This window comes from Rhizobium sp. 42MFCr.1, assembly GCF_000377185.1.
Classification (GTDB): Bacteria; Pseudomonadota; Alphaproteobacteria; order Rhizobiales; family Rhizobiaceae; genus Rhizobium; species Rhizobium altiplani.
Genome location: NZ_KB897818.1, coordinates 170,669 through 228,339 on the forward strand (window position 1 = coordinate 170,669; position 57,671 = coordinate 228,339).

Annotated in this window: 47 protein-coding genes, 1 pseudogene and 1 riboswitch (1 of these 49 cut by a window edge); of the genes and pseudogenes, 30 read left to right on the forward strand and 18 right to left on the reverse strand. The window is 60.8% G+C overall.

Translation table 11 applies throughout. The features are described 5' to 3' along the window. Window positions 1–46: 46 nt before the first annotated feature. Entirely contained in the window at window positions 47–880 is an 834-nt protein-coding gene (locus C934_RS0100880; protein ID WP_018854828.1) for a TolB family protein, read from the forward strand. Between the two features lie 26 nt (window positions 881–906). Beyond that, window positions 907–1,088: riboswitch (cobalamin riboswitch) on the forward strand. A gap of 40 nt (window positions 1,089–1,128) precedes the next feature. Then, complete coding sequence (gene bluB / locus C934_RS0100885) at window positions 1,129–1,818, forward strand: 5,6-dimethylbenzimidazole synthase (RefSeq protein WP_018854829.1); 690 nt, start codon at window positions 1,129–1,131, stop codon at window positions 1,816–1,818. 6 nt (window positions 1,819–1,824) lie between these two features. Here bluB and C934_RS0100890 read toward each other — a convergent pair whose 3' ends face one another. Together C934_RS0100890 and C934_RS0100895 are read right to left on the reverse strand one after the other, a co-directional pair. Continuing rightward, window positions 1,825–2,907, reverse strand: coding sequence for a DUF2865 domain-containing protein (locus C934_RS0100890; protein WP_018854830.1), 1,083 nt, complete (start codon window positions 2,905–2,907; stop codon window positions 1,825–1,827). 122 nt (window positions 2,908–3,029) lie between these two features. Beyond that, entirely contained in the window at window positions 3,030–5,342 is a 2,313-nt protein-coding gene (locus C934_RS0100895; RefSeq protein ID WP_026371469.1) for an NADP-dependent malic enzyme, read from the reverse strand. Between the two features lie 227 nt (window positions 5,343–5,569). Between C934_RS0100895 and C934_RS0100900 the strand changes: the two genes are divergently transcribed. Then, window positions 5,570–6,394 (forward strand): UDP-2,3-diacylglucosamine diphosphatase, encoded by an 825-nt coding sequence (locus C934_RS0100900; RefSeq protein ID WP_018854832.1) that lies wholly within the window; start codon window positions 5,570–5,572, stop codon window positions 6,392–6,394. Window positions 6,395–6,557: 163 nt separating this feature from the next. Next, the gene (locus C934_RS0100905; protein ID WP_018854833.1) at window positions 6,558–7,778 is read left to right on the forward strand and encodes an MFS transporter; all 1,221 of its coding nucleotides are present in this window, start codon (window positions 6,558–6,560) and stop codon (window positions 7,776–7,778) included. Here the strand turns inward: C934_RS0100905 and dgcA are convergent. Further along, window positions 7,730–8,713, reverse strand: a complete 984-nt coding sequence (gene dgcA / locus C934_RS0100910; RefSeq protein ID WP_018854834.1) for an N-acetyl-D-Glu racemase DgcA — start codon at window positions 8,711–8,713, stop codon at window positions 7,730–7,732. The genes C934_RS0100905 and dgcA overlap by 49 nt on opposite strands. 99 nt (window positions 8,714–8,812) lie before the next feature. Here dgcA and C934_RS0100915 point away from each other — a divergent pair, with 99 nt between their 5' ends. The 4 genes from C934_RS0100915 to C934_RS0100930 are packed head-to-tail and all read left to right on the forward strand — an operon-like array spanning window position 8,813 to window position 12,848. After that, window positions 8,813–9,982, forward strand: coding sequence for an MlaE family lipid ABC transporter permease subunit (locus tag C934_RS0100915; RefSeq protein WP_026371471.1), 1,170 nt, complete (start codon window positions 8,813–8,815; stop codon window positions 9,980–9,982). A gap of 9 nt (window positions 9,983–9,991) precedes the next feature. Beyond that, window positions 9,992–10,837, forward strand: a complete 846-nt coding sequence (locus tag C934_RS0100920; RefSeq protein ID WP_037089011.1) for an ABC transporter ATP-binding protein — start codon at window positions 9,992–9,994, stop codon at window positions 10,835–10,837. A 9-nt stretch (window positions 10,838–10,846) separates the two neighbouring features. Further along, the gene (locus tag C934_RS0100925) at window positions 10,847–12,217 is read left to right on the forward strand and encodes an MlaD family protein (protein ID WP_018854837.1); all 1,371 of its coding nucleotides are present in this window, start codon (window positions 10,847–10,849) and stop codon (window positions 12,215–12,217) included. Window positions 12,218–12,239: 22 nt separating this feature from the next. Next, entirely contained in the window at window positions 12,240–12,848 is a 609-nt protein-coding gene (locus C934_RS0100930; RefSeq protein WP_018854838.1) for an ABC-type transport auxiliary lipoprotein family protein, read from the forward strand. A 184-nt stretch (window positions 12,849–13,032) separates the two neighbouring features. On the opposite strand, the gene C934_RS0100935 is transcribed toward C934_RS0100930, so the two are convergent. Beyond that, window positions 13,033–19,242 carry a membrane protein gene (locus C934_RS0100935; protein ID WP_018854839.1) on the reverse strand — a complete coding sequence of 2,070 codons (6,210 nt, stop codon included), beginning with the start codon at window positions 19,240–19,242 and terminating at the stop codon, window positions 13,033–13,035. A gap of 464 nt (window positions 19,243–19,706) precedes the next feature. Here C934_RS0100935 and C934_RS0100940 point away from each other — a divergent pair, with 464 nt between their 5' ends. Both C934_RS0100940 and C934_RS0100950 read left to right on the forward strand, forming a co-directional pair. Beyond that, a complete protein-coding gene (locus C934_RS0100940) occupies window positions 19,707–20,075 on the forward strand; it encodes an Hpt domain-containing protein (protein ID WP_018854840.1) in 369 nt (122 codons plus the stop codon). A gap of 204 nt (window positions 20,076–20,279) precedes the next feature. Then, on the forward strand, window positions 20,280–20,600 hold the full coding sequence (locus C934_RS0100950) for a 2Fe-2S iron-sulfur cluster-binding protein (RefSeq protein WP_018854842.1): 321 nt from the start codon (window positions 20,280–20,282) through the stop codon (window positions 20,598–20,600). A 290-nt stretch (window positions 20,601–20,890) separates the two neighbouring features. Here C934_RS0100950 and C934_RS0100955 read toward each other — a convergent pair whose 3' ends face one another. Beyond that, window positions 20,891–21,517, reverse strand: a complete 627-nt coding sequence (locus C934_RS0100955; protein WP_018854843.1) for a DUF922 domain-containing Zn-dependent protease — start codon at window positions 21,515–21,517, stop codon at window positions 20,891–20,893. A 92-nt stretch (window positions 21,518–21,609) separates the two neighbouring features. Here C934_RS0100955 and folP point away from each other — a divergent pair, with 92 nt between their 5' ends. Genes folP through folK form a run of 3 tightly spaced genes read left to right on the forward strand, consistent with a single transcriptional unit; the run spans window position 21,610 to window position 23,358 of the window. After that, window positions 21,610–22,482 (forward strand): dihydropteroate synthase, encoded by an 873-nt coding sequence (folP, locus tag C934_RS0100960; RefSeq protein WP_018854844.1) that lies wholly within the window; start codon window positions 21,610–21,612, stop codon window positions 22,480–22,482. Then, window positions 22,479–22,847, forward strand: a complete 369-nt coding sequence (gene folB / locus C934_RS0100965; RefSeq protein ID WP_007792223.1) for a dihydroneopterin aldolase — start codon at window positions 22,479–22,481, stop codon at window positions 22,845–22,847. Before folP ends, folB begins: the two co-directional genes overlap by 4 nt. Next, window positions 22,840–23,358 carry a 2-amino-4-hydroxy-6-hydroxymethyldihydropteridine diphosphokinase gene (gene folK, locus C934_RS0100970; protein ID WP_018854845.1) on the forward strand — a complete coding sequence of 173 codons (519 nt, stop codon included), beginning with the start codon at window positions 22,840–22,842 and terminating at the stop codon, window positions 23,356–23,358. The genes folB and folK overlap by 8 nt, the downstream gene beginning before the upstream one ends. Before the next feature lie 65 nt (window positions 23,359–23,423). Here the strand turns inward: folK and C934_RS0100975 are convergent, their stop codons facing one another. The 4 genes from C934_RS0100975 to C934_RS0100990 all read right to left on the reverse strand — a co-directional run bounded on the left by C934_RS0100975 (window position 23,424) and on the right by C934_RS0100990 (window position 27,307). After that, a complete protein-coding gene (locus C934_RS0100975; RefSeq protein WP_018854846.1) occupies window positions 23,424–23,975 on the reverse strand; it encodes a hypothetical protein in 552 nt (183 codons plus the stop codon). Window positions 23,976–24,184: 209 nt separating this feature from the next. Beyond that, entirely contained in the window at window positions 24,185–25,261 is a 1,077-nt protein-coding gene (locus C934_RS0100980; protein ID WP_018854847.1) for a YcjF family protein, read from the reverse strand. Further along, window positions 25,258–26,730: a YcjX family protein gene (locus C934_RS0100985; RefSeq protein ID WP_018854848.1), complete on the reverse strand. Its 1,473-nt coding sequence runs from the start codon at window positions 26,728–26,730 to the stop codon at window positions 25,258–25,260. Before C934_RS0100985 ends, C934_RS0100980 begins: the two co-directional genes overlap by 4 nt. Before the next feature lie 79 nt (window positions 26,731–26,809). Continuing rightward, window positions 26,810–27,307: a SixA phosphatase family protein gene (locus tag C934_RS0100990; RefSeq protein ID WP_018854849.1), complete on the reverse strand. Its 498-nt coding sequence runs from the start codon at window positions 27,305–27,307 to the stop codon at window positions 26,810–26,812. Window positions 27,308–27,579: 272 nt separating this feature from the next. Here C934_RS0100990 and dksA point away from each other — a divergent pair, with 272 nt between their 5' ends. After that, a complete protein-coding gene (dksA, locus tag C934_RS0100995) occupies window positions 27,580–27,999 on the forward strand; it encodes an RNA polymerase-binding protein DksA (RefSeq protein ID WP_007532954.1) in 420 nt (139 codons plus the stop codon). A 76-nt stretch (window positions 28,000–28,075) separates the two neighbouring features. On the opposite strand, the gene C934_RS0101000 is transcribed toward dksA, so the two are convergent. Beyond that, entirely contained in the window at window positions 28,076–29,092 is a 1,017-nt protein-coding gene (locus C934_RS0101000; RefSeq protein ID WP_018854850.1) for a flagellar biosynthetic protein FliO, read from the reverse strand. A gap of 288 nt (window positions 29,093–29,380) precedes the next feature. On the opposite strand from C934_RS0101000, the gene cckA reads away from it, so the two are divergent. Further along, the gene (gene cckA / locus C934_RS0101005) at window positions 29,381–31,981 is read left to right on the forward strand and encodes a cell cycle histidine kinase CckA (RefSeq protein WP_018854851.1); all 2,601 of its coding nucleotides are present in this window, start codon (window positions 29,381–29,383) and stop codon (window positions 31,979–31,981) included. A 38-nt stretch (window positions 31,982–32,019) separates the two neighbouring features. Here cckA and C934_RS0101010 read toward each other — a convergent pair whose 3' ends face one another. Together C934_RS0101010 and C934_RS0101015 are read right to left on the reverse strand one after the other, a co-directional pair. Then, the gene (locus tag C934_RS0101010; RefSeq protein ID WP_026371472.1) at window positions 32,020–32,946 is read right to left on the reverse strand and encodes a pseudouridine-5'-phosphate glycosidase; all 927 of its coding nucleotides are present in this window, start codon (window positions 32,944–32,946) and stop codon (window positions 32,020–32,022) included. A 28-nt stretch (window positions 32,947–32,974) separates the two neighbouring features. Continuing rightward, entirely contained in the window at window positions 32,975–33,919 is a 945-nt protein-coding gene (locus C934_RS0101015) for a carbohydrate kinase family protein (RefSeq protein ID WP_026371473.1), read from the reverse strand. A gap of 240 nt (window positions 33,920–34,159) precedes the next feature. Here C934_RS0101015 and recA point away from each other — a divergent pair, with 240 nt between their 5' ends. From recA to C934_RS31525, 3 genes and pseudogenes are all read left to right on the forward strand, one after another. Continuing rightward, complete coding sequence (gene recA, locus C934_RS0101020; RefSeq protein WP_016554154.1) at window positions 34,160–35,248, forward strand: recombinase RecA; 1,089 nt, start codon at window positions 34,160–34,162, stop codon at window positions 35,246–35,248. Window positions 35,249–35,401: 153 nt separating this feature from the next. Then, window positions 35,402–38,062 carry an alanine--tRNA ligase gene (gene alaS, locus C934_RS0101025; RefSeq protein WP_018854855.1) on the forward strand — a complete coding sequence of 887 codons (2,661 nt, stop codon included), beginning with the start codon at window positions 35,402–35,404 and terminating at the stop codon, window positions 38,060–38,062. Window positions 38,063–38,201: 139 nt separating this feature from the next. Then, window positions 38,202–39,051 (forward strand): annotated as a pseudogene (locus tag C934_RS31525) (AraC family transcriptional regulator). An 11-nt stretch (window positions 39,052–39,062) separates the two neighbouring features. Here the strand turns inward: C934_RS31525 and C934_RS0101040 are convergent. The 3 genes from C934_RS0101040 to C934_RS0101050 all read right to left on the reverse strand — a co-directional run bounded on the left by C934_RS0101040 (window position 39,063) and on the right by C934_RS0101050 (window position 41,508). Beyond that, window positions 39,063–39,683, reverse strand: a complete 621-nt coding sequence (locus C934_RS0101040) for a glutathione S-transferase family protein (RefSeq protein ID WP_018854856.1) — start codon at window positions 39,681–39,683, stop codon at window positions 39,063–39,065. A gap of 88 nt (window positions 39,684–39,771) precedes the next feature. Beyond that, window positions 39,772–40,218 carry a GNAT family N-acetyltransferase gene (locus C934_RS0101045; RefSeq protein ID WP_018854857.1) on the reverse strand — a complete coding sequence of 149 codons (447 nt, stop codon included), beginning with the start codon at window positions 40,216–40,218 and terminating at the stop codon, window positions 39,772–39,774. A gap of 78 nt (window positions 40,219–40,296) precedes the next feature. Next, window positions 40,297–41,508: an NADP-dependent isocitrate dehydrogenase gene (locus C934_RS0101050; RefSeq protein WP_018854858.1), complete on the reverse strand. Its 1,212-nt coding sequence runs from the start codon at window positions 41,506–41,508 to the stop codon at window positions 40,297–40,299. Between the two features lie 187 nt (window positions 41,509–41,695). Here C934_RS0101050 and C934_RS0101055 point away from each other — a divergent pair, with 187 nt between their 5' ends. The 12 genes from C934_RS0101055 (at window position 41,696) to C934_RS0101110 (ending at window position 54,917) form a co-directional block, all read left to right on the forward strand. Continuing rightward, complete coding sequence (locus C934_RS0101055) at window positions 41,696–42,226, forward strand: hypothetical protein (RefSeq protein WP_018854859.1); 531 nt, start codon at window positions 41,696–41,698, stop codon at window positions 42,224–42,226. Between the two features lie 130 nt (window positions 42,227–42,356). Then, the gene (locus C934_RS0101060; protein ID WP_018854860.1) at window positions 42,357–44,339 is read left to right on the forward strand and encodes an FUSC family protein; all 1,983 of its coding nucleotides are present in this window, start codon (window positions 42,357–42,359) and stop codon (window positions 44,337–44,339) included. Window positions 44,340–44,396: 57 nt separating this feature from the next. Then, window positions 44,397–45,227, forward strand: coding sequence for an RNA methyltransferase (locus C934_RS0101065; protein ID WP_018854861.1), 831 nt, complete (start codon window positions 44,397–44,399; stop codon window positions 45,225–45,227). Continuing rightward, entirely contained in the window at window positions 45,208–46,008 is an 801-nt protein-coding gene (gene murI / locus C934_RS0101070; protein ID WP_018854862.1) for a glutamate racemase, read from the forward strand. The genes C934_RS0101065 and murI overlap by 20 nt, the downstream gene beginning before the upstream one ends. Window positions 46,009–46,149: 141 nt before the next feature. Continuing rightward, complete coding sequence (locus C934_RS0101075) at window positions 46,150–47,277, forward strand: MFS transporter (protein WP_026371476.1); 1,128 nt, start codon at window positions 46,150–46,152, stop codon at window positions 47,275–47,277. Window positions 47,278–47,369: 92 nt separating this feature from the next. Beyond that, complete coding sequence (locus C934_RS0101080) at window positions 47,370–48,884, forward strand: ATP-binding protein (protein ID WP_018854864.1); 1,515 nt, start codon at window positions 47,370–47,372, stop codon at window positions 48,882–48,884. Between the two features lie 164 nt (window positions 48,885–49,048). After that, window positions 49,049–50,506, forward strand: coding sequence for an alkaline phosphatase (phoA, locus tag C934_RS0101085; protein WP_018854865.1), 1,458 nt, complete (start codon window positions 49,049–49,051; stop codon window positions 50,504–50,506). A 244-nt stretch (window positions 50,507–50,750) separates the two neighbouring features. After that, window positions 50,751–51,368, forward strand: a complete 618-nt coding sequence (gene rpsD / locus C934_RS0101090; RefSeq protein WP_018854866.1) for a 30S ribosomal protein S4 — start codon at window positions 50,751–50,753, stop codon at window positions 51,366–51,368. A 69-nt stretch (window positions 51,369–51,437) separates the two neighbouring features. Next, window positions 51,438–52,367 carry a glutaminase gene (locus C934_RS0101095; RefSeq protein ID WP_018854867.1) on the forward strand — a complete coding sequence of 310 codons (930 nt, stop codon included), beginning with the start codon at window positions 51,438–51,440 and terminating at the stop codon, window positions 52,365–52,367. Window positions 52,368–52,426: 59 nt separating this feature from the next. Further along, the gene (gene ttcA, locus C934_RS0101100) at window positions 52,427–53,311 is read left to right on the forward strand and encodes a tRNA 2-thiocytidine(32) synthetase TtcA (RefSeq protein ID WP_018854868.1); all 885 of its coding nucleotides are present in this window, start codon (window positions 52,427–52,429) and stop codon (window positions 53,309–53,311) included. A gap of 29 nt (window positions 53,312–53,340) precedes the next feature. After that, window positions 53,341–54,165: an inositol monophosphatase family protein gene (locus tag C934_RS0101105; RefSeq protein ID WP_018854869.1), complete on the forward strand. Its 825-nt coding sequence runs from the start codon at window positions 53,341–53,343 to the stop codon at window positions 54,163–54,165. Window positions 54,166–54,284: 119 nt separating this feature from the next. After that, on the forward strand, window positions 54,285–54,917 hold the full coding sequence (locus C934_RS0101110; protein WP_245267897.1) for a LysE family translocator: 633 nt from the start codon (window positions 54,285–54,287) through the stop codon (window positions 54,915–54,917). Window positions 54,918–54,989: 72 nt separating this feature from the next. Here C934_RS0101110 and C934_RS0101115 read toward each other — a convergent pair whose 3' ends face one another. The 3 genes from C934_RS0101115 to grxD all read right to left on the reverse strand — a co-directional run. After that, window positions 54,990–56,270, reverse strand: a complete 1,281-nt coding sequence (locus C934_RS0101115; RefSeq protein WP_026371477.1) for a multidrug effflux MFS transporter — start codon at window positions 56,268–56,270, stop codon at window positions 54,990–54,992. Between the two features lie 35 nt (window positions 56,271–56,305). Further along, on the reverse strand, window positions 56,306–57,511 hold the full coding sequence (locus C934_RS0101120) for a multidrug effflux MFS transporter (RefSeq protein WP_018854872.1): 1,206 nt from the start codon (window positions 57,509–57,511) through the stop codon (window positions 56,306–56,308). A 143-nt stretch (window positions 57,512–57,654) separates the two neighbouring features. Further along, window positions 57,655–57,671, reverse strand: the 3' portion of a protein-coding gene (gene grxD / locus C934_RS0101125; RefSeq protein ID WP_016554134.1) for a Grx4 family monothiol glutaredoxin. It continues 319 nt past the right edge of the window; 17 of the gene's 336 nt are visible here — the last part of the coding sequence; its start codon lies beyond the right edge, outside the window; its stop codon occupies window positions 57,655–57,657.

The window sequence follows — 57,671 nt, forward strand, 5'->3', positions numbered from 1 at the left end:
CGAGCCGTCGTAGGTCTGGCGGATTCGATGCTTAGGAGGATTCAGATTGCGCAGTTCCGTTGAGATCTACAGCATCAGGACAGGCGAGGCGCGCGTCGTCTGGCAAACCACGCAACTCGTTGAGGCGCCGAATTTTTCGCCGGATGGGACCTATCTGCTGTTGAACGGCGACGGACTCCTCTACCGTCTCGCACTTGATGGTTCGAGCAAGGTCGGCAAGGTCGATACCGGCTTTGCGACGACCTGCAACAACGACCACGGCATTTCGCCCGATGGCCGCCAGATCGTCATCTCCGACAAAACCGAGTTCGGGAAGTCGACGATTTATGTGCTGCCGGCCGAAGGTGGTACGCCGCGGCTGGTGACGCAAAATCGGCCATCCTATTGGCACGGCTGGTCGCCCGACGGGAAGCAACTCGCCTATTGTGGCATCCGCAACGATTTGTTCGATATCTACACGATCTCCGTTGACGGCGGCGAAGAAAAGCGGCTGACCCACGGCGAGGGACGCAATGACGGGCCGGACTATTCCGCCGACGGTCAATGGATCTACTTCAATTCTAGCCGCACCGGCCTCATGCAAATCTGGCGAATCCATCCCGATGGGACCGGTCTCGAGCAGGTCACCAGTGACAACTATGGGAACTGGTTTGCCCATCCGTCGCCCAACAACGACAAGGTTCTGATCCTTTCTTACGATCCTGATGTGTTCGACCATCCACGCGATCTCGATGTTCGCCTGCGGCTGATGGACATGGACGGCGGAAACCTGACGATGCTCTTCGATCTCTTCGGCGGGCAGGGAACGATCAACGTGCCCAACTGGTCGCCGTCAGGTGATGAGTTCGCCTATGTGCGCTACTTTCCCGTCTCGGATTAAGGGATTGCGTCGGCCAGGGTTTATGGGCATAGACGCGTCCGTCGGGTGCCCGCCGCGGGCGGGAGAATCGGGAATTCGGTGAAAGACCGAAACGTGCCCAACGCTGTAAGGCTGACGGCTGCCGCAAAGAGCCACTGGTCCAGTACCGGGAAGGCGCGGCAGTCGGATGACGCCAAGTCAGAAGACCGGCCCGACACCATAGACTGACCCGCGTGGACGGCGGGCGGTTGTGTTGTTGGGGATTGACGATGCGACCAGACCATTCAGGCTCCCTGTCGGGAGCCGCAGCCTTTTCGACCGAGGAACGCGACGCCGTCTACAGGGCTATTTCGACGCGACGCGACGTGCGTTCCGAGTTTCTCCCGGATGCCATACCGGACGACGTCGTCAAAAGGCTTCTGACGGCCGCGCATCACGCGCCGTCCGTTGGGTTCATGCAGCCCTGGAATTTTATCCTGGTGCGCGATGACAAGGTGAAGGAGGCCGCGTGGCAGGCCTTCAATCGCGCCAACCGCGAGGCCGGCGAGATGTTTGAAGGCGGGCGGCAACAGCTCTATCGCTCGCTGAAGCTTGAGGGCATCCGAACCGCACCGCTCAGCATCTGCGTGACCTGCGATCCGGACCGCTGCGGCGATGTCGTTCTTGGCAGGACGCACAATCGGCGGATGGATTCCTACTCCACGGTCTGCGCCGTGCAGAATCTGTGGCTCGCCGCCCGAGCCGAAGGCGTGGGGGTCGGCTGGGTGAGTATCTTTCACGAGTCCGATATCAAGGACATCCTCGGTGTTCCTGATCGGGTCGAGATCGTTGCCTGGCTCTGCGTCGGCTATGTCGACCGGCTCTATGACCAGCCGGAACTCGCCGTCAAAGGATGGCGCCAGCGATTGGTGCTGGAGGAACTGGTGTTTACGGATCGCTGGGACAATCCAGCGGACTGAGGGCGGCTATTGCTGCTGCGGCTGAGGGCCCGGCTTTGCCGGATGCTTGAGGTCGATTGTGCCTTGGTCGCCGGCTAAGAATTGCGGACCGATCTGGCGCACCTTGTTGGTCGCCGGATCATATGGCCTGTCCGGCACCTGAGGCTGCGGTGCAGCCGGGGCGGCGACCTTGCTCGCTGGCTCGGGCTTCTTGGTTTCGATCGTGGTGATCGATCCTTGTTGCGGCGGTTCGCTGATCGATTGGCTTTTTCGCATCCGCTCATAGTAGGCGTTGAGGTCGCAGCTGCAGGATGATTTTTCGCCGGGTTTGCGGTTCTTGTAGGCGAAAGCGTTCGGCATTGCGCTGTAAGGAGCGCCCGTCGCCGCCGATATCATCTGTGAAGTCTCAGTGCTGGAGACGTCATGATAAAAGAGCTCGGTGTCGATGCCGGGACACATCTTCGAGCAGGTGTCGGCATCGCGGGCGAAGTCCTGCGAGGTTGCATTCGAGCTTAACGGAAAAAAGCCACCGTCGCAGGTGCGCACACAGACGGTATTGAGATGAGAGGGCGTCGACATGCCGGGGAGGTATCGGCGCTGGCCGGGATCGCCACCCGGCGGTACGAAGGTGTCGTTTCGCAGCGCCTGATCTTCAATGCTTGGAGGCGGTGCATATCCATCGCCGCTGTCGGCGGGCCACTGTTCCTCGTTGCAGCCATTGTCATCGAGCGCCGCAAGAAGCTCGTTTCGCGTGCGGACATCCTCGCTTTGGCCACGCAGCTCGTCGCGCCGCTGCTGCAGATAACGGATGTTGCCGACCATTTTGCTCTCCGCGCGCTCAAGCTCCCCGCAATAGCCGTCATCGTCGCCGATCACGACCATGCTGCCGCTTGTGCAGCCGTTCTGACGGAGATCGCTACGGACCTTGCGAAGCTCAAGGTTCTGTTCGGCGATGGCGCTGGCGAATTTGCGCACCTCGGGCGTGCTGCCGATGATTTGCGGCAGATCGGCAAGGCGGGCACGCAGGTCTCCGCAGATCGCCGGCACCTGGGCATGGGCCGGGCCGATCAACACAAGTGCGGCTGCGAATGACAGAATCCAGCGGTTCAAGGCATCGTCCCATCGGTGAGCAGGTCGTAAGGCGCGGCGTCCCGCCGCGCCTCCATTGCTAGCCCGTTTGTCTTAACAGGCTGCAGTCGGAATCTTAGCGCATTTTCTCGATCGGCCGCAAATCACGCCGGCTGTGAAGCCTCGACGACGGCGAGGGCAGCCATGTTGACGACACCGCGGGAGGTCACCGAGGGCGCCAGGATGTGCGCCGGCAGCGCAGCGCCCAGCAGGATCGGCCCTACATGCAAGCCGTCGATCATCGATTTCACGACGCCGAGGGTGATGTTCGCCGAATCCAGGTTCGGGAAGACCAGCAGGTTCGCTTCGTCATGCAGGGTCGTGTCGGGCATGACGCGCTTGCGCAGGGCGTCGGAGATCGCGCTCTCGCCATGCATCTCGCCGTCGACTTCAAGCTCCGGGGCTGCTTCGCGAACGAGCTTGAGAGCAGCACGCATCTTCGTCGCGCTCTCGGATTCACGCGAGCCGAAATTCGAGTGGGAAACGAGGGCCACGCGCGGCGTAATGCCGAAGCGCTTGATTTCCTCGGCGGCGAGAACCGCGGACTCGGCGATTTCTTCCGCAGTCGGATTGAAGGTGACGTAGGTGTCCGTGAAGAACGTGGCTCCGCGCTGCGAGATCAGCAGGCTGAGTGCCGAGAAGTCGCAGACGTCATGCCGCTTGCCGATGATCTGGCGAACGTCGCGCAGATGTTTCTCGTAACGGCCTTCCAGGCCGCAGATCAGAGCGTCGGCTTCGCCGCGCTTCAGCGCCAGCGCGCCGATGACGGTCGTGTTGGTACGAACGATCGTGCGGGCGGCCTCCGGAATGACGCCGCGACGCCCGACCAGCGAGAAGTAGAGATCGACATATTCGCGGAAGCGCGGATCGTCTTCCGGGTTGATGACGTCGAAATCCGAAAGCGGGCGGATGCGCAGGCCGTAGCGCTGGAGGCGCGTTTCGATGACCTGCGGGCGGCCGATCAGGATCGGTTCGGCAATGCCTTCTTCCAGCAGCACCTGCGCGGCGCGCAGCACGCGTTCATCCTCACCTTCCGAGAAGATGACCCTCTTGCGCTCGGCATTCTTCGCCGCAGCAAAGATCGGTTTCATGATGAAGCCCGAACGGAAGACGAAACGATTGAGCTGGTCGAGATAGGCGTCGAAATCGGTGATCGGACGCAGGGCGACACCGCTTTCGGCGGCAGCCCTCGCGACCGCCGGGGCGATCCGCAGGATCAGGCGCGGGTCGAAGGGCGAAGGGATCAGGTAGTTCGGGCCGAAGACCGGCGTTTCGCCCGAATAGGCGCGGGCGGCGACGTCGGACGGCTCCTCCCGCGCAAGTGCCGCGATGGCGCGCACGGCAGCCATCTTCATTTCTTCGTTGATGGTGACCGCGCCGCAATCCAAAGCACCCCGGAAGATGTAGGGGAAGCAAAGAACATTGTTCACCTGGTTCGGGAAGTCGGAGCGACCGGTGCAGATCATTGCATCGGGGCGGGCAGCGCGGGCGAGATCGGGCATGATCTCCGGCGTCGGATTGGCGAGCGCCATGATCAGCGGGTTTTCGGCCATCTGCGCCAGCAGTTCCGGCTTCAGCACGCCGGCGGCAGACAAGCCAAGGAATACGTCGGCGCCACCGATGTTTTCCGCAAGCGTGCGCGTGTCGCTCTTTTGGGAGTAGACGCTCTTCCACTTGTCCATCAACTCTGTACGGCCTTCGTAGACCAGGCCTTCGATGTCGTGGACCCAGATATTCTCGCGTTTGGCGCCCAGCGTGACGAGGAGGTTGAGGCAGGCGAGGGCAGCGGCACCCGCGCCCGAAGCGACGATCTTGACCTCGTCGATCTTCTTGTTGGCCAGTTCCAGGCCATTGAGGATCGCCGCAGCGACGATGATGGCCGTGCCATGCTGGTCGTCATGGAAAACCGGGATCTTCATGGTCTTGCGGAGGCGGCGCTCGATCTCGAAACATTCCGGCGCCTTGATGTCCTCGAGATTGATGCCGCCGAAGGTCGGCTCGAGCGAGGCGACGGTCGAGACCATCTGATCGACACTCGTTGCATCGACCTCGATATCGAAGACATCGATGTTGGCAAACTTCTTGAAGAGGACGGCCTTACCCTCCATGACCGGCTTTGATGCCAGCGGACCGATATTGCCGAGGCCGAGAACGGCCGTACCGTTGGAAATGACCGCTACGAGATTTGCGCGCGAGGTATAGTCGGCGGCCGTCTCGGGATTGTCGCGGATGGCGAGACAGGGTGCTGCGACGCCGGGGGAATAGGCCAGCGCCAGGTCGCGCTGGTTGCCGAGCGGCTTGATTGCCTGGATTTCAAGCTTGCCCGGACGCGGATAGCGATGGAAGTAGAGCGCCTGCTCGTCGAGGCTTCCACCTGCCAAATTCTTTTCCGTCTTGGACTTTTCGTGATGATCCATCATCGCCTCCGGCTGCCGCATGCTGTCTTTGAACTGCCTTCAATACATCAAACGGGATGGTCGAACAGTCGGAATTTCCGTTCGAAATGCGAAAACAGCGCAAATCTGCCGTGGGGGGAGCGCAGGTCTGTAGAGACCGGGAAAATCGGGCGTGACAACCGGATGTCATCTTCCTGAAACACGACTCTGGTTTTGGAAGGTCAGGTGAACCATGGGACACGAGCAGGATGCTTGTGAGGGACAATATGGATACGCGGCACTTCCGTACGCTTTTCATTTCCGATGTGCATCTCGGCTCCAAGGCCGCGAAGGTGGACTTCCTGTTGGATTTTCTCAAGCATCACGAGGCCGATACCATCGTCCTCGTCGGCGATATCATCGATGGCTGGCGACTGAAGCGCAGCTGGTACTGGCCGCAGGATTGCAACGACGTGGTCCAGAAGCTGCTGCGCAAGGCGCGCAAGGGCACGCGGGTGGTTTATATCCCCGGCAATCACGACGAATTCCTTCGTGACTTTCCAGGCACCCATTTCGGTGGCATCGAGGTTGCCGAGCGCATCATGCACGAAGCGGCCGACGGCAAGAAGTACCTCGTGCTGCATGGCGACGAGTTCGACGTCGTGGTGCGCAACGCCCGCCTGCTCGCCTATCTCGGCGACTGGGCATACGACATGGCGATCATAATCAATATTGGCCTAGCAGCAATCCGTCGCCGGATGGGGATGCCGTACTGGTCGTTTTCCGCATGGGCCAAGCTTCAGGTGAAGCATGCAGTCAACTTCATCGGCGAGTTCCAGCGCGTCGTTGCCGACGAAGCCCGTAAGCACGGTGCGGACGGCGTGATTTGTGGCCACATTCATCACGCTGTCATGGAAGACATGGACGGGATCCGTTACATCAACACTGGAGACTGGGTCGAAAGCTGTACGGCGATCGCCGAGCATCAAGACGGCGCCTTTGAATTGATCGAATGGCGTTCCATGAGCGGTACGCAGGCGGTCCCGATGGCGATCGGGCATCGCGAAAAGGACGTCGCCCGGCAAGCCGCTTAGGCGCAATCTCCCAAGCCAGCAATTCAATGCATCAGTTTAGCCCGTTGTGTCTTTGCGACAGGCCCTATTTATTTTTTTAAACGTTTCAATCGGGCAATTTCTTGCCATAGTCGCCCTTAGGTTGACGTGATAGGCAGCGTTCAGTTTCCTGCAGGTCCACCTAATGATTCCCGCTCAAAACCCTCAGACAGGCGAGGGCGCCCCGCCGCGCTTTCGGCTTCTCAGTGCCCTGTCTTACTGCGCGCCCCTGCTCGTCAATGGCGTTGCGTTGCCCTTCTTTCCGATGTGGCTTGCACAGCACGAATTCAACGACCACGAGATCGGCGTCATCCTCGCGGTGCCGATGGTCGTGCGCGTGCTCGTCGCCCCGATCGTGGCGATGTATGCCGACCGGATGAGGGAGCGAGCGGATGTGCTGCTGTTTTCCGGAGTCCTGTCGCTGCTGACAGCCATCGCGCTCTACTGGACGAACACATTCTGGCCGGTGCTGATCGTCTACACGATCCAGGGAGCGACCTTTGCCTGTTATGTCCCGGTTGTCGAATCGATCGTGATCTCCGGAGTGCGGCGCTGGGGTCTGGATTACGGCTCCATGCGGGTATGGGGGTCGGTAGCGTTCATCGTCTCCACTCTGATCGGCGGGCAGCTGATCGGGCATTGGGGTGGCGAGATGGTGTTGCCTGTCATGACCTTTGGCTTTGTTATGACTGTTGTGATGGCTATCTATTGTCCCCGGATCGGCCCGACGCGCAGGCGCGGGATACCTGTCGATATCTCGGCTGCAACGGGGAGTTCTCTGCGCCAGCCCCATTTGTTGGCGTTGCTGATCGGGGTCGCAATCCAGCAGTCAAGCCACGCGGTGCTGCAGGCCTTCGCATCCCTCTACTGGCGAGAACTCGGCTTTTCCGGCACCGAGATCGCCGTTTTGTGGAGTGCTGGCGTTGCGGCCGAAGTGACCGTCTTCTTTCTTTCCCGCCGGCTGAACCGCCGGTTCAGCGCCTGGACGCTAATCCGGTTCGGGGCGGCGGTCAGCGTGTGTCGCTGGATTCTGTTCCCGATGCATTGGGGGTTCTGGGGCTTCTTCCTGCTTCAGTGCATGCATTCCTGCACCTATGCGTTCGTGCATACGGGCGTGCAGACACGTATCGTCGCCTCGGTGCAGGAGACGCAGGAATCGTCGGCGCAGGGCGCGTATTTCTTCTACAACGGCATGTTCATGGGGCTGATGACCATCGCCTCCGGTTACATCTACGCTTGGCTCGGCCTCGCAAGCTACTACGTGATGGCACTCGTCGCCCTGACCGGTCTCGGGCTGGTTATCGCGGCTTACTATCTTCAGCCCCAGAGCGTCGTTTCCGGCGGGAAAACGAGAGAGGCCGTATAACGCAGTCCCGGTTCGCGGTCGCGAGCAAGCAGCAGCGGTCCATCGAGGTCGACGAACTCGGCGTCCTGGGCCAGCAGCACGGCTGGCGCCATTGCCAGCGACGTGCCGACCATGCAGCCGACCATGATCTTGAAATCAAGGCGTTGCGCCTCTTTCTTCATCACAAGCGCCTCCGTGAGGCCACCCGTTTTGTCGAGCTTGATATTGATCGCGTCGTAGCGGTCGCGAAGGCTGGCGAGGTCCCCGGTATGGTGGACGCTTTCATCCGCGCAAACGAGGACGGGACGACGGATCTCCGCCAGAAATTCATCCTTGCCGGCCGGCAGCGGCTGTTCGACCAAGGCGACGCCCATATCGGCAGCGATGCGCAGATGATGCTCAAGCGTTTCGTCAGGCCAGCCCTCATTGGCATCGAGGATGATCGCCGCATTGGGCGCTGCCTCGCGAACCGCGCGGATACGGCTTTCGTCATCGCCGGTGCCGACCTTGACCTTCAGGAGGGCCCGATCGGCGTTTGCGCGCGCCTGTGCAGCCATGACGTCAGGTTCGCCGAGCGAGATCGTGAAGGCGGTCGTCAGCGGCTGCGGCTGCGCCAGGCCAAGCGCCATGATCACGGTTTCGCCCGAACTCTTGGCTTCCAGATCCCAGAGGGCGCAGTCAACGACATTGCGCGCGGCGCCGGGAGGCATAGCTCGCTGAAGTTCCTTTCGCGTCAGGCCGGCTTCAATCAACGGCTTTGCCGCTTCGATCTGTGCTGCCACGCTTTCCATGGTCTCGCCATAACGGCGATAGGGAACGCATTCGCCTCGGCCGGCAAACCCGTTTTCCCGGATTATGCAGAGGATCACGTCTGCCGACGTTTTGGCGCCCCGCGAGATCGAGAATGTGCCCGCTATGGGGAAGGAATCCGTCTGAATTTCAAGTGACCGTGGCATATTTGCAATCCTGCGCGCATGGAAATTTGGTGCGGCTTGGGTATATTGATCCGAAGCGGCGAACCGTTAGTTCGCGAGTCGGCAATGTCGCCGTAAGCCTTGAAAGACACAAGCGTTTTGAAGTCCGAAACCCGTAACGCCGCCTCACTGCATGTGGACGACCAGAGCCATGGCGCGGGTCAGTTCGTTCATATCGAAGGGAACTGGCGAAGCGCCAACCTGCATCTCGTTTTGCGTGACTTCGACAAGCTTACCGCCGGCCGAAGCGGCGAGGTGACACTCGACCTATCAGGCGTGACCGATATCGACACCGCGGGCGTCTGGCTGCTCTGCCGGCTGAAGAAGCAGGTGGAAGGCGCCGGTGGGACCGTGCGCTTCGAAGGCAGTAACACCCATATCGACGAGATGATCGCGGAGTTTTCCGAGGAACCGCCGCAGCCCGAGCAGGAGCCGCAGCCAAGCGCAAGCTGGCCGGAGCGGATCTTCGCACCGATCGGCAAGATCACCTCCGAGCTCTGGAACAACCTCGCGGCCGCGATGTATATCCTCGGCTCCGCTGTCCGCGGCGCGCAAATGAAATTCGGGCGAGGCAGCGGCGTATCGCCGGCGTCGATCGTCAACCAGATCGACCACATGGGCGTGCGCGCGGTGCCGATCATATTGCTGATGTCGTTTCTGATTGGTGCGATCATCGCGCAGCAGGGCGCCTTTCAGCTCCGCTATTTTGGCGCCGAAGTCTTCGTCGTCGATCTAGTCGGTATCCTGCAGCTTCGCGAAATCGGTGTGCTTCTCACCGCCATCATGATTGCCGGCCGCTCGGGCAGCGCCATCACGGCTGAAATCGGCTCGATGAAGATGCGCGAGGAAGTGGACGCATTGAAGGTCATGGGGCTCAATCCCGTGGGCGTGCTGATTTTCCCGCGCCTAGTTGCCCTTACGGTGGCGCTGCCGCTGTTGACGGTCATCGCGAACTTTGCCTCGCTCGCCGGCGCAGCCGTGGTCGCCTGGGCCTATTCCGGCATCACCTTCGCCAACTTCGTCTCCCGCCTGCATGAGGCGATCACGCTGTCGACGGTGCTGTCCGGGATGATCAAGGCGCCGTTCATGGCGCTGGTTATCGGTATCGTTGCGGCGGTCGAGGGCTTAAAGGTAGGCGGCAGCGCCGAGTCGCTTGGCCAGCACGTGACCGCGGCGGTAGTGAAGGCGATCTTTGTCGTTATCCTCATGGACGGGCTTTTTGCCATGTTCTATGCGGCCATCAATTTCTAAGGATTGTACGTGGACGGGCAGCATACAGAGACCGGAAACAACGAGGGGCGAGATGTCGTGCTATCAGCGCGCGGCGTGACCGTCGCTTTCGGGTCGAAGGTTGTTCTCGACCATCTGGATCTGGATATCTATCGCGGCGAAATTCTCGGTTTTGTCGGAGCGTCGGGAACGGGCAAGTCGGTCTTGATGCGGACGGTGCTTCGGTTGCTGCCGCGGCGCTCTGGAACGATCAAGATTCTCGGTCAGGACTTCGATGAGTTGGACGAGCCGCAGCGCAACGCGCTCGACATGCGGCTCGGTGTGCTGTTTCAGCAGGGGGCGCTGTTTTCGTCGCTGACCGTCCGGGAGAACATCCAGGTTCCAATGCGCGAGTATCTGGACCTGCCCCAGTCGCTGATGGACGAACTCGCGCAGCTCAAGATCCGCCTCGTCGGGCTTGCGGCCGATGCCGCCGACAAATACCCGTCGGAGCTTTCGGGCGGCATGATCAAGCGTGCTGCGCTGGCACGCGCGCTTGCGCTCGATCCGGAATTGGTCTTCCTTGACGAGCCAACGTCGGGCCTCGACCCGATCGGTGCCGCGGAGTTCGACGAGCTCATCGCAAGGCTCAGGGACACCCTCGGCCTGACCGTCTACATGGTCACGCACGACCTCGACAGTCTCTTCTCGGTCTGTGACCGGATTGCGGTGCTTGGCAAGAAGCGGGTATTGGTCGAGGGAACGATCGACGACATGCTGGCCTGCGACGATCCTTGGGTTCAGGCTTATTTCAAGGGCAAGCGGGCGCGTTCGGTCGTGCCGCAGCGTGGCCACGCAGGCAAGGACAGCCTGGCGCAAGATAGCCGCGGGAAGTGAGCGGATACGATGGAAACAAAAGCGAACTACACGATTGTCGGCTTTTTCACGGTGCTCGTTATCGCGGCGGCGTTCGGTTTCGTTTACTGGATGGCGGAATATGGGCGCGGTGGGCCGATGGCCGAACTGATCGTCCGGATTCCCGGCTCCGCGAACGGCTTGAGCGTCGGCTCGCCGGTGCGGTTCAACGGCATTCAGGTCGGTTCGGTCAAGTCGCTGTCCATCGATGCCGACGATCCCAGTTTCTCACTGGCGTTCACCGAGGTGCGGGTCGACGCGCCTATCTATCCCTCGACGAAAGCCATCCTTGAAATCCAGGGTCTGACGGGTGCTGCCTATATCGAACTTTCGGGCGGGAGGATCGGCGAAAAGAACATCCTTCAACAGTCCCTCGAGACCGGAAAGCGAGCGGTCATCGTCGCGGATCAGTCGAGTGTCACGAACCTTCTGGCGACGGCAGACAAGATTCTTGACAGAGCGAACGATGCTGTCGGGCAGATTCAGGGCTTTGTGACGGATGCACGCGGGCCGCTGACGAAGACATTGCAGAATGCCGAGACCTTCTCCGATGCACTGGCCAAGAACTCAGGCAACATCGACTCGTTCCTGCAGAGTGTCGGCCAACTCTCCGAGACCGTGCGTAAGGTCTCGGGTCGTGTCGACTCGACGCTGGAAGCGGTCGAGGCCCTCGTGAAGGCCGTCGACGCGAAGAAGATCGACACCATTCTCAGCAATGCCGAGAAAGTCAGCCGCGACGTTGCCGATGCTTCGGGAAACTTCAAGGGAGCGATCCAGAAGTTCCAGGAAACGGCGACGACCTACAACGACCTCGGCAAGAAGGCGCAGGCGACGCTCGATCGAGTAGATACGTTGGTCGCGCAGATCGACCCGGCGAAGGTCAAGGGATCCGTCGACGATATCTCGCAGGCGACAAAGGACGCACGCACCGCAGTCGCTTCGATCAAGGACGTCGCGAACACTGTTTCGGCTCGGCAGAAGGACATCGACCAGACGATCCAGAATGTTTCGCAGATGGCGAACAAGCTGAACGCGGCCTCCACACGTGTCGACGGCATTCTGATCAAGCTGGACGCGCTGCTCGGTACGGACAATACGCAGTCGCTGTTTGCGCAGGCGCGTGACACGCTCACCTCATTCAAGAAAGTCGCCGACAATCTGAATTCGCGCATCGGTCCTATTGCGGACAACTTGCAGAAATTTTCCAGCGGTGGGCTGCGCGATGTGCAGTCGCTCATCAACGACACGCGCTCCACCGTGCAAAACCTCAACGATGCGATCGGCAATTTTGACCGCAATCCGCAGCGGCTGATCTTCGGTGGGGATACCGTAAAGCAATATGACGGCCGGACGCGGCGTTAATAGGGATATTAGGGGAGCGCATATGGCCGTATCGGATCTGTTGCAGCGTCGTTCGTGGCTATCGACGACCGCGATTACGCTGCCGCTATTGGCGGGTCTGGCAGGCTGTGGGACGGCTGCCAGGAACGACACCTACGACCTCTCCGCGTCGGTGACTGGCAGTGGGCCGGCGGCCAGGGGCCGGCAGATCCTGGTGCAGCAGCCAACTGCGTTGCGGGCGATCGATAGCGAACAGATCGTCATTCGGGTGGCGCCGTCGCAGATACAGTACCTTTCCAAGGCGCAATGGGGCGACAAGCTGCCGCGCATGGTCCAAGCAAAGCTCGTCGAAGCCTACGAGAACTCAGGCAAGCTCGGCGGCGTCGGCGTGCCCGGGCAGGGACTGGCGATCGACTATCAGCTCGTGACCGATATCCGCGCTTTCGAGATCGACACGACCGGTGGCAGCCACGCGGTCGTCGAGATTTCGGCCAAGATCGTGAACGACCGGAATGGCACCGTGAGAACCCAGAAAGTGTTCAGACAAGCGGTGCCGGCCAATGGGTCCAACGACGGTCTTGTGAAGGGTCTCGATCGCGCGTTCGCGAGCGTGACGGCTGAGATCGTGAACTGGACCCTCCAGTCGATCTGATAGAGGGCGCCGGCAATGCACCACAAGGTGCCTGCTGGCGCGTGCCGGCCTAGCGCGATGGCGTAACACGATCCACCGTCCACGACCCGACCCGACCTTTCGCAGAGAGCGACGTCAGGACAATCGCCCGAGATGAAAATGGCCGCCTCTTGGGCGGCCATTTCATTTGTTCCTTGAGTGTGGCTTAGCCCAGTCGCCCTGCGGCGTGAGCAAGCATCGTATAGACCTTGCCGGTATCCGAGGTCAGATAGGACTGCGTGATCGTCTTGTCGCGATCGCCGCGGGAAACATCAGAAAGGAGCTTCTCGAAATCGGCGATATAACGATCGACGGCGGTGCGGAACTCCGGCTCGCGATCATACTTGCGCTTGATCTCGTCGAAGGTCTGCTGGCCCTTCAGCGTGTAGAGGCGGCGCGTAAAGACGTCCCGTTCGCCACGCTGGTAACGACGCCACAGATCGACCGAAGCGTCATGATCGATTGCACGCGCGATATCTACCGAAAGCGAGTTCAGCGACTCGACGACGTGGCGCGGATTGCGGCTATCGGCCGTGCGGGCAGGTGCCGCCGCGGCAGCCTCGGCGCGTGGGGCTGGTTGCCGTGCTGGAGCTTCCTCGGCGGTCTCATCGCGCGATGCACCACGCAGGAGGTCGCTGATCCAGCCGCCGCTTGCCGGGGGAGCGGCAACGGGGGTGCGCTGCGGCGTTGCGGCTGCATGCGTCAGGGAGCCACGCAGACCGAGGTTCTCGATCGGCGAGGGTGTTGCTGCCGGAGCCGGGGCGGGGGCTGCGGGAGGGGTGGGCTGGGGCGCCTGCTGGGTAACGGCCGGCTGAGCCGGGCGTGGCGCAGGCTGAGGCTGAGGCTGAGGAATGGCCCGCGGCGCAGGCTCGGAGATCTCCAGTTGCTGCGTCGAGCGGCCAACGATGTGCGAGATGTCCTGCAAAGCCTTGATCTGCTCGGCAACGGCGCGGCGCATGGCAGCAGCGCTTTCCTTGGCCTCTTCCGGAAGATCGAATGCACCGCGTTTCAATTCGCTGCGGGTCATGTCGAGTTCCTTGCGGATATCGCCGGCCGAGCGGCGGATCTCCTCGGTGGCGCCGGAGAAGCGGGATACTGCCTCCTCGACTGCCTCGCGAAGCGACTCGCGCATGGTCTGGGCAGCGCCGTCGGATGCACGACCTGCCTCGCCCAGCATACGCTCGACTTCCGACAGGGAGGCCGTCAGGCCGCCACGCAAGCGGCTGGAAAGCTCGCTGGAGCGACGTTCGGCGTTGCCGAAGGCGCCGTCGATTGTGGCATTGGCGTCTTCGCCGGCCTTGACGATCGCAGCGCGCATCGTTGAGGCGGCTTCCTCAGCCCGCTTTTCGGTTTCGGAAAGAACGCGGCCGATGTCGGAGAACGAGGATTGCACGCTTTCGCGCAGCGTTCCGCTGACCTGGTTGGAGCGCTGTTCGGCGCGGTCGAATGCGGATTCGACCATGCCGCCCAGGGCACGCATCGTCCGTTCGATTTCCTCGGAGCGCTGGACGAGTCCCACGGAAAGGTTCTGGAGGGCGCTTTCGCGATCCTCGAGCGTTGACACGAGGTTGGATTGAGCGGCTGCCAGCAGGCCGGATGCCTGGCTGAGCACCTTGGAGTGTTCGTCGAACCGGCCGATGATACCGCCGACCTGGGCAAGCGTCTGGCCCGAAATGTCCGAGAGGCGGTCGACCTTGCCTTCGAGCAGGCGCGTCGAGGCAGACACCATTTCGGCGGCCTTCTGGGCAGACTCGGTGAAGCGCGACGTCGTATCGCCGAGGCGGCCATCCACTGCCGCGAGATTTTCGGCGGCACGGCTCATCACCTGGCCCATAGCTGAGCTGTTGTCCGACAGGCGTTCGATCAGCTTGTTGACGTTGGCAAGCAGGCTGTTTTCCATCGCGTCGACGGCCGAGGATGCGCTTTCGGTCCGTGCCGTGATTGCGTTGACGAGCGCCTCATTCTCACTGCGCAGGCGCTCGGTGCTGCGTTCCGTCGCTGTCGTAATGCGCGCGGCGGCGTCCTTGCCTGCTTCGGCATAGCGGTCGATCAGCGGCCGCGCCGTCTCCTCGAGAATGCGCGACAGCTCCGTGGAACGACCGGACAGCATCGAATTGAGCTCGCGGGTGCGATCGTCGAGCGTCGAGCGGATGGCGTCGCCACGCGCCTCGAGCGCCTTTTCGACATTGGTCAGCGTCGAGTCGATTTCGCGCGTGCGATCCTCGAGGTTCGAACGGATTGCATTGCCACGTGCTTCCAGAGCACGTTCGACGTCTGCCATGGTTGAGGTAATTTCCTGACTTGCGTCGGAAATCGTCGTGCGGATACCGGCACCATGGTTTTCGAAAGTCGCTTGGGCGTCGCCGAGGGCGCGGGAAATAGCGCCAACCTGGCCACTGACGAGGGTCTCGGCCTCGGCGACCTTCTTGATAATGGCATTGCCGGCTTCCGAGAAAGTCTGGGCAACGGCGGCTGCCTGGCCGGCCAAACGGTTCTGGGCGTCGGAGACGCGGCCGACGATCTGCTCGGAACGCTCTTCGATCGTGCGGGCGAACTCGTTGCTCTTGGCGTCGAGGCCTTCGGCAAACTGCTGGCCGGTGCGGCCTAGGTTTTCGGCGGCGCGGGCTGCTTCGTCGTCGATGCCCTTCGTCGTCTCGGCGACGGCGCTGCGCAGCGAAGCGGCGAGCCCGGCAGCCTTACCTTCGATCGTGCGATTGACGGCGTCGAGGCCGACTGTGAGGGCCCGGTCCATCGTGGACAGGCGCTCCTCGATGCGGACGCTGCCGCGTTCCATCGCCTCGTCGATGCTGGCCGTACGGGAGTCGATCTCCGAGGTGAGGTTGGCGGTGCGGCCATCGATCGTTTCGGTAAACTTCGTGGCGCTGTCGTTGATCGCCGCAGCGATACGGTTCGTTGCGTCTTCGCCGAGCGTTCCGAGGCGGGAAATGCCGTCGGACAAAGTGCTGGAGAGGCGACCGCCAGCGGCGTCGACCTGCTCGGCCACGCCGCCGACGCCGTCACGGATGCGGTTTTCGAGGGCGGCAAGGCCGGCCTCGACGCGCGAGCCGGTTTCCGCAAAGCGGCCCGTCATGCCCTCGATCGACTGGTCAAGCTGTGAAGAGAAGGTCTCTGCCGAACGCGAGATCTCGCCAGCAGCCTCCTGGAAACGGCCGGCAATGTGACCGGTGCTGTCGCGCAGGCGGTCTTCCAGGGCCCGGCCACTGTTGTCGATCGCCTGGCGAAGCGAGACTTCATGGTCTTCCAGGGACATTTCCAGCATGCCGACGCTGGTGGCAATCGAGGCGCTGATCGTCGTCGCCTGATCGGAGAGCGTATCGCTGATACGGCTGTGGGCGTCGGTGAGGGCGAGGTTGATAGCCTGCTCGCGATCGGCCAGCGTCGAACGGATGCGTTCATGGGCCGAGTCCAAGCCGCTTTCGATGCGCGTAGCGGCATTGCCGGTCAGGGCTTCGAAACGATCATGCGCAGCCGCAAGACCGCCTTCGATGCGGGCGGCAGCGTCGCCGTGCAGTGTTTCCAATTTCTGATGCGCATTGCTGAGGTTGTATTCGATGCGGGCCGCGGCGCTGCCAGCCAGCTGCTCGATCCGATCGCTGCCGCTCGACAGCGTGCCTGCAAGCGTCGATGCGTGTTCGTTCAGGGAACGCTCGAGGCGTTCCTGGCTTTCCGTGTAGGCGCTGCGGATGGCGTCCGACTTGTCGACGAGGGCGCCGGCAACCCGGGACTCGGCGCCGGCCACGGTGTCGAGCAAGGCGTTGGTGCGGGCTTCCAGTGCATCGTCAAAACGGCTCTGGCTTTCTCCGAAGGAGATCGCGAGCGCCATGGCCTTCTCGTCCAGCGTATCCGAGAGGCGGTCCTGGACCGTAGCAATCGAATTCGCGATGGTATCGACACGCCGGGCAAGCGCCTCGTCGATGCGGCTATGACCTTCGTTCAACGATACCGCAAGCGCCATGACACGGTCATCAAGCGCCTCGGTGATCCGGTCGTGCCCGCCGGCAAGCGAGTTGCTGATCGTTTCGGCGTGATGGCCGAGCGTGTCTTCAATGCGCGACTGGCCTTCGTTGAGGGAGATGGCGAGGGCCATTGCCTTGTCATCAAGAGTATCGGCGAGCTTCTCATGGCCGCTGGCGATCGAAGCGGCAATCGCTTCCGCACGCTTGGCGATCGCATCCTCGAAGCGGTTCTGGCTCTCATCCAGCGAGATGGCCAGCGTCATGGCCTTGTCGTCGAGTGCGTCCGCAAGGCGCTCATGGCTGCCCGAGACGGCGCTGATGATTGCGTCCGAGCGGCTTGCCAGGGTGCTCTCAAAGCGGTCGTGGCTGTCGGCAAGGGCGGCAGTCAGCGCGCCTCCGCGATCGGCCATAACGCCGTCGATCCGCTCATGCGCGGAATCGAGCGCGTGCGTGATATCGGCAGCGCGCTTGGAGATCATCGTGTTCAGATCGTCGGCGCGGCCGAAGGCCGACGTAATTTGCTCGGTGCCCGCGGAGACGGCCGAGCTGAGATCGGAGGTCGTGGACAGCAATGTTTCGCGGAACTCTGTCGCGCGTGCGGAGAGATTATTGTGGAGTTCCGAGGTGCCCGACGCAAGCGCCAGGGAGATTTCGGACGTGGCGTGGCTCAACGCCGAGGTCATGCCTGTCGTGTGCGTATGGATAGCCTCGGTGACCTCGGAGACCTTGCCTGCCAGCGAGCTTTCCATAACTTCCTGGCTGGTCGCGAGGGCAGTGGCCAGTGCGAAGGATTGATCGGTAAGCGACGCGCCAAGGCGTTCGATGCTCGAGCTCAAAATGCCGTTCAGCGACTCCGAACCGCCGGTCATGGTGTCGTTGATGCGGTTGAGGCTCTCCATGAGCTTCGTGTCGAGCGAGCCGGCACGCTTGTCGAAGGCATTGGCGAATTCCGCGACGCGCTCATCGAACGAGGTCGAGAGCTGCGCGACAGTCGCTTGCAGCCGTTCGTCAAAGAAGCCGGAACGAAGGTCGAGATCCATGATGGTGTCGTCGACGCTCGACTGCAGGCTCTGGCGGAAGGTCGAACCCTTCTCGTCGAGCGCGCTGTTGAGCTTGGAGAGAACGTCATCAAGCGTGGTGCTGATCGTGCGCTCGCCACCGGTCAGGCTCTCGTTGATCTCGCGGGTGCGGGCGATCAGGATTTCGTTCAACTGGCGGGCACGGTCGTTCAGCGCGGCGTTCAGCTTCTCGGCGTTGCTGTCCATCGTGGACGCACGCGTCTCGAACTGCCGAAGGACAAGCTCTCCATGCTCGCTCAGGCTCGACGCCAGGGTATCCAGCCGCGTGTCGAATTCGTTGGTGAGTGCGAATCCGGAGGAGGTGAGCGTTTGCAGCAGTGAATCCGTCTTTGCCGCAAGCAGCGTGCCGAGCGACTGGATGGCCGATTCCGACTTTTCGGTGATCGCCGCCGCGCGCGTGTCGATCATCGAGGCGAATGCTTCGCCCGAGGTCGCAAGGCGTATCGCGATCTCTTCCGTGGCAAGAGAGAGGTCTTCCTTGAGCTGATCATGCACGCCCGAGATCGACGTGCGGATACGCTCAGCGTGGTTGACGATCGCTTCGCGCTCCGACCCAAGTTCATGGACGAGGCCGCGCACGCGCAATTCATTGTCGGCGTAGCTGCGCTCGAGGGCGTTGACCTCGGAGTGGACGAGGGTTTCAAGCTCCGAAGCGCGTGCGATGGTGCGTTCGATGCCTTCGTTCATCGCCGAGACTTCGCGGCGAACGGCCTGGCCGACCGTCATGATGCGTTCGGAAGCGACGGTCTCGGGCTCGGAGAGGCGAAGCGCAACTTCGGCCATGGAGCGTGCTGCGTTGCGCATGTCCTGGGCGCGCGCCATCATGACGGCAAAGGCATAGAACAGCAACACCGGCACGATGATGCCGATGAGGCCGGCAACAATGCCCGGAAGAGCCAAAAGATCGGCGATCGAGCGGATCTGCCAGATCTGCGGCGAATAGAGCAGGGCCATGAGGCCGAGACCGCCGACGATCCAAAGCAGCGACACAATGGTTGCGTTGCGAACAGCCGATCGGCTGGAGCCGGTCTCCAGGGACTTGAGAAGCGTAGCCGGCGATATGCGGTTGGCGTCGTTGGCGGCGAAGGACGGGGCGCGAGACGGCTGCTCGGGCTGGCGAGGCGTATTGGCGGGGCGCGCGCGCTCCTTGGAGCCTTGTTGATTGCGGGCACTCGGTGTTTCGGACAATTTGGCCTCCGGGGCGTCGGTCTTGCCGTTGCGAGACAGCGTATCGTCTTCTCCGAAGTCGATCTGGAGCGCCTCGTCCAATGCCTTGAACGCCTTGTCCTCGATCGACTCGCTGTACTTGTTGTTCGCCATTTACGTTACGCCTCGTTACATCCCAGCCGGTTCAACAACGCCTCGGGCTTCCCGCCGAGCCCGCACAAAACCTTAGCCTCTGAGCCCGCCCGTCCACATTGCCGAGGACGGATAAGCATATCATTTCAGAGTGGATAGCTGCTTTTTCATACAGACGGTATCAAAACATTACCATTATCCACTTGGCGAGCAAAGGCAGGTACCGGAAAGCTCGCCCAGTAGTATCGTAGTGACACATCCGGGACTGCTAGACAATTAACGCAACCGCTCAAATTCCCGGATAATAAGGTCTTGTTAACATCATTTAATAAAAGCGGGCCCTTGAAACCAAGGCGTTAGAGACGTTTAGCTGGCGTTAACCATACCTCAAGAAATCCGCCCTGAATGTGCCGGAATTTAACGCGATGGCCACTCGGTGCCCGCACTTTTGTGGAAAGTCGGCATGGACGACGGAGGATTGGCACATGGCAGCAGTCAGTATTGCGTTTGCGGCGCCCGACATTTGCAAGGGACCTCGGCCTTCGCAGGAGCGTCCGGTAGATCTGGTGCATCTGGCAAACCAGACAATGGGCGACAAGAGCCTGGAAATCGAAGTTCTGCAAATGTTTGCGCGTCAGGCGCGGGCCTGCCTGCAGGAAATATCGTCCGGTGACGCCAAGATCGTTGAAACCGCGGCCCATCGCCTCAAGGGCGCGGCCGGAGCTGTCGGGGCGTTTCGCGTCCATGCGGCTGCCGAGGCGCTTGAGGGCAATTGCGGCGACGCGGCCAGCATGGCGGCGGTCGGTATTGCCGTGATCGAAGCGGAGAATTTTATCCTCAAGCTTTGCCGCTGAGTTCTATAAATCTGACGGAATAGAGGCCCGCTGATCCATTTCGGAGCAGCGGGTCTTTTTGTGACCGCCGGCATGGCGCATTTTGACAAGCGCGTCGCTTCTCAATCTGTGATGAAGGACACCGAGCGGTCGATGTTGACTGCCTCGGCGATTTGTTGGAAGAAAAAATCCAAACCCTCCCATTGACGACCACCGGAAATCATCATGCCCAAACTGACCATTGTCGCCTTCGACGGCACGCGCTTCGATCTTGATGTCGATCAGGGATCGACCGTTATGGAAAATGCCGTGCGCAATTCGGTACCAGGTATCGAGGCCGAATGCGGCGGCGCATGTGCCTGCGCGACCTGTCACGTCTACGTCGACGACGAATGGACGGAACGCGTCGGTTCGCCTGAGGCGATGGAAGAGGACATGCTCGATTTCGCCTTTGACGTGCGTCCGACGTCGCGCCTCTCCTGTCAGATCAGAATGAAGGCGGCTCTGGACGGGCTCGTCGTTCACGTGCCCGAGCGGCAGGCCTGATTCCACCACAGTCCAAAAAAAGCCTCGCTTGCCGTTAGACGAGCGAGGCGAGGTAGGCGCATTACCTGCGGACGAGGGAGGATCATCCGCGGCTTCGCAACGCGCCAGGAGAACCCAGGAGCGAAAGTTCGGGCTTACGGACCTGAACTTTCGAATGTTTGAATATTACCGCGTTATGGTTGATTTAGCTAGACCGAGAAATAACCACTAAATCACTGGGGCGATTGCGGTTTCGCACAAGTTTTGTTACGCGGCTAACCTTTTGTGATCGCGTTAAGCTTGAGAATCAGCTACCTTGCGCCGCCGGATATTTTAATCCGATCGTTCAGAAGTCTCATCATTCGACTTTGAAAATTGACGGCTTCGATTCGGTCGAATCGGGCCTGCAACCTGTCGTGCTCATCGATGCCGCGGGTCGATACGTCGGTGACGAGCTCCTGCATACGCTCGCAGCTGCGCTGCGGTGGAAGCGCGAGGATCTGCTTTTCCATGACACGCGCCTGGTTTCGCGCGATCTCTGCATGGCGCTCCTCGTGCCGCTTGATGTCGCTCGCAAGTGCATCCCAGATGATCGACAACTGCTTGCTGGCACCCTTGCGGTCGGTCCAGCGGGGCAGGATTATCTGCGTATGGACGGTGACCTTGGCGCTGGAGACGCGGCAGCGCCCTCCGGCCTGAACATAGGTCGCATCGCCGCCGAAGCGGATCTTGGTCGCACCCGGGTGGCGGGCGGACGAGCCACTGGCCGTCGGCCCGTTGATGCTCAGTTGCTGGTCGAGTTGGTCCGCGGTTTTGCCCTTGATGGGAAAATAGGAATAGCTTCGCGTCGCGATTACGGTGGCGGCAGCTGGGCTGCACGCCGCTACGGCCATGGAAAAGCCGAGGAGGAGGGGCATATAACGCGGTACGGAATGCATTCTGCAGATACTCATGTTGAAGTTTGCCGGAGCTTGGGGCATAGCCACGGCCAGTGCAAGATCATGGGCGCCTTTTTCGATCGATAGGATGAATGCCGTTGGCACAGCTTGAGAGCAGTTTCTGGCGCGTCGGGCATGGCCGCGAGATCGAACTGGGCGCGCGCGCCGTCCTTATGGCGATCGTCAACGTGACACCGGATTCTTTCTCGGACGGCGGGCGATACGAGACGGTCGATGCGGCCGTGACGTATGCGCTCCAGGCGGTAAGCGATGGCGCTGAGATCATCGACATTGGCGGTGAATCGACGCGCCCCGGCGCAGACGTCGTCACTCCGCTGGAAGAGCAGGCCCGGGTGCTGCCGGTGATCGAGGCGTTGCGCGGCAAGACCGATGCCTTGATCTCGATCGACACCTATCGCGCTGAGACCGCCCGGCTTGCCGTCGCTGCAGGCGCGCATGTAATCAACGACGTATTCGGGTTGCAGAAGGAGCCGGAGGTGGGAAGGATCGCAGCCGATACCAGTGCGGGACTGTGCCTGATGCATACCGGCCGCGATCGGGAGAAGCTTCCGGATGTGATCGGAGACCAGTTCTACTTCCTGGAGCGCTCGCTCGCGCTCGCTTCGGCGGCCGGCGTGCCCAAGGATCGCATCGTACTGGATCCGGGCTTCGGCTTTGCCAAGGATATACAGGAGAATGTGGAACTGATGGCGCGTTTCGGAGAACTGCGCCGCTTGGGGTTGCCGCTGCTTGCCGGCACGTCGCGCAAGCGTTTCGTCGGCGCGATCACAGGTCGGGAAGCCGCCGATCGGGATGTGGGAACGGCTGCGACAAGCGTATTGTTGCGTTTGGCGGGGGCTAGCATTTTTCGTGTACACGATGTCGCAATCAACAAGGACGCTTTGGCCATCGCCGATGCTATGCTCGCGGCGCGCTATAGCTTTGAGCAGGGACAATTGGCATGAGCACCACCTACACCATCACGCTTCAGAACTGTGCCTTCTTTGCCCGCCATGGCGTTCACGACGAAGAGGAGTTCCTCGGCCAGCGCTTCTTTGTGGATGCCGAGCTCGACGTCGTCGCCGGCGACGCCCTGGAGAGCGATTCCATCAATGACACGGTCAATTATGGCATTGCCTTCACCGTGATCGAGGAGATCGTGACGGGCAAGCGTCGCTATCTGATCGAGGCGCTTGCGCTTGATATCGCCAAAGGGCTGTGTTCGAAGTTTCCGCAAATCAAGCGTGCAAAGATTACGGTGCGCAAGCCGAACGCGCCGGTGCCGGGCGTTCTGGATTTCGTTCAGGTGAGCGTCGAACACTTTGCCTGAGTCCATTTTCAAGACGGCAACACTCGGCCTTGGCGGCAATCTCGGCGAGCCTGTGCACGCGATGGCCGTGGCATTGAGGGCGCTTGACCAGCGCTCCGATTGTCGTGTGGTAGCCGTGTCGCGGCTCTATCGGACGCCGCCATGGGGAAAGACCGACCAGTCCTATTTCTTCAACGCTTGTGCTGAAATCCAGACAACGCTTGGCCCCGAGGCGCTTCTCGACGTCTGCCTCGATATCGAACGGGCGATGAAGCGCGAGCGTATCGAGCGGTGGGGGCCGCGAACGCTCGATATTGATGTCCTGACCTACGCTGATGTGGTGCAATCGGCACCGCGACTTGAGCTACCGCACCCGCGCATGAAGGACCGTGGCTTCGTGCTGATGCCGCTTGCCGATTTTGCGCCTGACATGCTTGTCGAAGGAACAACCGTTCTCGAGTGGCTGGCGAAGGCCGATGTGCAGGGGATCGAAGTGGCCGATCAAAGCAGCGCTTGGTGGCATATCGCCTGAAATGCAAAAGCGGCGGAAAATCCGCAGGAAAATCCGCCGCTTTTGGAATGTCTGGGGTTGGAACGCTATTCGACAGAGCCGACCGTGATTTCGTCGACCTGGCGCGTCAGCGTCAGGCCGATGACGGGGATCATCTGGCTTTCGACCTTGACCGAAACGGTGACGTTCATGGTCTTGTCGTCACGGACACGGGCGATCATGGCGCCGTTGAGCTTGGAACGATTGAGGCCGACGACGACGGTATCCTGTGTGACAGCACCTGACACGACGTCGAGCCCCTTGCCTTCGGCGCCGTCAAGAAACTTCCCTTTGTAGGAACTCCCCGACTGGGTGATGAGCGCGGTCATCGGCTGCTTGAAGACGCCGACCCTGCAGCTTCCGTCGAGCTTGATGCCAGCACCTCCGGCGCTCACTGGTTCGCCCACCAGATTGCAGGTGAATTTCGTGCCTTTGTACTTTCCGGCAACGATCTCGCCGGGACCGCGCCAAGTGCCGGCGACAGACTCGAAAAAGGCTTTGTCACGTGTCGCCGCAGTCGCCGACGAAGCCATGTCGGCGGCCGGTGACAACGCCACCGCAGCCAAGCCGAAAAGAAGAAGAAACTTGCGCGAATACATGGATTTTCCCTAGCGACACCATCGCTTAACTAGGTTCAAGTTTTGCCGAAGAATGGTTAATGCTTGGTTTCTTTTAGGCCGAAAAGCAATGAGCAGCAAGTAATTCCGCGGCTCGCAGAGGACGGCGCGGAATGTTAGTGCGTTGAATTCTTGACGAGTATTTTGGTGCAGCGCTTCTGCCACGGCAGGCGCGACGAAAGTTTCAATTCTCAGGAATTCTTGTCGCGCGCTGTCATGGACGGTGTCAGGTCCCCGATGAAATCGCCGATTCCCGGACGTTTCAGCGCGTGAAAAGAAAGGGGACGGCAAAGATCCATCGCCGCGATCCCGATGCGGGCCGTCATCAGGCCGTTGATGACGCCTTCGCCGAGGCGCGCCGACAGCTTCGACGCCAATCCATGGCCAAGTACCTGCTGCACGAGGCTATCGCCGACCGCGATCGAGCCGGTCACGGCGAGGTGCGCTAGAACATCACGCATCAGCCGGATCATGCCCAGCGTTCCCGGCCGGCCGCCATAAAGATCCGCCATGGCTCGGACAAGCCGGGCCGCCTCGTAGAGCACGTACAGGAGATCGACGATCGCGCGCGGGCTGACGGCGGTGACGATGGAGACGCGTTTCGAAGCGTTGACGATCAGGGCCCGCGCCTGCCGGTCGAGCGGTATCAGAAGCTCGCGTTCCGCGAGGGCGATGAGATGCGGTGCGTCGATGATGTCGCCTTCGGCCGCCTTCAACGTGGCCCGGCCCTTCGCCGTCTCCGGCTTTCCGGAGAGCAACGATTCCAGCCGCTTGACCAGCGCACGTGCCTTCGCCGGCTTCGTCTCCACCATGGCGGCCTCAGCTTCCGCCTTGATTTCCTGCACGGCCGCCAACCGCATCATGCCCGCCGTTTCACGAACGACGATGGCAATCACCGCCAGAATGCCGATTGCGAGCGCTCCAAGGGCCGCATAGCCGAGCCAATCCGCGCGGCTGAAAAGATTGCGGATGAGGCTGTCGGTCCAAAGCCCGAAGGCGAGGGAGAAGAGAACGCCGAAAGCGGCGGCAGCGATTTTCGCGAATGAGGTGCCACGCTTGCGCGGCAGCGCGACAGCAATTGGAGGGACATCCTTTTCGGGGTTGAGGAATGGATCGTCCTCGTCGGCGGTCAGCACGACATCGTCCGTGAAGCTACCGGGCTTTCGCGGGCTGTGTTTGGTCGTGACAGGCGTGGAGGGCGTGTCCTCCTCGTAGGAGAAGGCGGCCGGCGCGCGCTGTGCGGGGTGTTCGGAGGGCGGCTTGATCATGCGAGGCGATCTCCGAACAGAAACTGCATGGCACGGTCGAGGCGAATATGCGGGACCGAAAGCTTTATGCCGCCACCGGTCTCTTCGAGGTGCGGCGGCCGAAAACGCACAACGCTGACATCGGGCAGCACGATATTTTCTCCGGATTCGATACGCTCGAACAGGTTCTCCGGGTCTGCCGGCAGGTCGCCCGGAAAGATTGCCGTCTTCTTGTGGCCGTCAAAGCTCTCTCCACCGATAGTCTCGCCTGCCATCGGTGTTCCGACGATGACCGGGAGGTCATGGCCGTCGCGTTTCACCGTCGCTTCGCGCGTGGCGCGGACCGAAGCCAGTGCCATGACGTCGATTCCCGCGCCTGTGACACCAATGCGTTGGACGGCACGGTCGACCAGGCGGCGGGTGAGGGCGTCGAGCCGGTCATGGCTTTCATGGTGCAGGTGGTCAGCTTTGGTTGCGGCGACAAGGACGCGATCGATACGGCGGCCAAGCAGCGACGTCAGCCATGAGTTCGTGCCCGAGCGGAAGCAGGCCAGAACGTCCGTCAGGGCGCGTTCGAGGTCCTGCACGGCCTCCGGACCACGGTTGATGGCTTGCAGCGCATCGACGAGGACAATCTGCCTGTCGAGACGGGCGAAGTGTTCGCGAAAGAAGGGCTTCACGACGACGGATTTGTAGGCCTCATAGCGTCGTTCCATCATCGCCCAAAGCGATCCCTTTTGCGGCTTGGCTTCCGGCGTGAGTGCAAGCGGCGCGAAGGTCAGGGCAGGAGAGCCGTCGAGATCGCCGGGTAGCAGGAAGCGGCCAGGCGGCAGCGTGGAAAGCGAGCGTTCATCGGCTTTGCAGGCTTTCAGATAATCGGCAAAAGCGGTGGCGAGGTCGCGAGCCCGCATTTCGTCTGCCGGGGCGTTGCTATCTGTGGCGCGTGTAAGGGCAAGCCAGGCGCGTGAGAGTTCCGCACGAATGCCCGTTCCGGCCAAGGCGATCGTCTCTTCGCAAAACGTCCGATAGTCCTTTCCAAGCAACGGAAGGTCAAGAAGCCACTCGCCTGGATAATCGACAATGTCGATCGACAGGCGGCCGGGCGAGAAGAGCCGGTTCCAGCCGCTGGCGCTCTGGTATTCGAGCGTAATGCGCAGTTCAGAGATTGCTCGCGTCGAATCGGGCCAAACGCGGTCCTTCACGAGTGAGCGGATGTGATCTTCGTACTGGAAGCGCGGCACGGCATCATCCGGCTGCTGCTCAAGACGCACCGCCGAGACACGACCTGACTGCACTGGCTCGAAGAGAGGCAGCCGCCCGCCGTGCAGCAGATTGTGAAGCAGCGAGGAAATGAAGACCGTCTTGCCGGAACGCGACAAGCCAGTGACGCCAAGGCGCACCGTGGGATTGATGAGGCCCGATGCCCGGTCCGCGAAATTGTCCAGGGCGATGCGCGCGTCATCGGAGAGGGAGGTCAGGCTGGGCGGCAAGGCGGAGTTCCGGTTTCTAATCGTGACAAGCCATATAGGAAGGGCAGATCGACGCGAAAAGACGTTCCGCGAAAAGACCTTAGTCGATCACGAAATCAACGAGCTGCCAGCCTGTCAACTCGCTGTCATAGTCCAAAACCGCAAGTCCGGCAGTCGGAAAGCCTGTCGGCAGTGCCTGATGGAGCGCCTCGTGACCGATCAGCGCTTCAAGCGTCTGCTCCATGGTCGGATTGTGGCCGACAAGCATGACAGAGCCGAGCGCCTCCTGGGCGTCGATGATCTCGAGGTAGATATCAGGCGATGCATTGTAGAGTTCATCGACGAATCGAAGCTCGAGCGTGGAGCCCATGGCCCGATGCACCGCGTCGGCAGTATCGCGGCAACGCGCTGCCGTCGAGCTCAGAAGCAGATCCGGCCGGTACCCCTTGTCCGCCGCTTTGTCGGCGATGAGCTCGGCGTCTGCATAGCCTTTCGCGTTCAGGGGACGGTCGAAATCACGCTGCCCGGGTGTTGCCCAAGCGGCTTCGGCATGCCGCAGCAGATAGATCCGGGAGGGTGGAGGCGTGATTGCAGCCATAGGAAAATCCACGTCGAAGGGACTTTTTCAGTAGCGGGTCGGCGGCACGCACGTCAACCGCAGCGCCAGGTGTTGCGGCCAAATCCGGGTAGGAAAGTGCGGAGTTACCGGGAGGCGAATAGGCGTTCGGGGGAATAGTGATGAGAAAATAGTCTGTTAGCTCAAAAATATGACAGATTTAAAAAACTGTTTACCTAGCGTATTTGGCTTGAATCACCAGTAGTGCTCGCGATATACACCCGCCACATGAGATCTGCTTCAGGAGAATCGCGTTGAGTGAGAAGATCGATCTTAGCAACTACGTACCCTCGGAAGAGGAAGAGTTCATGAACGGCAATCAGCGGGCTTACTTCAGAGCCAAGCTGGTCGCCTGGAAGAATGACATCCTCAGAGAGGCGCGCGAAACCCTCGACCACTTGGCCGAGGAAAGCGCAAACCACCCGGATCTTGCTGACAGGGCATCGTCCGAAACCGACCGGGCCATCGAACTGCGCGCCCGCGATCGCCAGAGAAAGCTGATTTCCAAGATCGACGCAGCACTGCAACGTATCGAAGACGGCACCTACGGCTATTGCGAGGAGACCGGAGAGCCGATCGGGCTCAAGCGGCTTGATGCTCGACCGATTGCGACGCTGTCTATCGAGGCTCAAGAGCGGCACGAGCGGCGGGAAAAAGTCTACCGGGACGAATAAGTCCCTACATACCGACAACAAAAAGGGCACCGCGACGCAAACCGTGGTGCCCTTTTTGTTTTGTTCGGTTGATCCGCTACTTGTCGCGGTTAACGCTCATCTCGCCGAAAATGCGTGCGACTTCGTTTTGAAGAGCGGCATCCGCGCCGGTGAGCGGCGCCATTTCAGGATCGCGGCGAGGCTGGTTGCCTGACGCCGGACCGGGTTTTGCGGCGGGCGCCTGTGGCGTCGGCACAATACGCTCGGCGGCAAGCGTGCTCGTCATTTCCTCTTCGAGAATGCGCTGGAAGTCGCTCGGCTGCGCGGCAGGCGCCAGCGTGCCGACCTCGACGAACGCCGATGACGGCTGTGCGGGCGCGGGAGTGCTCCGGACGGAAGGCTGCGTCACCTGCGGCTCGATACGCTGCTGCGGCAACACGCGTTGACGGGCGGAATCGAGGATGTCTGCCGCGGCCGAGGCTTCGATCGGGGCTGGTGCCGGTCGCGGTTCAGGACGCGGGTCGAAAGACGGCGCTGGGCGTGGGGCACGCTCACGTTCGGCGATGACGGGCGCAGGCGAGGCGGGAGTCGCAACCATGACCGGTTCTGGCCTGGCTTCGATCGGCGCACGTTCGGGCACGTAGGGTTCGGATGGCGTATGACCGCGGACCGGGGGCACATACTGGGATTCGGTCGGTACGATGTGAACGGGCGCCGGCGGCTCTGGCGCTGCCTCGAGCTGTGGTGGCGCGATAGGGGCGGGAGCCGGCGCCACCAGGGCTGGGGCTGGTTGAGCAGTTGCCTCGACCGGTGCGGACTTGTCGGTGGCCTCACCAATCCTGCTCTCGATGACGATATCGGTCGGCCCGCCGATCATGATCAGATGCTCGACGTCATCCCGACGGACGAGGACGAGGCGGCGGCGCGCATCGACGGCGGCTGCATCGAGGACCTGCAGCCGTGGTTGGCGGTTGCGGCCCCCCCGAAGGAAGGGCGAAGGTGCGCGGTTACGCATGAACCAGAGCACGACGATCAGCAGTAATAGAGCTATGCCAACGCCGCCGGCGGCGAGAAGGAAGCGGCTCCCATAGGCTCCCATGAGATCATCGAACATCTTGGCTTACTCCCTTCGCGGTTTTGAACCACATGGCGACTTTTACCACTTCGTAGACAAGTCGTGATGGCCTTGTCCAGTCATGCCAACCCGAAGTGGAATTCGAACATGCTTTCTTAACAACGCATTTTAATGGCGAAATTGGCGCTCTTCGTTGTGAATTCAATCAGTCTTCACAGAGAGCAGTGTTTTTGCGGAGACCGCAAATTGGTAAGAAGGAAAAGGCGCCTGATTCCTGCTTTGTCTCCTTGTTACGAGTGAAGCCCGGCAGGCCATGCGAGGGAATAGATGACGAGACCGCGTCAGGCCGACGATTATAGCGAACCGCTCTTGGACCGCGGGGGCCGCACGGGAACGGCTTTGCGGATCATCCTGCTCGCCCTTGTGCTCATCGGCGCAGCCGCGGCGTTCGTCGTTTTCAAGAGTTCTCTCGACAACGAAATGGTGCTCGGCGTTCTCGGCGTGCTTGCCATGGTCGGGATCTTCTTCCTCGTGTCGTCGGTGATCGGCTTTATCGAAGTCATGCCGCAGCGGCAGTCCGACAGCCTGGCGCGGGCATTTTTGAACAGTCACCCCGACGGCTCTCTCATCACCGACGACAAAGGCCGTATCGTTTATGCGAACGCGGCCTATGGCGAGTTGACGGGCGCTCGCAAGTCGACGGAAGTTCAGACGCTCGAAGCGCTGCTGTCGCGTCATCGGGAATCGAACGAGGCGCTCTATCGCCTTTCCAACGGGCTTCGCGAAGGCCGGGAGGGGAGCGAAGAATTCCGCCTGCTGCGGTCCCTGGGCCCCTCCACAAACGGTTCCGGAGCGCATTGGTACCGCCTGAAAGCACGGACCCTGCAGAGCGAGGAGATCGGACGCAAGCCGCTCCACATTTGGCAGATCAGCGACATTACCTCCGAGCGCGACGATCAGGAGCGGTTCTTCAAGGAACTGCAGAATGCGATCGACTATCTCGACCACGCACCAGCCGGGTTCTTTTCGGCCGGCCGCAAGGGAGAGATCTTCTACCTCAACGCAACGCTGGCGGAATGGCTTGGCATCGATCTTACCAAGTTCGTTCCGGGTTCGGTCACGATCGGCGATTTTGTCGCGGGCGAGGGGCTTGCGCTTATTCAGTCGGTGCAGGCCGATCCGGGCCTGAAAAAGACGGTGACGCTCGATCTCGACTTGAAGAAGATGAACGGCCAGAGCCTGCCGGCGCAGATCGTCCACAGCGTGACGTCGATGCGCGATGGCGCTCCTGGAGAGAGCCGGTCGATCGTACTGACGCGGCAGAAGAGCGGCGAGAACGATCAGTCCGCCTCGGCCGCCGCGATGCGATTCACCCGCTTTTTCAACAACACGCCGATGGCGATTGCCTCGGTGGATGGGGCAGGCAGGATCCTGCGAACCAATGCCCCATTCCTGAAGCTGTTTTCGGGTATCGTTTCCCGAGATGATGTCGAGAACGGCGCGCTGCTCGAAGTCATTGTGCAGGACAGCGACAAATCCAAACTGCAGCAGGCGCTCGCGGCGGCGAAGGACCGCCAGGGCGATATCCCGCCGATCGACTCGCGCACGCCAACCGATGAAGCACGCCATTTCCGCTTCTACGTCAACGCGGTGATCGACCAGAGCGACGAGACGCCGGAAGAGGCGGCGATCGTCTATGCCGTCGAGGTGACTGAGCAGAAGGCGCTCGAAGCGCAGATGGCGCAGACGCAGAAGATGAATGCGGTCGGCACACTCGCGGGCGGGATCGCGCACGACTTCAACAATGTCCTGACCGCGATCCTGCTGTCCTCCGATCATCTGCTGCTGCAGGCCCGGCCGGCGGACCCTGGCTTTGCGGATCTGATGGAAATCAAGCGCAACGCCAATCGCGCGGCCGTGCTCGTGCGGCAGCTGCTGGCGTTCTCGCGCAAGCAGACGATGCGGCCGACGGTGCTCAATCTCACCGATGTGGTTGGCGACCTCAGGATGCTGGTCGATCGCCTGCTGTCCGGTACCAACGTAAAGCTCGACGTCGAGTATGGCCGTGATCTCTGGCCTGTGAAGACCGACCTGTCGCAGTTCGAGCAGGTGCTGATAAACCTCTGCGTCAACGCGCGAGATGCGATGCCGCAGGGCGGGAAGCTGACGCTTCGCACGAAGAACGTGACGGCGGCAGAGGTGGCGGCTTTCAACTATTCCTACATGCCGCATGAGGACATGGTCCTCATCGAGGTCTCGGACAACGGGACCGGCATTGCGCCTGAGATCATGGACAAGATTTTCGAACCCTTCTTCACGACGAAGGAAGTGGGCAAGGGAACGGGCCTTGGCCTCGCGATGGTTTACGGCATCGTCAAGCAATCGGGCGGCTACATTCAGCCGGAGTCGGAAGTTGGCAAAGGCACGACGTTCCGCGTCTTCCTGCCGCGCCACATTGTCGAGCCAGCGGTTGCCGCGGAAGGCGATGCCGTCACGCCTACTATCGGCACACCTGCGGAACAGGCGCCCGCCGCGGTGGAGCAGCCCGAGGATCTGACAGGCTCGGCTGTGATCCTGCTGGTCGAGGATGAGGAAGCGGTGCGTCGCGGCGGCAAGCGCATGCTTGAGACGCGCGGCTATACGGTTTACGAGGCCGGGTCCGGCATCGAGGCGCTCGATATCATGGACGAGCTCGAGGGTAAGGTCGACATCGTCGTTTCGGATGTCGTGATGCCGGAGATGGATGGTCCATCGCTGCTGCGCGAACTGCGAAAGAACTATCCGAACCTGAAATTCATCTTCGTTTCAGGCTATGCCGAAGACGCGTTTGCCCGCAACCTGCCGCCGGATTCCAAGTTCGGCTTCCTGCCGAAGCCGTTCTCCCTCAAGCAGCTTGCCGTCGTCGTCAAGGAGACGCTGGACAGTTAAGGGGCGCCGCAGCGTGCCGCAGCGCCCCTTTTTCAAACTCAGCCAGCCAGCGCGACGGCAATTTCTGCCGCGAGTCGAGCATTGTTTTCCACCAACGCAATGTTGGTCTTTAGGCTCTGGCCGTCGGTCAGGTCGAAGATCGTGCTGAGCAGGTAAGGGGTTACTTCCTTGCCGCTGATTTCGTCGCGCTCGGCGCTGTCGAGGGCGCGCTCGATATAGATTTCCATTTCCTCGCGGGGGATCTCGTCTGCCTCCGGCACCGGATTGGCAATGAGCATGCCGCCGTCAATGCCGAGCTGCTCGCGTACAGTCTGGAAGTTGGCGATGGCAGCCGGGCTGTTCAGCGTCAGCGGACTGCGCAATCCGGACGAGCGTGACCAGAAGGCCGGGAATTCCTCGCTCTCGTAGGTGACGACAGGCACGCCCGCGGTCTCCAGGACTTCAAGGGTCTTCGGTATATCGAGGATCGCCTTGGCGCCGGCGCAAACGACGATGACGCTGGTGCGGCCGAGTTCCTCGAGGTCAGCGGAGATATCGAAGCTTTCTTCCGCGCCGCGGTGGACGCCACCGATGCCACCCGTTGCAAAGACCTTGATGCCGGCACACTCGGCGGCGATCATCGTTGCTGCGACGGTCGTTGCGCCGTGACGGCGCTCGGCGATCGCAAAGGCGAGATCGGCGCGCGAAACCTTGAGGACGTCCTTGGCCTGCGCCAGTTGCTCCAACTGGTCGGATTCGAGGCCGATATGCAGCGTACCGTGAATGACCGCGATGGTGGCTGGGACCGCGCCCTGCTCACGAATGAGCGCCTCGACGCTGCGGGCCATCTCGATGTTGCCAGGGTAGGGCATGCCATGGGTGATGATGGTCGATTCAAGCGCCACGATCGGCGCGCCGCGCTGCTTGGCGCTTGCGACTTCCTTGGAGTAGGCGATCGGCAGGAGGGGGGAGATCGGTTTCGTCATTGTCGCTTCCATTTCATCGGTATTGCCTTCAATGCAGAATTCTCGCCGGCGGAACAAGGGAAAGTGTCTCCCTCACGAGATCTGGGGAGAGGTTTTCATTGACGGCATGCGGCGATTGTACGGTAAGTGCCGCGGCCGCGGCGCCCTCCCTGATGGCATCGGCTAAGGAAATTCCACGCATCAATCCGGAGATAACGCCGGCTGCAAGCGAGTCACCCGCACCGGTGACATCCGCGACATCTTCGAGGTTTGCCGGCTGCTGGGCAACAACATGGCGATCCGCGAAGGCGATCAGCTCGCGTTGGCCGCGGGTGACGACGCCACCGCGTAAACCGATGTCACCCAGCAGTGACGGCCAGTGCGCGGGATCGTTTGGGCGCTCGCCGGTCAATGCGGCAGCCTCGGCCTCGTTGAGGAAAAGATAGTCGATCCCTTCGATGCATGGTTTGAGCTTGAGGGCCTTCGCGGGCGAGATGGCGATCGCGCCCACCGGCTTGCCGAGAGCTTTTGCGCGCTCGACGATCGATGCCAGCGTCTCTGCCGGCAGGTTGGCATCAATGAGAATGAAATCGGTGGCGGCAAAGGCGTCACGTACGGCACGGATCGAAAGGCGCCGCGGCACGAACATCCGATAGAGATCCATGTCGGCAAGCGCAATCACGAGGTTTCCGTCGTTCTCGATGATTGCGGTGTAACTCGGCGTCTTCCGATCCAGGAAAATGAAGGGGCGATCATGAACCCCAGCGAAGTCGGCCGCCTCGCCGACCATCTCGCCGATCGGATCGCCGCCACGCGGTGAAATCATCGTCACATCGAAGCCCAACCTGGCAAGGTTGCGCGCCGCATTGAAGCCGCCGCCGCCCGGCTCCTCAAACCATGAGCCTGGATTGCTGGCGCCTGGCACGGTGTCGCCTGAGATGCGTCCGCGCCTGTCGATGTGGGCTCCGCCGAGGACAAGAATCTTCCGCTTCATTTCATCGTCCCGCACGGTCGAAAGATACGAATCGTCCTGCCGCCGCTGGTCGGCTGGCGACCAGAGCGCTATATCTAAGCCGTTGCTTTCCATCACGAAAACAAATGTAGAACACTGGCAAATTTACCTTTTTGTTTCAATTATTTGCGCGCAACTTGCGCAATGAGAACAAATGCGGTACAAAATCGCCATCGCTGGCGACATTGCTTGAGCGGCTTCAATAACCTAAAGGTGGATCGAATGTCACAGAATACATTGCGGCTTGTAGAGGACAAATCGGTGGACAAAAGCAAGGCACTTGAAGCGGCACTCTCACAGATCGAGCGGTCGTTCGGCAAGGGCTCAATCATGAAGCTCGGCTCGAACGAGAACGTCGTCGAGATCGAAACGGTTTCGACAGGTTCTCTCGGGTTGGATATCGCGCTCGGCATCGGCGGCCTTCCAAAGGGCCGTATCATTGAGATTTACGGACCAGAAAGCTCGGGTAAGACGACGCTGGCGCTGCAGACGATAGCTGAATCGCAGAAGAAGGGTGGCATCTGTGCCTTCGTCGATGCGGAACACGCGCTTGACCCGGTTTACGCCCGCAAGCTCGGTGTCGATCTGCAGAACCTCCTGATCTCGCAGCCGGATACTGGCGAGCAGGCGCTCGAGATCACCGATACGCTGGTGCGTTCCGGCGCTGTCGACGTTCTTGTCGTCGACTCGGTTGCTGCGCTGACGCCGCGTGCCGAAATCGAAGGCGAAATGGGCGACAATCTGCCGGGCCTTCAGGCGCGCCTGATGAGCCAGGCGCTGCGCAAGCTGACGGCTTCGATTTCGAAGTCCAACACCATGGTCATCTTCATCAACCAGATCCGCATGAAGATTGGTGTCATGTTCGGTTCGCCGGAAACGACGACCGGCGGCAACGCGCTGAAATTCTATGCGTCCGTTCGCCTCGACATCCGTCGTATCGGTGCAGTCAAGGAGCGGGAAGAGGTCATCGGCAACCAGACGCGCGTCAAGGTCGTCAAGAACAAGATGGCGCCTCCCTTCAAGCAGGTCGAATTCGACATCATGTATGGTGAAGGCGTTTCGAAGACCGGCGAACTGGTCGACCTTGGCGTCAAGGCGGGTATCGTCGAGAAATCAGGGGCCTGGTTCTCCTATAATAGCCAGCGTCTTGGCCAGGGCCGCGAAAATGCGAAGCTGTTCCTGCGTGACAATCCGGATCTCCTGCGCGAGATCGAGACGGCGCTTCGTCAGAATGCTGGCCTGATTGCGGACCGCTTCCTGCAGAATGGCGGCCCTGATGCAAATGACGGCGACGAGGCTGCAGACGGCTGATTTGCCTGACGGTTTCCCAGAGTTCAAACCGGTCGCATTCCTAATGAGATTGCGGCCGGTTTTGTTTGTCTGCTGGACAGTGGTTAAGGCGAGCGATAAAAGCCACTGGATTTAAGTTTTGACCTGCCTTCCGGCAGCATTGAAGGGCATAGCATGAGCGGTGTGAATGATATCCGGTCGACCTTCCTCGACTACTTCAAGAAGAACGGCCACGAAATCGTTCCGTCGAGCCCGTTGGTTCCGCGCAACGATCCGACGCTGATGTTCACCAATGCCGGCATGGTGCAGTTCAAGAACGTTTTCACCGGTCTGGAGCAGCGTCCATACAAGACGGCCTCGACCGCGCAGAAGTGCGTCCGCGCCGGCGGCAAGCATAACGACCTTGATAACGTTGGCTACACCGCACGCCACCACACCTTCTTCGAGATGCTCGGCAACTTCTCATTCGGCGATTACTTCAAGGAGCGGGCGATCGAACTTGCCTGGAACCTGATCACCAAGGAATTTGCGCTCGACGCCAAGCGGCTGCTGGTCACCGTCTATCACACGGATGATGAGGCCTTTAACCTCTGGAAGAAGATCGCAGGCCTGCCGGACGAGAAGATCATCCGTATTCCCACCAGCGACAATTTCTGGGCGATGGGTGATACCGGCCCGTGCGGCCCATGCTCGGAAATCTTCTACGACCACGGCGCTCATATCTGGGGCGGCCCTCCCGGTTCGCCGGAGGAAGATGGTGACCGCTTCATCGAGATCTGGAACCTCGTCTTCATGCAGTACGAGCAGGTCACGAAGGAAGAGCGCATCGACCTTCCGCGTCCGTCGATCGATACCGGTATGGGACTGGAGCGCGTCGCGGCAGTTCTGCAGGGCAAGCACGATAACTACGACATTGACCTGTTCCGTGCCCTGATCGAGGCTTCCGAGGAGGTCACGGGTGTAAGGGCCGAGGGCGAGCGCCGTGCGAGCCACCGTGTCATCGCCGACCACCTGCGCTCCTCTGCGTTCCTGATTGCCGATGGCGTGTTGCCGTCCAACGAAGGCCGCGGCTACGTGCTTCGCCGCATCATGCGCCGCGCAATGCGCCACGCCGAGCTCCTGGGTGCCAAGGAACCGATGATCTGGAAGCTGTTGCCGACACTCGTTCAGGAGATGGGTCGCGCCTATCCGGAGCTGGTGCGTGCGGAATCGCTGATCTCCGAGACGCTGAAGCTGGAGGAAACTCGCTTCCGCAAGACGCTGGAGCGTGGTCTTTCACTGCTTTCCGATGCAACGACGACGCTCGGCAAGGGCGACATGCTCGACGGCGAAACCGCGTTCAAGCTTTACGACACCTATGGCTTCCCACTCGATCTGACGCAGGATGCGCTGCGCGCCCGCGAAATCGGCGTCGACATATCAGGCTTTACGGACGCCATGGAACGCCAGAAGGCCGAGGCGCGCTCGCACTGGGCCGGCTCCGGCGACAAGGCTACCGAGACGATTTGGTTTGAACTCAAGGAAAAGCACGGCGCGTCCGAGTTCCTCGGCTACGACACTGAGACCGCCGAAGGCGTTGTTCAGGCCATCGTGAAGGACGGTGCCGCGGTCGATGCTGCGTCGGCCGGCGACAAGGTTCAGATCGTCGTCAACCAAACGCCGTTCTACGGCGAGTCCGGCGGCCAGATGGGCGATACCGGTGTCATCACCTCCGATACCGCGAAGGTTGAAATCACCGACACCCAGAAGAAGGGCGAGGGCCTCTTCGTCCACATCGGCACTGTTGTCGAGGGCACAGTGAAGGCCGGCGAGCCGGTTGCGTTGACGGTCGACCATGCGCGCCGTTCGCGTCTGCGCGCGAACCACTCCGCCACCCACTTGCTGCACGAGGCGCTGCGCGAAGTGTTGGGCACGCATGTGGCTCAGAAGGGCTCGCTGGTTGCGCCCGAGCGCCTGCGCTTCGACGTTTCTCATCCAAAGCCGATGACGGCCGACGAGCTGAAGGTCGTCGAGGACATGGCGAACGAGATCGTGTTGCAGAATTCGCCGGTCACGACCCGCCTGATGAGCGTCGATGACGCGATCGCGGAAGGCGCAATGGCGCTGTTCGGCGAGAAATACGGTGACGAAGTTCGCGTTGTGGCCATGGGCCAGGGCGTGCGTGGCGCAAAGGCCGGCAAGGCCTATTCGATCGAACTTTGCGGCGGCACGCATGTCGGCGCGACGGGGCAGATCGGGCTGATCCGCATTCTTGGCGAAAGCGCGGTAGGCGCCGGCGTGCGTCGTATCGAGGCGGTCACCGGCGAATCTGCGCGCGAATACCTGGCGGAGCAGGACGAGCGCGTCAAATCGCTCGCAACGTCGCTGAAGGTGCAGCCGGCGGATGTTCTTGCTCGCGTTGAGGCGCTGGTGGACGAACGCCGGAAGCTCGAGCGTGAGCTGGCCGATGCCAAACGCAAGCTTGCGATGGGCGGAGGGCAGGGCGGCCCTGCCGATGCGGTTCGTGATGTTGCCGGCGTCAAGTTCCTCGGCAAGGCAATTTCCGGCGTCGATCCCAAGGAGCTCAAGGGCTTGGCCGATGATGGCACGGCGAGCCTCGGTTCCGGCGTCGTCGCGTTGATCGGCGTCGCCGAAGACGGCAAGGCGAGCGCAGTGGTTGCCGTGACCCCGGACCTGACGAGCCGGTTCAGCGCCGTCGATCTCGTGCGCGTTGCGTCGGCGGCTCTTGGGGGCAAAGGTGGCGGCGGTCGTCCCGATATGGCCCAGGCCGGTGGTCCGGATGGGACGAAGGCTGATGAAGCCATTGAGGCCGTTGCGGTCGCACTGGCAAGCTGAGCGAATTGAAGTTTGTAAAGGTCTTAGAGAGGCGGGGCTGGTCCCCGCCTTTTTCTTTGCGGATTCGCCAAAGTCCGCAGGATTTGTCAAACCGGGCTATGGTTTTCTGCAGCCGATCGATTTGCAGGAGGTTTTGACAATGAACGGCGAAACGGCATGGGCGCTCTACGAGAACCGTCTCAGACGGGTATCAGCCTATATCCACGATCATCTCGACGAAGAACTCGACATGGATAAACTTGCCGGGATCGCCTGCATGTCGAGCTACCACTGGCATCGGATCTATCGCGCGATTTTCGGCGAGACACTCGCGGCGACAGTCAAGCGATTAAGGCTGCATCGTGCAGCCGGGGACATGGTTCGCACGGATCTTTCTGTCGGGGAGATAGCAAAGCGATCAGGTTATCCCAACCTCCAGTCTTTTAACCGTATCTTCAAATCGGTCTATGGCATGCCGCCAGGTCAGTACAGGAAAGAGGGAAGCCATAAAGCCTTTGAACCCTCACCTAACGGAAAGACTGTAGCGATGTTGACGTTACCCTACGGAAGATTGAGCCAATTCAATTGCTCGGAGTGCCGCACACCGGCTCGTTCATGGAGATCGGCAAGGCGTTCGAGACCTTGTTCGGCACGCTCTATGCGCGCGGGCTTGCCAAGCCGACGATGCGGATGATCGGTGTTTATCTGGATGATCCCGAATCGTGCCGTCCGAGAAGCTGCGCTCGATCGCATGTGTGACTACGGACGGCGAGGTTGTCGCGACGGCGCCGTTCGAAGCGCGGATGCTCGACGGAGGCGAGTATGCCGTACTGCGTCACAAGGGGCCTTATGCAGACATGCACAAGGCTTACCAGTGGCTTTATGCGGAATGGTTGCCCGCCTCGGGTCGGCAGCTTCGCGACAGTGTGATGTTTGAGGAATACCTCAACAACCCACGTGAGGTGCCGCCGACCGAGCTCTTGACCGATATTTACATGCCGCTTGCCTGAGCGACCTGTTTCTACTGGGCAGCCTTCATGGCTTCGTCATCGATCGCGGTGGCACGCTTGTAGGCCGGGCGATCGGAGATGCGGCCGAGATAGTTGAGGAACGCTGGGCGCTTTTCAAGCGTACCTGTGCTCATGCCCCAGCCAATATGGGAGCCGACGTAAACATCGGCTCCCGTGAAACGATTGCCGGCAACGTAAGGTGTGGCACTGACGGCGCCTTCAAGCGCGTTCATCACGTCGGCGAAACTGCCATATCCCGCCATCCGGGCTTTGTCTGGTGGCGTTTCGAAGCCCAATGCCTTGTTGGTCGCCGCTGCCTCCAGCGGTCCGGCGGTAAAGAACATCCAGCGGTAGTAGCTGCCGCGTTCATCTGATGTTGGAGCGAGCCCGGCTTCGGGGAAGGTCTCAGCGAGGTAGGCGCAGATCGCTGCGCACTCAGTCACGATCGTTTTTCCGTGCCTGATGGCCGGGACCTTTCCCATCGGGTTGACGGCGAGATATTCAGGCGCCTTCATCGTTCCGCCGAAGGTCATGATCTCTGTTTTGTACGGTACGCCTGTCTCTTCCAGCATCCAGCGGGCGATGCGGCCGCGCGACATGGGGTTCGTATAAAATACCAGTTCGTCTGCCATGAACTCCTCCTCGTTTGCTGAATGCAGCGTATCAAGTCCGCCATCAGGGACATAGGACAGAGAGGTCCGGCGCAAAGGCCCTAACTATCTACAGCGGCTTGCGATATTGGATGAAACCGGATCGTTCGGCGATCCTGTCGTAGAGTCTTCGGGCGGTGGCGTTTGTTTCATGCGTCATCCAGTAGAGCCGGCCAGCCCCATTCGCGCGGGCAAGATCCGCCACGGCATCGATGAGAGCCGCACCTGTGCCGAGACCGCGCTGCGTGTCGTCGACATAGAGGTCTTGAAGATAGCAGGTCCATTTCGGCAGCCAGGTCGAACGGTGGAAAATCGCATGAACGATACCGACAAGGCGGCCGCTGTCGTCGAAGGCGCCAAGCGCGTGCATGTCTTCGCCTGGATCCTGAAATCGGCTCCAGGTCAGGTTCGTCGTCTCGGGCGGGACAACAACCTCGTAGAAGCGCTGGTAGCCGGCCCACAGAGGCTCCCAGGCGGCCCGGTCGGATGGTTGCAGCGGACGGATTGTTATGGTCATCCTCTTGTTCCCTTTGCTTGTCCTTGAAACGAAAACGGCGGGGAAATCCCCGCCGTCCATTCGGATATTGGTCTTGGCTTACGCCATCGCCTTCTGCAGGTTCTGATCGATCTTGTCGAGGAAGGCAGTCGTGGAGAGCCACGGCTGATCCGGACCGATGAGCAGCGCCAGGTCCTTGGTCATGAAGCCGGCTTCGACGGTGTCGACGCAAACCTTTTCGAGCGTCGCTGCGAACTTTGCGAGTTCCGCATTGTCGTCGAGCTTGGCACGATGGGCGAGGCCGCGGGTCCAGGCGAAGATCGAGGCGATTGAGTTCGTCGAGGTTTCCTGGCCCTTCTGGTGCTGGCGGTAGTGGCGGGTAACCGTGCCGTGTGCGGCTTCGGCTTCGACCGTCTTGCCATCCGGCGTAAGCAGAACGGAGGTCATCAGGCCGAGCGAACCGAAGCCCTGGGCAACCGTGTCCGACTGGACGTCGCCGTCGTAGTTCTTGCATGCCCAGACATAGCCGCCGGACCACTTCAGCGCCGAAGCGACCATGTCGTCGATCAGGCGGTGCTCGTAGGTGATGCCGATTTCCTTGAACTGGTCCTTGAACTCGGTCTCGTAGACTTCCTCGAAGATGTCCTTGAAGCGGCCGTCATAGGCCTTGAGGATGGTGTTCTTGGTCGACAGGTAGACCGGCCACTTGCGCATCAGGCCGTACATCATCGAAGCGCGGGCGAATTCGCGGATCGACTCGTCGAGGTTGTACATGGCCATGGCAACGCCGGCGCCGGGGGCGTCGAAGACTTCCTTTTCGATGACCTGCCCGTCTTCTCCGACGAACTTGATGGTCAGCTTGCCCTTGCCCGGGAATTTGAAGTCGGTCGCGCGGTATTGGTCACCGAAGGCATGACGGCCAACGACGATCGGCTGCGTCCAGCCGGGAACCAGGCGCGGAACGTTCTTGCAGATGATCGGCTCGCGGAAGATGACGCCGCCGAGGATGTTGCGGATCGTGCCGTTCGGGCTCTTCCACATCTGCTTGAGGTTGAATTCCTTGACGCGTGCCTCATCCGGCGTGATTGTCGCGCACTTGATGCCGACGCCGTGCTTCTTGATGGCGTTGGCGGCGTCGATCGTCACCTGGTCATTTGTGGCGTCGCGGTTTTCAACGGAAAGATCGAAGTAATCGATCTCGAGGTCGAGATACGGATGGATCAGCTTATCCTTGATGAGCTGCCAAATGATGCGAGTCATTTCATCGCCGTCGAGATCGGCGACGGGATTGGCGACCTTGATCTTCTTCATGTATCTGCCTCGTTAAGCTTGGAAGGGACCGACGTCCCAGGTGGGTGATATAAAAATCCCGAGCGCTATAGCATTGTGGACCGGGAGTGCAAAGCCGGAAGCAGGATGCGGCGGCGTTTTTGCGGCCATTGCCAAGCGGAGGAAAATGGCTAGTCTCCGGCGCAAAACCATTGCCCGGATATTCGCCATGAAGAAGATTCCCCTTGTCCTCGCGATCCTGCTCGGTTCGACCTCGCCGATGCTTGCCGCCGACGTTACCGCGCCTGTGAAGGAGATCATGGATGCGACGATCAAGAACTGGTCGGGCGCAGATAGCGACTGGATCGACATCTTTGATCCGGGCAAGCTATCGCGGCTTTACAGCAAGGATTTCGTGACGAAATACCAGGCAGCGATCCAGAACCCGGCTGCTGACGAAGATGGTGTCTCGCCCTTCGACTACGATGTGATCGTGAATGGTGAGGATGCGTGTCCACTCGAAGATTTGACCTATGAGCCGAAGCCGACCGCCGGTGGCGCGACGGAGGTCGTCGTCACCTTCAAGAAGGCGACCTGCATGGACGACGGATCGGACAAGGAGGCGGTGACGACCGTTCGATTCGAGATGCTTGAAGAAGCCGGCAAGCCTGTTATCGACGACATCGTCACCGAGGGCGATCCCGGGCAACCGGCGAACTCGCTCAAGAATACGATGGTGCAGATCGCCAAAGGTCAGTGAAGCGCGGACTGCATTTTTCCAACGAAGCCTGTGTGCTACGTTTTCGTTGTTGAAGGGCGGTCGCTTCGGGTGATGGGGCCGTCCTCGGTGTGTCGAGAAATTCCCTCGGCCATTGGCTGTCGGGGGCTGAATGAGAGGCCAGGGCTGCTTGCTTTCCGGTTTTGATTTCCGCGACTGGCTTCTCGCCAACGACCCGGCGCTCTCGCGCTTGCGAATGGCGTCGCGGGTGACGCTGACAATGGCGCTCTCGTTCGGGGTGCTATTGGCAATCGACAGGCTGCTGCTTCCGCTTCCGACCGCTGCGTATGGGTTGGGGCTTGTCCTGTCGATCGAGGGTGGCGTCGCGGTAAAGGACAAGGGGAGCGCACCGCAACTCGTGACACGCTTGCTCGGCTGTGCCGCAAGTGTCTGTGTCGTCGGCCTTGCCGCGGCCCTGGAATCAAATCGCATCGTTTCGGATGTGGCCTTTCTCATCATCATCTTTCTTGCTGCTGCCGGGCGAGTGTTCGGGCCACGCGGACACGCAATCGGCATGTTCGCCTTCACCTCCTATTTCATGGGTGCCTATTTCCGCCCCCCGCTTGGTGAGCTTCCGCTGATTGCAATGGGGCCCATCGTCCCGGCATTGATCGGGCATGTCGTGCGCTCTCTTGTCCTCCCCGATGATTGGCGCCCGGATCTCTTGCGCTCACTCGAAAGTGTGCGCGGCCGCATCAACCAGATCCTGTTCAAGATCGCGACGCTCGCCTCCGTTGGGCGAATGACGGCGAGGGATGCGCACAAATTAGAGCAGTTGGAAATCCGCCTGAAGGAAGTCGTTCTGATGGCCGAGGGGTTCATCCCGCGGCCGCCGTCCGGCGTGTTTGATGGTACCGAGCCTGCGGCAATCCTGGCGATCCGACTGTTCGACGTCCACCTTGCCGCGGAGAGTGCGATTGTGCTGAGCTCGCAGAGCTTGCCGCCGTTCGCTCTCGTTCATGCCGTCATCGAGGGCGATCCCGTTCTGGTGGAGGCGAAGAAATCGGATGATCTGCAGGCCAAGACGGCTCGGTCCTTGATCCGGCTGGGAGAGGCGCGAGTGCTCCTCTCGGAAACGATCGAGAAGGGCTATTCGACAGGATTTGCCGAAGTCTGGGCTGTAACCGAAGCGACTGCTGCTCCCGCGAAGATCGACTTCTCGCTGGCCAATCCCCTGATCCGCGCGGCCCTGCAGATTACGCTGGCATCGGCAATCGCAATGACCCTCGGGCTGATGCTGTCACGCGAACGTTGGTTCTGGGCAGTGCTTGCATCCTTCCTGGTGTTCACCAACACGAATTCGCGTGGTGATACGGCGATGAAGGCCCTGCAACGCTCGCTTGGGACGCTGTTCGGGATTGCGATGGGCTTGTTTCTCGCAACAGCCCTGACGGGGCATATGGCGGTTGCCCTAGTAATCACCACGATTGCCATCTTTCTGGCCTTCTATTTTCTTCAGACATCCTACGCGATAATGACCTTCTTCGTATCGATTGCGCTTTGCCTAGTCTATGGCATGACGGGATCGCTGACAGTCGACCTGCTGTTGCTGCGCGTCGAAGAAACAATGCTTGGGGCTGCGGCGGGCACGTTCATTGCCTTCGTCGTTTTTCCTGCGCGAACACGCAGCGCGCTCAATACGGCGCTGGCGACGTGGTTTTCGGCATTGGAAGAGCTGCTTTCTGCCGCAGCGGCGGGCGAAGCAACGAACGCGCTGATCGCTCTTTCGCAGAAGCTCGATGCGGCTTACCGGGACATAGCTGCAGCTGCCCGCCCACTCGGTTCGACCTGGTCGGTTGTCACCAGGCCAGGACACATACGGCAGACGCTCGCGATCTTTCTTGCGGCGACCTATTGGGCGCGAATCCTGGCGAAGGATTTCGACAGGAGCGCGTGTGACAACGATGGCATGAAACTGATCGATGCTGAACGTGAGCGTGCGACGCTTCTCGCAAAGCGCCAGTCTGACTGCTTCTTCGTCGACCAAAAGGCCAGCAGTGCACCGGAACGGCATTTGCCGCTGTCGCATGCGGGTGCGCGCCTTGGGGTCGAGATGATCGGCTCGACGCTCGATCGCCTCTACCCGAATGGTTGACCCTTGCCGTTTCGGCCCGGCTTGGCTATTCCGCCCGTAGCAAAAGGATCCAGCGTCATGGCAGGCACGAACAGCGAGCGGCAACTTCTCACGGAAGGTCCGGTAATCATTCTCGTCGAACCCCAAATGGGGGAGAACATTGGGATGGTCGCGCGGGCCATGGCGAATTTCGGCCTCTCGGTACTGAGGCTCGTCAATCCGCGTGACGGTTGGCCGAACGAGAAGGCACAGGCCGCCGCCTCGAAGGCCGACCACGTCATCGAGGGCACCAAGGTCTACGACACACTCGAGCAAGCTATCGCCGACCTGAACTTCGTTTACGCAACGACAGCGCGTGAGCGCGATGGCTTCAAGCCCGTACGGTCGCCCGTCGTGGCGGCGCAAACGCTGCGCGCCAAATTCCAGGCAGGCGAGGGCAGCGGCATCCTGTTCGGCCGCGAGCGCTGGGGACTCACGAACGAGGAGGTTGCGCTGGCCGACGAGATCGTCACCTTCCCGGTCAATCCTGCCTTTGCGTCGCTCAACATCGCCCAGGCGGTATTGCTGATGTCCTACGAGTGGATGAAGTCGGGCATGGAGGATGTCGGATCCGTTCCCTTCCAGGCGATGTCGCAGACGCAATCCACGAAGGAACAATTGTTCGGTCTCTACGACCAGTTGGAAGAAGCGCTGGATGCACGCAATTATTTCCATCCGCCCGCGAAAAAGCCGAAAATGGTAGACAACCTCAGGGCAGTCCTTTCCCGTCGCGCGTTCACGGAGCAGGAAATCAGCGTGTTGCGCGGCGTAATCTCCTCCCTCGACCGCTTCTCGCGGAAATATCCGCGCGGGAGGCGGCCGCCCGTCGACGTCAAGGAACAGTCGGAAGATGACAGCAGCGCTGAATGAGCTGAAACCGGTTCTGGTCTTCGATTCCGGTATCGGAGGGCTGACCGTATTGCGGGAAGCGCGCGTGCTGATGCCGGAGCGCGGCTTCATCTACATTGCTGACGATGCCGGCTTTCCCTATGGCGGCTGGGAAGAGCAAGCACTGAAGGAACGGATCATTGGTCTTTTCGCCAAGCTGCTTGACGAGCATGATCCCGAAGTCTGCATCATCGCCTGCAACACGGCCTTTACGCTTGTTGGCACCGATCTGCGTGCGGCGTTTCCGCAGATGACCTTCGTCGGCACGGTACCGGCGATCAAGCCGGCCGCCGAGCGGACACGCTCGGGGCTTGTCTCCGTGTTGGCAACGCCGGGTACGGTCAAGCGGGCCTATACGCGCGACCTGATCCAGTCCTTCGCGCAGCAGTGCCATGTGCGTCTGGTCGGGTCCGAAAATCTGGCCCGAATGGCCGAGGCCTATATCCGCGGTGATGTGGTGTCGGATGAGGCTGTTCTTTCCGAGATAGATCAATGCTTCGTGGAGAAAGACGGATCGAAGACCGATATCGTCGTGCTTGCCTGCACGCACTATCCCTTCATGGCGAACGTCTTCCGTCGACTTGCGCCCTGGCCGGTAGATTGGCTCGATCCCGCTGAGGCAATTGCCCGGCGTGCCCGCAGCCTCGTGCCGCATGTCGCCGATGCCGTGCATCCCGATAATTTCGACTTTGCGGTTTTCACCTCAGGCAATCCCGATTTTGCGACGAGGCGGCTGATGCAGGGTTTTGGTCTCAAGGCTTGATGGGCTGCTTGCAGGGCTGACCGGCTGGTCAGGCGGTTCCCGCGCAATCGCGTCGAACGTTGATGCGATAGGGGCTTTCGCAAGACCTGATGACTGCGCAAACTAAGGGTTGTGATTCGCATCGATCCCGCCAGGCTCCGCATGTCTTTCCAAAAACTTGTTATGGCTATCTTCTTCCTGCAACCGATTGCATTTGGCAGCTGGTTGCCGCGCATTCCCGAAATCCAGGCTCGTCTGGGGCTCGGTCCTGCTGATCTTGCGCTGGCGCTGCTCGGCATGCCGGTCGGCATCCTCACGACGCTGCCTGTCGCCGGACGAGTGGTGTCGCGCATCGGCGGCAAAACCACCGTCATCGCAGGATTTGTAGTTTTCTCGGTGATTGTCTGCCTTCCGGCCTTCTCCCGGACGCCGGTTGAATTGTTCATCGCGCTTGCCCTCCTTGGCGTTGCCATGTCGACGCTGGAGCTTGGGTTGAATGTCGAAGCCGATCGTGCTGAGAAGGATACCGGCTCTGTAATTATGAACCGGTGCCATGGCTTCTGGAGCCTAGGCATCATGGCCGGCAGCCTGCTTGGTTCGGGAATGGTGGCGATTGCCGTGCCGGCCGAATGGGCGATCATGGCGGCAGCCTTCGTCGTTTTGCCGTTTGCCATAGTGGCAAGTCTCCGCCTGCCGCCCGATCGCGAAGCTGGCGCGGCTCCGCCGCATATGCCGTTCAAGCTGCCAAGCAGCGCGCTTCTCGGCATCTGCGCCTTCGTCTTCGGGATTACGATGACCGAAGGAGCGATCGCCGACTGGTCTGCCGTCTATCTCAAGGATGTGTTTCAGACCGACGGCATGATGACCGGTATCGGATATACGATTTTCGCCATGATGGTGGCGGCGGGCCGTTTCAGCGGCGACCGTCTGAAACAGCGGCTCGGGGCGATTTCACTGGCCCGGGGCTGCGGCGCGGCTTCGCTGGTGGGCATGCTCATGGTCGTCTTTGCCTGGCATAGCCTGGTGACGCTGGCGGGCTTTGCACTGGTTGGGATCGGTGTGTCGGTCGGCTTTCCGCTGGCTGTTACCGCGGCGGCAAGCCTCAGGGATCGACCGGCGGCCGCCAATGTCGCGATCCTATCCTTCATGGCACTGACCGGCTTTCTGATTGGACCGCCTCTGATCGGTTTTATCGCGGAGGTATCAGGGCTACGGGTCGGATTGGCGGTCTTGCTGGTACCTCTCGCGGTCAGCCTGGCCTTTACGCGAATGTTGAAGGCAAGTTTCTGACGTTTTTCTTCTGTGGGTTTGCGCGGGCGTGTTGCCAAAGACACGGCCAAACCTGCTAGGACGCCGTGTTTGATTGAAAGAGGAATGTAACATTGCAGGTTGGTATCGATATGGGATCGGCGTCGGGAGGCAATCCGGCCACGCTCGATATCGAAGAGCTTCTGGCTACCCGTCTTCTGGTGCAGGGCAATTCCGGCTCCGGCAAGTCGCATCTGCTCCGCCGTCTGCTGGAGCAATCAGCGCAGTGGGTGCAGCAGGTCATCATTGATCCCGAAGGTGATTTCGTCACACTGTCGGACAAGTTCGGCCACGTCGTCGTCGACGGCGAGCGCACCGAGGCCGAATTGGCCGGTATTGCCAATCGTATCCGCCAGCATCGCGTCTCCTGCGTTCTGAGCCTCGAGGGTCTCGATATCGAGCAGCAGATGCGCGCCGCAGCCGCTTTCCTCAACGGCATGTTCGATGCCGACCGCGAATACTGGTATCCGGTTCTCGTCGTGGTCGACGAGGCGCAGATGTTTGCGCCTTCGGTCGGCGGCGACGTCTCGGAAGATGCCCGCAAGATGTCGCTTGGCGCCATGACGAACCTGATGTGCCGCGGCCGCAAGCGCGGTCTTGCCGGCGTGATCGCGACGCAGCGCCTAGCAAAGCTTGCCAAGAACGTGGCCGCGGAAGCCTCGAACTTTCTGATGGGGCGCACCTTCCTCGACATCGACATGGCGCGTGCTGCCGATCTGCTCGGGATGGATCGCAGGCAGGCGGAAATGTTCCGCGACCTGAAGCGTGGCAATTTCGTTGCGCTTGGGCCGGCCTTGTCCCGCCGCCCGCTGCCGATCCAGATCGGTAATGTCGAGACCTCGGCGCGTTCGTCGAGCCCCAAGCTCATGCCGCTGCCGGACGCACCGCAGGACGTCGAAGACCTGATCTTCACCCCGGATCCGGAAGAATTTCAGCGGCCGATCGTTCGGCGCGCCGCGCCCGCACCACGGCCGACCACCGATATTCTCGCGGAGTTGTCGCGATCAGCTCCTGCTGCCTCGGCTCCGGTTTCGGAGACGCGTGCGCCTCAGCCCGAGCTGTCGGTCGAGGAACGGGAGGAGCGGCTGACGGCGGTGCTCAACGAAATACTGGACGATCCGAGCTCCGGATTCCGAACGGATTCCGTGCTTTACCAGGAGTTCCTGGTGCGACTTCGCATGCGCCGGGTTCCAGGCGCTCCGATGTCTTTGTCGGAGTTCCGACGCCGCGTGGCGATTTCGCGTTCCGGCGTAGGTGCGGCGACCGCAGAAACCGAGGCCTGGGGAATGGCGTTGTCGCTCTCTTCTGGCGTCACCGACGATCTTCAGGGTGTTTTCCTGATGTTGGCAAAAGCGGCAATTTGTGGCGAACCATGCCCCTCGGATGCGCGGATTGCGCGCGCTTACGGCACCCACTCGGCCCGGCGTGCGAGACGTCTACTTGGCTATTTCGAGGAGCAGGGGACTGTGGTCGTGCACACGGACTTCGCCGGCAAGCGCATCGTCGCTTTCCCCGACATGAGTTGCCAGACGGCTCCCGGCGATGCCAATGCGCCTGATGTGGATGAGGTGCGCTCCGCAGCGGAATGACGGCCGAATTGACGGCAAATAGCGCGCGGACAATGTACCCGGTTTATACTCGATCCCTAATGTCACACGAAGCAGTTGCTTTTGTCACAAGAGCTTCATTCGGGTGGTGGATAAGGCGCGCGACCCGTGCGGTCGATGCGGATTATCAAAAGGAGATCTCGGTCATGAGAAACAACGTTCGTCACCAGCTGCTGCGCCTTGTCGTCGGCGGCCTGCTTGCAACCGTTGCCGTTCAGCCTGGCTATGCAGATGATGCGGCGAACAAGCTTCTGGAACGTGCGGCAAGCGCCGATCTCAGCGCTCCCGGTGGCGCACGCCGCCTTTCCGGCGACATCACCGAGGCTTATCGCGCCGCGCTCATCGATACCCGCCCGAAGAACGTCATCCTCCTGATCGGCGACGGCATGGGCGACTCCGAGATCACCATCGCACGCAACTATGCGGTCGGCGCGGGCCAGTATTTCAAGGGCATCGATGCGCTTCCGGTCACCGGGCAATACACGCATTATTCGCTCGAAAAGAAGACGGGCAAGCCGACCTATGTGACCGACTCTGCTGCCTCGGGCACCGCTTGGGCGACGGGCGTGAAGTCCTATAACGGCGCGATCGGCGTCGACATTCATGAGAAGAGCCACGAAACGCTGATCGAAAAGGCAAAGGCTGCCGGTCTTGGCACAGGCAATGTCTCGACAGCCGAACTGCAGGATGCAACGCCAGCCGTGCAGATCGCGCACGTGACCCAGCGTAAGTGCTACAGCCCGGCATCCACCACAGAGAAGTGCCCGACGAACGCGCTTGAAAACGGCGGCAAAGGTTCGATCAGCGAGCAGTTGCTGGATACGCGCCCCGACGTGACACTCGGCGGGGGCGCAAAGAGCTTCGGCGAGACCGCCAAGGCCGGCGAATGGAAGGACAAGACGCTTCGCCAGCAGGCGGAGGAACGAGGCTACAAGATCGTCTCGAACCTTGACGAGCTCCAGGCCGTTAAGCAGGCGAACGACAGTGCGCCGGTACTCGGCCTGTTTGCCGAGGGCAATATGCCGGTTCGCTGGGAAGGCCCGAAGGCCAGCCATTACGGCAATGTCGAGAAGGAGCCGGTCGTCTGCAAGCCCAACGAGAAGCGCACGTCGGCAACCCCGACGTTGGCACAGATGACGGCCAAGGCGATCGAACTGCTCAGGACGAACGAGAAGGGCTTCTTCCTGCAGATCGAGGGAGCGTCGATCGACAAGCAGGATCATGCCGCCAACCCGTGCGGCCAGATCGGCGAAACGGTTGATCTCGATGAAGCCGTTCAGGAAGCGTTGAAGTTTGCGCAAGAAGCCGGCGACACGCTCGTCATCATCACCGCCGATCATGCGCACGCAAGCCAGATAATCGATGCCGACGCCAAGGCTCCGGGCTTGACGGAAGCGTTGATGACGAAGGACGGCGCCGTGATGGCCGTGAGCTACGGCAACTCCGACGATGCGGATGACCAGGGCCATACCGGCTCGCAGCTTCGCATTGCTGCTTACGGGCCGCGCGCTGCCAATGTCACTGGCCTGACGGACCAGACGGATCTGTTCTATACGATCAGCGACGCGCTCGGCCTAAAGACCGAGACGGCCAGCGCGAAGTAGGCCGCGTCGGCGAATGCCACGGGCGAAAACGTGGAATTGTGATTGACATTCCAGCGACTTCGCCCTAAAGACCGCCCCAGCACCGGGCAGAGATGTCCGGTGTTTCATTTGACATGTCCCGTGGATTTGTCCTGTTCGCGTAATGGGATGATCCTGTCGGATCCTCGAAAGAAGATCAAAGGAGGGCGTGTTTCCTTCACGCGGTTTGGCAACAGACCGTTCTAACTTTCTGAAAGGAAATACGATGAGCAAGCGCGAATCGTCCAAGTACAAGATTGACCGCCGTATGGGCGAAAACATCTGGGGCCGTCCTAAGTCCCCGGTGAACCGCCGCGAATACGGCCCGGGCCAGCACGGTCAGCGCCGCAAGGGCAAGCTCTCTGACTTCGGTGTGCAGCTGCGCGCCAAGCAGAAGCTGAAGGGTTACTACGGTGACCTGCGCGAGAAGCAGTTCCGCGCGATCTTCGCTGAAGCCGACCGCCGCAAGGGCGATACCTCGGAAAACCTGATCGGTCTTCTGGAGTCTCGTCTTGACGCGATCGTTTATCGCGCCAAGTTCGTTCCGACCGTTTTCGCTGCTCGCCAGTTCGTCAACCACGGCCACGTGACCGTGAACGGCGTCCGCGTAAACATCGGTTCTTACCGTTGCAAGGCTGGCGACGTCATCGAAATTCGTCAGAAGTCGAAGCAGCTCGTTTCCGTTCTGGAATCTGTTGGCTTGGCTGAACGCGACGTTCCGGACTACATCGAAGCTGACCATAACAAGATGGTTGCTACCTTCGCTCGTGTTCCGGCGCTCGGCGACGTACCGTATCCGGTCGTCATGGAGCCGCATCTGGTGGTCGAATTCTATTCGCGTTAATCGCGAGGCGTTTTCGCATACGGAAAAGCCGCCTCCTGGGGCGGCTTTTTTGTTATCTGGGGAGATACGATGACGGACTTGCAGGCAGTTCTCGATAGCATCCACAAGGAGCTGACCCCCCGTATCGGCGAGGGCAAGGTTGCGGACTACATTCCGGAACTCGCCAAGGTCGACCCAAACCAGTTCGGCCTAGCGGTCGTCACCGTGGATGGCAAGGTCTACAGCGTCGGCAATGCCGATGTCCCGTTCTCCATCCAGAGCATCTCGAAGGTTTTCATGCTGACGCTTGCACTCGGCAAGGTCGGCGAGGGACTGTGGAAGCGGGTCGGCCGCGAGCCTTCGGGCTCGGCGTTCAACTCGATCGTCCAGCTCGAGCACGAGCAGGGCATTCCACGCAATCCCTTCATCAACGCGGGGGCAATTGCCGTGACCGATGTTGTCATGGCCGGCCATGCGCCACGCGAGGCTATTGGTGAGTTGCTGCGCTTCGTCCGCTACCTCGCCGATGACGAGTCGGTCACCATCGATGATCGCGTTGCAAGGTCCGAGACACAGACGGGCTACCGCAATTTCGCGCTCGCAAACTTCATGCGGGCCTATCGCAACCTCGATCACCCAGTCGAACACGTGCTTGGCGTCTATTTTCACCAGTGCGCCCTGTCGATGACCTGCGAGCAGCTGGCGAAGGCCGGGCTGTTTCTGGCCGCACGCGGCAGCAATCCGATGACTGGCCACTCCGTTGTGTCGCCGAAGCGGGCGCGACGTATCAACGCGCTGATGCTGACATGCGGCCACTATGACGGTTCCGGCGACTTTGCCTATCACGTCGGTCTCCCCGGCAAGAGTGGTGTCGGCGGTGGTATTTTTGCAGTGGCGCCCGGCATTGCCTCGATTGCGGTGTGGTCGCCGGGGCTCAACGAGGTCGGCAACTCGCAGCTCGGTGCTGTCGCGCTCGAAATGCTGGCGGCCCGCACTGGCTGGTCTGTTTTCGGCGATTGATGCTGGGTTGTCGTGACGCTTTCTGCTAAGGCGGAGGCAGAGTCTGATTGGACGAGAAAATGAACATCGCAGCCAACATTGCCGATGAGCTGGAAACGCCGAACGCGGATGGGGCGATCGCGCACGCGCTCTTTGCCGAAGCTCCTGGTTCGGTGTCGTTCAACAAGCTGCGCAAGCGGCTGTTGCGGAACGTCAGACAGGCATTCGACGATTTTGCAATGCTGAAGGGGCAGACGCGTTGGCTGATCGGTCTCTCCGGCGGCAAGGACTCTTATGGATTGCTCGCCCTTCTTCTCGACCTGCAGTGGCGCGGTCTTCTGCCGGTGGAACTGATCGCCTGCAATCTCGACCAGGGCCAGCCGAACTTCCCAAAGCATATCCTGCCTGAATATCTCACCAAGGTCGGCGTCAAGCACCGCATCGAGTATCGCGACACGTACTCCATCGTGAAGGAGAAGGTTCCTGAAGGAGCGACCTATTGCTCGCTCTGTTCGCGCCTGCGTCGCGGCAATCTTTATCGGATTGCCAAGGAGGAGGGCTGTGACGCATTGGTGCTCGGCCACCACCGCGAGGATATTCTCGAAACCTTCTTTATGAACTTTTTCCATGGCGGGCGGCTCGCTTCGATGCCGGCCAAATTGCTCAATGACGAGGGCAACCTCGTGGTGCTGCGCCCGCTCGCCTATTGCGCGGAAGACGACATGGCGAAGTTCGCGGCTGCCATGCAGTTCCCGATTATTCCATGCGATCTTTGCGGCTCCCAGGACGGGCTGCAGCGCAATGCGATGAAGGACATGCTCGCCGATATCGAGCGGCGTATGCCGGGCCGCAAGGATACGATGCTGAGAGCGCTTGCGCATGTGAACCCGTCGCATCTGCTCGATCCCAAGCTTTTCGATTTCGCTGGCCTGATGGCCGGAGAGACCGCGCCGAAGAGTGAATAGTCGGCGCCCACGGCAAAGAAGGAAAGTCCATGAGTTCCACGATAGATGTAACGACGCTTGCCGATCTCCTGAGGCGGGCGGCGAAGGCAGAGATATTGCCGCGCTTCCGTCGACTTGGAAGCGATGACGTGCGCGCCAAGAGCGAAGCGACCGATCTGGTGACGGAGGCGGACCTGCAGGCGGAGCGGATGATTAAGGCTGAAGCCGCTGCACTCTGGCCGGATGCCGTGTTCATCGGAGAGGAGTCGGTCGCGGCGGATCCTGATCTGCTCGGCAAGCTCGAGGGAGCGGACCTTGCCATCGTGGTCGATCCCGTCGATGGGACCTTCAATTTCGCATCCGGCATTCCGGCCTTCGGCGTGATGGCGTCCGTCGTGTCCAAGGGCGAAACGGTTGCCGGCATCATCTACGACCCGATGGGCGATGACTGGGTAATGGCGGAGAAGGGCGGTGGCGCGTGGCTTCGGCGTCCTGGCGGGGAGGCGGAGCGGCTCGCCGTTGCAGCGCCCGTCGCGCTGGAGGAGATGGTCGGCATGGCATCGACGGGCTTCCTGCCGAAGCCGAAGCGCAGCGAGATCCTTGCCAATCTGGCCAAGGTTCGGTTCCTTGCCAACTATCGCTGTGCTGCCCATGAGTACCGCGCCTTTGCGGGCGGTCACGTCCACTATCTGATGTATAATAAGCTCATGCCCTGGGACCATCTCGCGGGCACCCTGATCAGCATCGAGGCTGGCGCGCATGCGGCCCGTTTTGACGGTTCGCCTTACCTTCCGCATCACACCAGTGGTGGCTTGCTGATTGCGCCCGACAAGGACAGCTGGGACATTCTGCGGAGCGAAGTTTTCACGATCTGATATCGGAGCCGCGACCTCCTGCGGGTTGCGGTAGCGTTTCCTGGGGGGCCCAGATTTCGCGCTCCCAGGAAAACGCCATGCGCACAGACGTACAATACGAGCAGGCACGCCAGTCGTAAATGTTCTCCCGTTTTCGAAATGACGAGGAGAGTATGATGGATACAGGGCAGACACTAGCGTTTTTGCTGTTTGCGTTTATCGCGGCGGTTACACCGGGACCCAGTAACACTCTGGTCCTGTCCACAGGTGCTGCTGTCGGCACTTTGAGAGGCATCGGCTGTCCGCTCGGTGCATCGCTTGGCATGGGCGCAATGATTGTTCTAAGCGCCTTCGGTGTCGGAGAAATTGTCGCCGCGGCGCCGGCGATCGTAATAGCGATGAAGTTGGCAGGATCTCTGTTTCTGTTGTGGCTTGCCTGGAAGATCGCCAATGCCGGTACTGTTGAAGCGGATGGCCAGAGGCGCGTGGTTGGATTTCGGCAGGCTTTTCTATTCCAGTGGCTAAACCCGAAAGGTTGGCTGGTCGCGCTGAGCGCAGGCAGCACCTTCCTTGTGTCTTCACAGCACGCTGAAGCACGTGGCGCCTTGTGGATGGGGGCGCTGTTCGCAGCCGCCGCGTTTCCCGCCGGGTTCGTATGGCTTGTCCTCGGCGCTCTCGTGGCACAGTTTCTACGCACCCCACGTTCGGCGCGGTTCTTCAATATCGCGATGGCGTTGGCTCTGGCTCTTTCGGTCGCCCTTGTGTGGCGCTAGCTCCCGAAAGAGTTTCGCCCGCAACGGTGTGTTGCGGGCGACAAGGAACGTTATGCGTTGCAAGGCAGTCTACTAGAAATGCCCGGCGCCTTGATCGATGTGCGGGCTGTCACCCGGATGTGTGAACAGCTTGCCGCCTTCGGCCCACAGCGTTGCCGCGATGCTGATCGCCCCGAACACCGCGAAGCCGCCGAAGAGCGGCTGCACAGTCCCGTTGAATAGCTGTCCGACCGTGCCGCCGAGGATCGCGCCGAAGGTCGTCGATACGAAGCCGGTGATGGCTGTCGCGGTGCCGGCGAGGTTGCCCATGGGTTCCAGGCTGATTGCCGTAAAATTGGTGGCAATAACCGCAAACATCATCAGCAGGATCGTGAACAGGGTATAGGCAAAGGCGAAATCGGGCCGGCCACCGAGAGCTTTGACGAAACCGATTGCAGACACGATCGTGAACAGGATCATCGCAACGTGCGAGATGCGGCGCATCCCGAATTTGCGCACAAAAAACCCGTTGGCGAAGTTCGCGACAGCGATGCCGCCGGCCGTTGCCGCAAAGGCGATCGGTAACCAATCGCCAAGGCCGTAGACCTCGCCGAACACCTGCTGGACCGAAATAACGTAGGCGCTGATGACGCCCGTGAACATCGTCAGCCCGATCATGTAGCCACAGGTGATCTTGTTCGTCAGGACGGTCTTGAAACCGTCGACGACGGAGCCGACCGATAACGGGATGCGCTCTTCTTTCGGCAGAGATTCTTTCAGACGCGCGAGTGCCCAGATGAACAAGACCCCTCCGACAAGGCCGAGCAGGATAAAAATCCAGTGCCAGTTGGCGTAGGTGATGATCAACTGACCGACCGAAGGCGCCACGATCGGCACGATCATGAAGACGATCATCACGTAGGACATGACCCGCGCCATCTCACGGCCGCCGAAGCAGTCGCGAACAATCGCCATGGTCGTGATGCGGACGGCTGCGCCGCCGAGGCCCTGGACAAAGCGCATGATCAGCAGCATTTCGAAGCTGGCGGTAGCGGCAGCGGCGAACATAGCGAGGACATAAACGGCGAGGCCGCCAAGCAGGATGTTTCGACGGCCGAAGGTATCAGACAGGCTACCGAAAATGATCTGCGACACGCCGAATCCGAGGAAGAAGACGCCGATCACGAGCTGCGTATCGTTGGCGTTCGTGACACCGAGCGAATGGCCGATCGCGGGCAGGGATGGCAGCATGCTGTCGATCGCCATCGCGACACTGGCGGTCATGATGGCGATGGTAATGACAAATTCGACGAAGCCCATGCCTATGCGGCGGGAGCCCTGATTCTCAACATGGGGTTTATGTGGTGGCGTCATAATCGAAATCCTGAAATAGGGGCGGAGAGAGCCGATCAGACCGCAGGATTGTGCGGCTGGAAGAGACGTCCCTTCTCTGCGATCAAAACGAAGACCAGACCGATGATCGAGACGGTGAAATAGCCTGCGACCATTGGCAATGCTGTGCCGTTGAATGCCTGGCCGATGCCGGCGCCGATCAGCGCGCCGCCGACTGTGCTCATGAAGCCGAGGACGGACGAAGCCGTTCCCGCGACGTGGCCGAGCGGCTCCATGGCAAGCGAGTTGAAGTTGGAGCCGATCCAGCCGAACTGGAACATGGCCACACCGAAGAAGCAGATGAAAAACGCAAAGGGCATCGGTTGCGGCCCAAGAACGAGGGCTGCGAGCCAGATGGTGTTAACGGTGATAAAGCCGACCAACGCGCCATGCGACAACCGCCGCATCCCGAACCTGCCAACAAGCCGCGCGTTGAGGAATGACGAAAGCGACATGAAGACAGCGACGCCGGCAAAGGCGAAGGGGAAGTAGACCCCAAGCTCGTAGATGCCGACGTATATCTGCTGCGCGGAATTGATGAAGCCGAACAGCGAACCGAAGATGAAGGTGGTGGCAATCGTGTAGCAGAGGGCGATGCGGTTCGTGAGAACCAGCTTGAAGCCACCGATCACCGAGCGTGCGGTGAACGGGCGGACATTCGCGGGACGCAAGGTTTCGGGAAGGCGGATATAGGCCCAAACCGAGATCAAAGCGGCCAGGACGGCGATGAACACGAAGATCAGATGCCAGCTGCCGAAGAACATGATGATCTGGCCGCTGCCCGGCGCGATGACGGGAACGATCATGAAGACCATCATGATCAGGGACATGACCTCTGCCATCTGCCGGCCGCCGTAGATATCACGGACGATGGAGATGGTGATGACGCGCGTCGCTGCGGAACCAATGCCCTGAATGAAGCGAAGTGCGAGAAGGCCCGCAAAGGACGGTACCAGTGCGATCCCCAGCGCAGAACAGATATAGATGACAAGGCCGATCAACAGCGGCAGACGGCGGCCGAATCGGTCGGAGAGAGGGCCGTAGAAGAGCTGAGCCGAGCCGAAGCCCAGCAGATAGGCGGAAACGACGAACTGACGGTGATTTTCGCTTTCGACGCCAAGGCTTGCGCCGATCTGCTGCAGTGCCGGCAGCATGATGTCGATCGCGAGCGAATTGACCGCCATCAAGAAGGCGGCGAGCGCAATGAATTCCCCTTTGCCCATGGGCAATTGGCCCGCGTGCACGGTTTGTGATGAATCTGTCACAATGAAATTCCCATAAACGGGCCAAGGCGCTGTTCAGCACAGCGCCTCGGACTCAAAATGCAAGATTTGGAAACCGGGCGGACGCCCGGTGACCGAACAGGTCAGGCAGCGCCGCGAA

Coding starts and splice junctions, on each gene's coding strand:
- bluB (WP_018854829.1), top strand. CDS start 1,129: ATGCGACCAGACCATTCAGGCTCCCTGTCGGGAGCCGCAGCCTTTTCG.
- C934_RS0100895 (WP_026371469.1), bottom strand. CDS start 5,342: ATGGATCATCACGAAAAGTCCAAGACGGAAAAGAATTTGGCAGGTGGA.
- C934_RS0100900 (WP_018854832.1), top strand. CDS start 5,570: ATGCTTGTGAGGGACAATATGGATACGCGGCACTTCCGTACGCTTTTC.
- C934_RS0100905 (WP_018854833.1), top strand. CDS start 6,558: ATGATTCCCGCTCAAAACCCTCAGACAGGCGAGGGCGCCCCGCCGCGC.
- dgcA (WP_018854834.1), bottom strand. CDS start 8,713: ATGCCACGGTCACTTGAAATTCAGACGGATTCCTTCCCCATAGCGGGC.
- C934_RS0100925 (WP_018854837.1), top strand. CDS start 10,847: ATGGAAACAAAAGCGAACTACACGATTGTCGGCTTTTTCACGGTGCTC.
- C934_RS0100930 (WP_018854838.1), top strand. CDS start 12,240: ATGGCCGTATCGGATCTGTTGCAGCGTCGTTCGTGGCTATCGACGACC.
- C934_RS0100935 (WP_018854839.1), bottom strand. CDS start 19,242: ATGGCGAACAACAAGTACAGCGAGTCGATCGAGGACAAGGCGTTCAAG.
- C934_RS0100940 (WP_018854840.1), top strand. CDS start 19,707: ATGGCAGCAGTCAGTATTGCGTTTGCGGCGCCCGACATTTGCAAGGGA.
- C934_RS0100950 (WP_018854842.1), top strand. CDS start 20,280: ATGCCCAAACTGACCATTGTCGCCTTCGACGGCACGCGCTTCGATCTT.
- C934_RS0100955 (WP_018854843.1), bottom strand. CDS start 21,517: ATGCATTCCGTACCGCGTTATATGCCCCTCCTCCTCGGCTTTTCCATG.
- folP (WP_018854844.1), top strand. CDS start 21,610: ATGCCGTTGGCACAGCTTGAGAGCAGTTTCTGGCGCGTCGGGCATGGC.
- folB (WP_007792223.1), top strand. CDS start 22,479: ATGAGCACCACCTACACCATCACGCTTCAGAACTGTGCCTTCTTTGCC.
- C934_RS0100975 (WP_018854846.1), bottom strand. CDS start 23,975: ATGTATTCGCGCAAGTTTCTTCTTCTTTTCGGCTTGGCTGCGGTGGCG.
- C934_RS0100980 (WP_018854847.1), bottom strand. CDS start 25,261: ATGATCAAGCCGCCCTCCGAACACCCCGCACAGCGCGCGCCGGCCGCC.
- C934_RS0100990 (WP_018854849.1), bottom strand. CDS start 27,307: ATGGCTGCAATCACGCCTCCACCCTCCCGGATCTATCTGCTGCGGCAT.
- C934_RS0101000 (WP_018854850.1), bottom strand. CDS start 29,092: ATGTTCGATGATCTCATGGGAGCCTATGGGAGCCGCTTCCTTCTCGCC.
- cckA (WP_018854851.1), top strand. CDS start 29,381: ATGACGAGACCGCGTCAGGCCGACGATTATAGCGAACCGCTCTTGGAC.
- C934_RS0101010 (WP_026371472.1), bottom strand. CDS start 32,946: ATGACGAAACCGATCTCCCCCCTCCTGCCGATCGCCTACTCCAAGGAA.
- C934_RS0101015 (WP_026371473.1), bottom strand. CDS start 33,919: ATGAAGCGGAAGATTCTTGTCCTCGGCGGAGCCCACATCGACAGGCGC.
- recA (WP_016554154.1), top strand. CDS start 34,160: ATGTCACAGAATACATTGCGGCTTGTAGAGGACAAATCGGTGGACAAA.
- alaS (WP_018854855.1), top strand. CDS start 35,402: ATGAGCGGTGTGAATGATATCCGGTCGACCTTCCTCGACTACTTCAAG.
- C934_RS0101040 (WP_018854856.1), bottom strand. CDS start 39,683: ATGGCAGACGAACTGGTATTTTATACGAACCCCATGTCGCGCGGCCGC.
- C934_RS0101045 (WP_018854857.1), bottom strand. CDS start 40,218: ATGACCATAACAATCCGTCCGCTGCAACCATCCGACCGGGCCGCCTGG.
- C934_RS0101050 (WP_018854858.1), bottom strand. CDS start 41,508: ATGAAGAAGATCAAGGTCGCCAATCCCGTCGCCGATCTCGACGGCGAT.
- C934_RS0101055 (WP_018854859.1), top strand. CDS start 41,696: ATGAAGAAGATTCCCCTTGTCCTCGCGATCCTGCTCGGTTCGACCTCG.
- C934_RS0101060 (WP_018854860.1), top strand. CDS start 42,357: ATGAGAGGCCAGGGCTGCTTGCTTTCCGGTTTTGATTTCCGCGACTGG.
- C934_RS0101065 (WP_018854861.1), top strand. CDS start 44,397: ATGGCAGGCACGAACAGCGAGCGGCAACTTCTCACGGAAGGTCCGGTA.
- murI (WP_018854862.1), top strand. CDS start 45,208: ATGACAGCAGCGCTGAATGAGCTGAAACCGGTTCTGGTCTTCGATTCC.
- C934_RS0101075 (WP_026371476.1), top strand. CDS start 46,150: ATGTCTTTCCAAAAACTTGTTATGGCTATCTTCTTCCTGCAACCGATT.
- phoA (WP_018854865.1), top strand. CDS start 49,049: ATGAGAAACAACGTTCGTCACCAGCTGCTGCGCCTTGTCGTCGGCGGC.
- rpsD (WP_018854866.1), top strand. CDS start 50,751: ATGAGCAAGCGCGAATCGTCCAAGTACAAGATTGACCGCCGTATGGGC.
- C934_RS0101095 (WP_018854867.1), top strand. CDS start 51,438: ATGACGGACTTGCAGGCAGTTCTCGATAGCATCCACAAGGAGCTGACC.
- ttcA (WP_018854868.1), top strand. CDS start 52,427: ATGAACATCGCAGCCAACATTGCCGATGAGCTGGAAACGCCGAACGCG.
- C934_RS0101105 (WP_018854869.1), top strand. CDS start 53,341: ATGAGTTCCACGATAGATGTAACGACGCTTGCCGATCTCCTGAGGCGG.
- C934_RS0101110 (WP_245267897.1), top strand. CDS start 54,285: ATGTTCTCCCGTTTTCGAAATGACGAGGAGAGTATGATGGATACAGGG.
- C934_RS0101115 (WP_026371477.1), bottom strand. CDS start 56,270: ATGACGCCACCACATAAACCCCATGTTGAGAATCAGGGCTCCCGCCGC.
- C934_RS0101120 (WP_018854872.1), bottom strand. CDS start 57,511: ATGGGCAAAGGGGAATTCATTGCGCTCGCCGCCTTCTTGATGGCGGTC.